At 73.0% G+C, this 44230-nt stretch carries 36 protein-coding genes and 1 pseudogene; 14 read left to right on the plus strand and 23 right to left on the minus strand.

Annotated elements, in window-relative coordinates:
* Window positions 1-76: 76 nt before the first annotated feature.
* The gene (locus KM933_RS02910; protein ID WP_221348175.1) at window positions 77-955 is read left to right on the plus strand and encodes an alpha/beta fold hydrolase; all 879 of its coding nucleotides are present in this window, start codon (window positions 77-79) and stop codon (window positions 953-955) included.
* Between the two features lie 39 nt (window positions 956-994).
* Here the strand turns inward: KM933_RS02910 and KM933_RS02915 are convergent, their stop codons facing one another.
* From KM933_RS02915 to KM933_RS02965, 11 genes are all read right to left on the minus strand, one after another.
* The gene (locus KM933_RS02915) at window positions 995-1168 is read right to left on the minus strand and encodes a hypothetical protein (protein WP_221348176.1); all 174 of its coding nucleotides are present in this window, start codon (window positions 1166-1168) and stop codon (window positions 995-997) included.
* A gap of 211 nt (window positions 1169-1379) precedes the next feature.
* Complete coding sequence (locus KM933_RS02920) at window positions 1380-3005, minus strand: discoidin domain-containing protein (protein ID WP_221348177.1); 1626 nt, start codon at window positions 3003-3005, stop codon at window positions 1380-1382.
* Between the two features lie 120 nt (window positions 3006-3125).
* Entirely contained in the window at window positions 3126-3755 is a 630-nt protein-coding gene (locus KM933_RS02925) for a TetR/AcrR family transcriptional regulator (RefSeq protein WP_221348178.1), read from the minus strand.
* Between the two features lie 84 nt (window positions 3756-3839).
* Window positions 3840-4574 carry an enoyl-CoA hydratase family protein gene (locus tag KM933_RS02930; protein WP_221348179.1) on the minus strand — a complete coding sequence of 245 codons (735 nt, stop codon included), beginning with the start codon at window positions 4572-4574 and terminating at the stop codon, window positions 3840-3842.
* A complete protein-coding gene (locus KM933_RS02935; RefSeq protein ID WP_221348363.1) occupies window positions 4571-6136 on the minus strand; it encodes a 4-coumarate--CoA ligase family protein in 1566 nt (521 codons plus the stop codon). The genes KM933_RS02930 and KM933_RS02935 overlap by 4 nt, the downstream gene beginning before the upstream one ends.
* A gap of 93 nt (window positions 6137-6229) precedes the next feature.
* Entirely contained in the window at window positions 6230-7420 is a 1191-nt protein-coding gene (locus KM933_RS02940) for an acyl-CoA dehydrogenase family protein (RefSeq protein ID WP_221348180.1), read from the minus strand.
* A gap of 91 nt (window positions 7421-7511) precedes the next feature.
* Complete coding sequence (locus tag KM933_RS02945) at window positions 7512-9374, minus strand: acetyl/propionyl/methylcrotonyl-CoA carboxylase subunit alpha (RefSeq protein WP_221348364.1); 1863 nt, start codon at window positions 9372-9374, stop codon at window positions 7512-7514.
* A 35-nt stretch (window positions 9375-9409) separates the two neighbouring features.
* Window positions 9410-11017 carry an acyl-CoA carboxylase subunit beta gene (locus tag KM933_RS02950; RefSeq protein ID WP_221348181.1) on the minus strand — a complete coding sequence of 536 codons (1608 nt, stop codon included), beginning with the start codon at window positions 11015-11017 and terminating at the stop codon, window positions 9410-9412.
* A complete protein-coding gene (locus tag KM933_RS02955) occupies window positions 11014-12678 on the minus strand; it encodes an acyclic terpene utilization AtuA family protein (RefSeq protein WP_430727272.1) in 1665 nt (554 codons plus the stop codon). The genes KM933_RS02950 and KM933_RS02955 overlap by 4 nt, the downstream gene beginning before the upstream one ends.
* A 122-nt stretch (window positions 12679-12800) precedes the next feature.
* Window positions 12801-13610, minus strand: a complete 810-nt coding sequence (locus KM933_RS02960; RefSeq protein ID WP_221348183.1) for a TIGR03084 family metal-binding protein — start codon at window positions 13608-13610, stop codon at window positions 12801-12803.
* A gap of 148 nt (window positions 13611-13758) precedes the next feature.
* Window positions 13759-14130, minus strand: coding sequence for a winged helix-turn-helix transcriptional regulator (locus tag KM933_RS02965; RefSeq protein WP_221348184.1), 372 nt, complete (start codon window positions 14128-14130; stop codon window positions 13759-13761).
* Window positions 14131-14278: 148 nt separating this feature from the next.
* Between KM933_RS02965 and KM933_RS02970 the strand changes: the two genes are divergently transcribed.
* Window positions 14279-15118: an SDR family oxidoreductase gene (locus KM933_RS02970; RefSeq protein ID WP_221348185.1), complete on the plus strand. Its 840-nt coding sequence runs from the start codon at window positions 14279-14281 to the stop codon at window positions 15116-15118.
* Window positions 15119-15213: 95 nt separating this feature from the next.
* Here the strand turns inward: KM933_RS02970 and KM933_RS02975 are convergent, their stop codons facing one another.
* Together KM933_RS02975 and KM933_RS02980 are read right to left on the minus strand one after the other, a co-directional pair.
* Window positions 15214-16185, minus strand: a complete 972-nt coding sequence (locus tag KM933_RS02975; protein WP_221348186.1) for an EamA family transporter — start codon at window positions 16183-16185, stop codon at window positions 15214-15216.
* A gap of 170 nt (window positions 16186-16355) precedes the next feature.
* Window positions 16356-19772, minus strand: coding sequence for an FAD-binding and (Fe-S)-binding domain-containing protein (locus KM933_RS02980; protein WP_260332972.1), 3417 nt, complete (start codon window positions 19770-19772; stop codon window positions 16356-16358).
* Window positions 19773-20111: 339 nt separating this feature from the next.
* Between KM933_RS02980 and KM933_RS02985 the strand changes: the two genes are divergently transcribed.
* The 5 genes from KM933_RS02985 to serC all read left to right on the plus strand — a co-directional run bounded on the left by KM933_RS02985 (window position 20112) and on the right by serC (window position 25367).
* On the plus strand, window positions 20112-21968 hold the full coding sequence (locus tag KM933_RS02985) for a sensor histidine kinase (protein ID WP_221348187.1): 1857 nt from the start codon (window positions 20112-20114) through the stop codon (window positions 21966-21968).
* Window positions 21965-22441, plus strand: coding sequence for a roadblock/LC7 domain-containing protein (locus tag KM933_RS02990; protein ID WP_221348188.1), 477 nt, complete (start codon window positions 21965-21967; stop codon window positions 22439-22441). The genes KM933_RS02985 and KM933_RS02990 overlap by 4 nt, the downstream gene beginning before the upstream one ends.
* Window positions 22438-22794, plus strand: coding sequence for a DUF742 domain-containing protein (locus KM933_RS02995; protein WP_221348189.1), 357 nt, complete (start codon window positions 22438-22440; stop codon window positions 22792-22794). The genes KM933_RS02990 and KM933_RS02995 overlap by 4 nt, the downstream gene beginning before the upstream one ends.
* A gap of 99 nt (window positions 22795-22893) precedes the next feature.
* On the plus strand, window positions 22894-24105 hold the full coding sequence (locus tag KM933_RS03000) for a cytochrome P450 (protein ID WP_430727269.1): 1212 nt from the start codon (window positions 22894-22896) through the stop codon (window positions 24103-24105).
* Between the two features lie 143 nt (window positions 24106-24248).
* Window positions 24249-25367, plus strand: coding sequence for a phosphoserine transaminase (gene serC / locus KM933_RS03005; protein WP_221348191.1), 1119 nt, complete (start codon window positions 24249-24251; stop codon window positions 25365-25367).
* 111 nt (window positions 25368-25478) lie between these two features.
* On the opposite strand, the gene KM933_RS03010 is transcribed toward serC, so the two are convergent.
* Together KM933_RS03010 and KM933_RS03015 are read right to left on the minus strand one after the other, a co-directional pair.
* On the minus strand, window positions 25479-26321 hold the full coding sequence (locus KM933_RS03010) for an ABC transporter permease (RefSeq protein ID WP_221348365.1): 843 nt from the start codon (window positions 26319-26321) through the stop codon (window positions 25479-25481).
* A gap of 23 nt (window positions 26322-26344) precedes the next feature.
* Window positions 26345-27388, minus strand: coding sequence for an ATP-binding cassette domain-containing protein (locus KM933_RS03015; RefSeq protein WP_221348192.1), 1044 nt, complete (start codon window positions 27386-27388; stop codon window positions 26345-26347).
* A gap of 103 nt (window positions 27389-27491) precedes the next feature.
* Between KM933_RS03015 and KM933_RS03020 the strand changes: the two genes are divergently transcribed.
* Window positions 27492-28289: a TetR/AcrR family transcriptional regulator gene (locus tag KM933_RS03020; RefSeq protein ID WP_221348193.1), complete on the plus strand. Its 798-nt coding sequence runs from the start codon at window positions 27492-27494 to the stop codon at window positions 28287-28289.
* Here the strand turns inward: KM933_RS03020 and KM933_RS03025 are convergent.
* Window positions 28286-29272 (minus strand): WD40 repeat domain-containing protein, encoded by a 987-nt coding sequence (locus KM933_RS03025; RefSeq protein WP_221348194.1) that lies wholly within the window; start codon window positions 29270-29272, stop codon window positions 28286-28288. The two genes, KM933_RS03020 and KM933_RS03025, sit on opposite strands and share 4 nt — an antisense overlap.
* 87 nt (window positions 29273-29359) lie before the next feature.
* On the opposite strand from KM933_RS03025, the pseudogene KM933_RS03030 reads away from it, so the two are divergent.
* Together KM933_RS03030 and KM933_RS03035 are read left to right on the plus strand one after the other, a co-directional pair.
* A pseudogene (locus KM933_RS03030) lies at window positions 29360-30051 on the plus strand (GDSL-type esterase/lipase family protein).
* 87 nt (window positions 30052-30138) lie between these two features.
* Window positions 30139-30726 (plus strand): Uma2 family endonuclease, encoded by a 588-nt coding sequence (locus KM933_RS03035; RefSeq protein ID WP_221348366.1) that lies wholly within the window; start codon window positions 30139-30141, stop codon window positions 30724-30726.
* A 67-nt stretch (window positions 30727-30793) separates the two neighbouring features.
* On the opposite strand, the gene KM933_RS03040 is transcribed toward KM933_RS03035, so the two are convergent.
* Window positions 30794-30967, minus strand: a complete 174-nt coding sequence (locus tag KM933_RS03040) for a hypothetical protein (RefSeq protein ID WP_260332974.1) — start codon at window positions 30965-30967, stop codon at window positions 30794-30796.
* Between the two features lie 156 nt (window positions 30968-31123).
* Here KM933_RS03040 and KM933_RS03045 point away from each other — a divergent pair, with 156 nt between their 5' ends.
* Entirely contained in the window at window positions 31124-32116 is a 993-nt protein-coding gene (locus KM933_RS03045; RefSeq protein ID WP_221348195.1) for an aldo/keto reductase, read from the plus strand.
* 141 nt (window positions 32117-32257) lie between these two features.
* Here KM933_RS03045 and thpR read toward each other — a convergent pair whose 3' ends face one another.
* The 3 genes from thpR to KM933_RS03060 form a co-directional block, all read right to left on the minus strand.
* Entirely contained in the window at window positions 32258-32842 is a 585-nt protein-coding gene (gene thpR, locus KM933_RS03050) for an RNA 2',3'-cyclic phosphodiesterase (RefSeq protein ID WP_221348196.1), read from the minus strand.
* Between the two features lie 62 nt (window positions 32843-32904).
* Window positions 32905-34173 (minus strand): MFS transporter, encoded by a 1269-nt coding sequence (locus tag KM933_RS03055; RefSeq protein WP_221348367.1) that lies wholly within the window; start codon window positions 34171-34173, stop codon window positions 32905-32907.
* 301 nt (window positions 34174-34474) lie between these two features.
* On the minus strand, window positions 34475-34912 hold the full coding sequence (locus KM933_RS03060; RefSeq protein ID WP_221348197.1) for a MarR family winged helix-turn-helix transcriptional regulator: 438 nt from the start codon (window positions 34910-34912) through the stop codon (window positions 34475-34477).
* Between the two features lie 153 nt (window positions 34913-35065).
* On the opposite strand from KM933_RS03060, the gene KM933_RS03065 reads away from it, so the two are divergent.
* Window positions 35066-35248 (plus strand): BrnA antitoxin family protein, encoded by a 183-nt coding sequence (locus KM933_RS03065; protein ID WP_221348198.1) that lies wholly within the window; start codon window positions 35066-35068, stop codon window positions 35246-35248.
* 46 nt (window positions 35249-35294) lie between these two features.
* Here the strand turns inward: KM933_RS03065 and KM933_RS03070 are convergent, their stop codons facing one another.
* Complete coding sequence (locus KM933_RS03070; RefSeq protein WP_221348199.1) at window positions 35295-36752, minus strand: NCS2 family permease; 1458 nt, start codon at window positions 36750-36752, stop codon at window positions 35295-35297.
* A 196-nt stretch (window positions 36753-36948) separates the two neighbouring features.
* Between KM933_RS03070 and KM933_RS03075 the strand changes: the two genes are divergently transcribed.
* Together KM933_RS03075 and KM933_RS03080 are read left to right on the plus strand one after the other, a co-directional pair.
* Window positions 36949-37203, plus strand: a complete 255-nt coding sequence (locus KM933_RS03075) for a DUF2530 domain-containing protein (protein WP_221348200.1) — start codon at window positions 36949-36951, stop codon at window positions 37201-37203.
* A gap of 133 nt (window positions 37204-37336) precedes the next feature.
* Entirely contained in the window at window positions 37337-39799 is a 2463-nt protein-coding gene (locus KM933_RS03080; RefSeq protein WP_221348201.1) for an HAD-IC family P-type ATPase, read from the plus strand.
* Between the two features lie 51 nt (window positions 39800-39850).
* On the opposite strand, the gene KM933_RS03085 is transcribed toward KM933_RS03080, so the two are convergent.
* Together KM933_RS03085 and KM933_RS03090 are read right to left on the minus strand one after the other, a co-directional pair.
* Window positions 39851-40723: a hypothetical protein gene (locus KM933_RS03085; protein ID WP_221348202.1), complete on the minus strand. Its 873-nt coding sequence runs from the start codon at window positions 40721-40723 to the stop codon at window positions 39851-39853.
* Window positions 40724-40928: 205 nt separating this feature from the next.
* A complete protein-coding gene (locus KM933_RS03090; protein WP_221348203.1) occupies window positions 40929-44117 on the minus strand; it encodes a sacsin N-terminal ATP-binding-like domain-containing protein in 3189 nt (1062 codons plus the stop codon).
* Between the last annotated feature and the right edge of the window lie 113 nt (window positions 44118-44230).

A 44230-nucleotide genomic window follows, 5' to 3' on the forward strand; every position in this document is an offset into this window, starting at 1 on the left:
ACGACCAACGGTACGAGTGGACCGGCGGGCTCGTGCGGGACGAACCGGCCGGGCGGATCAATGGGGGTGCCAGCGTATGGTGCGGCGCATCGACGTGACCGGTGCGGACGGGGTGCGCCTCGCCGCCTGGGAGTTCGCCGACCCTCCCAAGGCTGCCGGGCCGCGCGCCGGCGGGACGGAGCGGGCGCCCGGTGTGCTCCTCCTGCACGGGCTCATGGGGCGCGCCTCGCACTGGGCGTCCACCGCCCGCTGGCTCGGCGAGCGGCACCGGGCCGTGGCGATCGACCAGCGGGGCCACGGTCAGAGCGAGAAGCCGCCGGAGACGGAGTACACCCGCGGGGCGTACGTCGAGGACGCGGAGGCCGCGCTCGAAGAGCTGGGGCTCGCCCCGGCCGTCCTCATCGGCCACGCGATGGGCGCCCTGACGGCCTGGCAGCTCGCGGCCAGGCGTCCCGACCTCGTGTGCGGGCTGGTCATCTGCGACATGCGGGCCTCGGCGCTCGGGGCCGCCTCGCAGCGCGAGTGGGAGAACTGGTTCAAGTCCTGGCCGGTTCCGTTCGCCACGCTCGCGGACGTGCGGAAGTGGTTCGGCGAGGACGACCCCTGGGTGGAGCGCCCGAATCCTTCGCGCGGGGAGTTCTACGCGGAGGTCATGGCGGAGTACGAGGACGGGTGGCGGCCCGTCTTCGAGCCCGAGCAGATGCTCAAGTCGCGGGAGACGTGGGTGTACGACGCGCACTGGGAGGAGCTGGCGCAGGTGCGGTGCCCGACCCTGGTCGTGCGGGGGCTGGACGGGGAGCTGGGGCGGGCGGAGTCGCAGGAGATGGTGCGGGTGCTGCCCGACGGGCAGTATGCGGAGGTGGCCGAGGCGGGGCACCTCGTGCACTACGACCGGCCGGCGGCTTGGCGGGCCGCGGTGGAGCCGTTCCTGGAGCGGGTGCTGCCCCAGCGGTAGCGGGGTGCCCCGGACACACCACGCTGCGCGCGCGGCCGGTCAGATCATGAAGAGGGCCAGGAGCACGATGAGGACCACGACCGCACCCAGGATCATCCACGTCGGTTTGCGGCTCTGGCCGGAATCCTCGGGACCTCCGCCTCGGGGACGGTCCTCGGGCAGCTTCGGGTGATCCGGACGATCGCTTCTGTAGAACTCGTCGTCGTCGGCCATCGGGCGCCTCCTTCGGCTCGCCCTCCCCGGGTTCCCCGCTTTGAACACCATTACCATCCCCCCGTCCGTCGGAGATCGTCCGTCGTCCCCACCGAGAAGAAGGCAGGCGGACGATCTCGTTCCCGCGGCTCCGGGAGGGGTGCCCCGGCCGGTGGTTTCTTCCCAGGTCGGCCAGGGGGTGGCGGCAGGGGCGGCGAGGCCGGGGGGTGGGTCAGGGGCGCAGGTAGGTGGTCAGGCGGGTCAGGAGGCGGGCCGCGTTCTCCAGGTCCTGGGCCGTGGTGGAGAAGTCCGCGGCGAGCAGCTGCTCCTCGGGCGCGGCGTTCTCCTCTCCCGGCGCGGACACGGGCCCGGGAGCGGGAACGTCCGTTCCGCGGTAGCCCACGGGCTCCCCTCCGACGTGCTGCCGGTAGCCGATGAAGTCGCAGACACCGGGCCGCGCGGGCGTGTCACCGGCCTCGGCGCCGAAGAACTGCACGCGGGACAGCTGCGTCTCGTGCCCCCCTGAGTTGGCGGTGATGCGCAGCCGGTAGTGCCGGTAGCCCACGGAGTTGGCGAACGAGAACTCCCGGGTGTCGAAGCGCCTGGCGAACTCCTCGTTCTCCCGCGCGTCCAGCCGTGCCCAGCCCCTGCCGTCGTGGGAGCCCTCCAGGACCCAGTCCGCCGGGTCGCGCTCGGAGCAGTCGTTGGCGGAGGTCAGGCGGTAGGCGGTGACGGCGACCGGGCCCTCGAAGGTGAACTCCAGGTCGGCGGTGTCCTCGTGGGCCAGCCACTTGTTGCTCGCCTTGCGCAGGAGGTTGGCCGCGACCTCGCCCCACTCCTCGAACTCCTCGCTGGCCACCACCTCGGACACCTTGCCGGTGACGTCCCGCCGCTCGCCGGTCGCCGACGGGACGGCCGTCCCCGTGACCGCGGTCCGCAGGGTGAGCGAGGTCGCGTCGCCCCCGCGGTCGCTCCACGTCACCCGCTCCACCGGCGCGCCGCCGTCGTCGAGCAGCAGGCACAGCCGGCCGACGGGCCGCCACACGCCGTCGCGCTCCTCCTCGGTGGCGAAGTACCGCCCGGGGACGCCGGCCGTGCCGTCCGCGGCGGCCCGGCGCTCGGTGAGCGTGCCGCGCAGCTCGCCGATGGCGCCGTCACCGGTCCGGAAATGGCCGTGGAAGCCGGACAGGTCGCTGCGGAACGCGACGGCCGACTCCGCCCCGTCGGTCGTACGCCACGACAGCCGGGTGACGGACCCGGCGGACCCGATGGACCCGATGGACCCGGCGGATCCGGACGGCCCGCCCTCTCCTCCGTCGAGGTGGAACAGCAGGCGCGGTCCCGGCTGCCAGACGGGCGCGTCGAGAGTGCGCCGCTCGGTGGCGAAGACCCGGACGGACCGCGCGTCCGTCCTCGCCGCGAGGGCACGCTCCGCGCGACCGGCCGACCGGGCGGGGTCCACCGTGATCGCACGGATCCGGAGCAGGCTGTCACCCTCGTCGCCCGCGCACGCGTTGCGTATCCGGAGGACGTTCACGCCCTGCCGGACGGCCTTGTCGGGCAGGCTCAGCACGCATTCCCGCTCGCCGCCCGGGTCCCCGTCGTCGGGCAGCGAGAACCCCTCCGTCACCGTCTCGTCGTTCAGCACGACGTCCAGGGGGACGGCCGCGCCGAGCACCGTGAGGCGCAGCACGGTCTCCGCGCCGTCCTGCACGCTGTCCCCCGAGAAGTCGACCGTGAGGTGGCCGCCGGCCGCCACCGCGACGTACGAGGAGGCGATCACACAGCGGTGGTGGCGGACGACGGCGTTCAGCAACTCGGCGGGACGGGTGGCGAAATCGGCGAGTACGGGGTCCATCTGCGCTTCTCCTCATGGATGTCGGGCATGCCGACCGTGGCCGGAACGCCCAACTGCCGTGCGGCCGGGCGTCGTCCGAGACGCTAGCGGTCCCGACTGACAACGCCGGGAACGGTGGTGTCAGGAGGCGGCCCGGTCCGGCCGGCCCAGGGTCTCGTCCAGGAGGGTGACCCACTGGGTGACCACCCGGGTCCGGCGGGCCGTGTCGTCCGTGAGGAGGGTGGCCAGGCCCAGGCCGCGGGACATGTCCAGGAAGCCCTGGACCGTCTCGCGCACGCCGGGGCGGGACTCGTCGGCGTTCAGCAGTTCCACCGCTATGCGGTGCGTCTCGCGGCCGACGCGGGCCTCCAGCTCGGTGACGCGGGAGCGCAGCTGGTCCTCGTTCGAGGCTGCGACCCAGAGGTGGAGGGCGGCGCGGAACAGGGGTCCCGTGTAGAGGTCGACCAGGGCGGTGACGACGGCCCGGCGGTCCGTCGCGCCCTCGGGGAAGAGGGCGCGCAGGGCGGTGGAGCGTTCCTCGGCGACGTACTCGACGGCCGCCGTGAAGAGGTCCTCGCGGGTCGGGAAGTGGTGCTGGGCCGCGCCCCGCGACACCCCGGCGTGCTCGGCGACGACGGAGACCGTCGAGCCGGCCCAGCCGCGTTCGGCGAGGCAGGCCACGGCGGCTTCGAGGAGGCGCTGCCGGGTGGCGCGGCTGCGGTCCTGTTTGGGGACGCGCTCCGCCGGCGGCGCCCCGTTCACCGCGCCCATGTCACCACGCCCGTCACACCCATGTCACAGCGTCCATTTCACCGCACCCGTCACACCCATGTCACCGTATCCGTCACGCTCATGTCACCGCGCCCATGAAGGGTCCCGTCGTTCGAGGAAGGCCGTCATCCCCTCGCGGGCCTGCGCGGAGGAGAACAGCCGGGCCGAGAGCGCGGTCAGGTCGGCCGCGTCCCGGTCGAAGGTGTCCAGCACCTTAGCCGTGAGCAGCCGCTTCGTCTCGGCCAGCCCCTGCGGCGAGGAGCGCCGCAGCCCGTCGAGCACCGGCGCGAGTACGGCGTCGGCGTCGTCGCCCGACACCGTGACGAGGCCGATCCGGGCGGCCTCGGCCGCGTCGAACCTCTCCCCGGTGAGGTAGTAGCGGGCGACCGCGCGCGGGTCCAGGCGCGGCAGGAGGGGCAGCGAGATCACGGCGGGCGCGACCCCGATGCGTACCTCCGTGAAGGCGAACGTGGCGTCCCGGGAGGCGGCCGCGATGTCGCAGGCGCCGAGCAGTCCGAGGCCGCCCGCGCGCACGTGGCCGGTGACGCGGGCGACGACGGGCTTGGGCAGTTCGACGATCCGGCGCAGCAGCGCGACCAGGTCGTCCGGGTGCGGCGGGTCGGTCAGGTCCGCGCCCGCGCTGAAGGTGTTCCCGGTGTGTGTGAGGACGACGGCGCGTACGTCGCCGTCCTCGCCGCACTCCGCCAGCGCGTCCGCGAGGTCCCCCACCAGCCGGGCGGAGAGGGCGTTGCGCCGCTCGGGCGCGTCGAGCGCGAGGGTGGTGATCCCGCGCTCCCGCGACCGCCGCACCGTGGTCATGCGCGCTCCCTCAGTTCCCGCCGCAGGATCTTCCCGGAGGCGGCCCTGGGCACCGCTTCGAGGAACTCGACGTGCCGGACCTTCTTGTACGGGGCGACGCGCGCGGCGACGTACTCCATGACCTCCTCCTCCGTGAGGTCCGGCGCGGCCGGCTGGCGCACCACGTACGCGTGCGGCCTCTCGTTGTTGTCGGTGTCGTAGACCCCGATGACGGCGGCGTCCGCGATGCCGGGGTGCGTGAGCAGCAGCGCCTCCAGTTCGGCGGGGGCCACCTGGAAGCCCTTGTACTTGATGAGTTCCTTGACCCGGTCGACGACGTACAGCCAGCCCTCCGCGTCGACGCGGCCGACGTCCCCGGTGTGCAGCCAGCCGTCCTCGTCGATCATCGCGGCGGTCTCGACGGGGCGCCCCAGGTAGCCCTTCATGACCTGCGGACCGCGGATGACGATCTCGCCGCGCTCGCCGGTGCCGACGTCCCGGCCGGGGTCGTCCAGCGAGACGATGCGCATCTCCGTGCCGGGGACGAGCTTGCCGACGCTCCCCGGGGGCGCGTCCTGCGCGCCCAGGGGGACGACGTGCGTGCCGGGCGAGAGCTCCGTCATGCCGTACGCCTGGCCGACCGGCGGCAGCCCGAGCCGGCGCGAGCATGCCTCGGCGAGCCCGGCGTCCAGCGGCGCCGCCGCGCTGATCACGTACTTCAGGGACGACAGGTCGTAGCCCTCGACGGCCGGGTGCTTGGCGAGGGCGAGCACGATCGGCGGGGCCACGTACAGGCCGGTGATGCGGTGTTCCTCGATGGCGGCGAGGAAGGATTCGAGGTCGAAGCGCGGCAGCACGACCACGGTGGCGCCCTGGCGCAGGGGCGCGTTCATGAGGGCCGTCAGCCCGTAGATGTGGAAGAACGGCAGGACGGCGAGGATGCGGTCGCCGGGTCCCATCGGCATGGTCGGTGTCAGCTGGGCGAGGTTGGTGGCGATGTTCCGGTGGGTGAGCATCACGCCCTTGGGGGCGCCGGTCGTCCCGGAGGAGTACGGGAGGGCCGCCACGTCCGCCGCGGGGTCGATGTCGACCTGCGGCTCGGGGGCGGTGGAGCCGAGCATGTCGAGCAGCGAGCGGTGCCCCGGCGCCTGGTCGCAGACGAGGATCTCCGCCACGCCGTCCGCGAGCGCGGCCGCCGCGCGGGCCGTGTCCAGGAGCGGCGAGACGGTGACGATCCACCGGGCGGCGCTGTCCCGCAGCTGTTTGGCGAACTCCTCGGGCGCGGCGAGGGGGTGCACGGTGGTGACCGACGCGCCCGCGCGTGTGGCGGCGTAGAACGCCGTGGGGAAGGCGATGGTGTTGGGGCTGTGCAGGGCCAGTACGTCACCCTTGCGGACGCCGAGCGCGGCGAGCGCGGCGGCGATCCGCCGGTGGAACGTGTCGAGCTGGGCGTAGGTGAGGGTCGTCCCGTCCACGCCGTCGACCAGCGCGGGGGTGTCGCCCCGGGAGGCGGCGCGGCCCAGCACCGCCTCGTGGATGGGTTCGTCTACGGCGGGAACGTCCTCGTACTCGCTGCGGAACACCATGGCGGGCCCTTTCCAGGAGCCGGGAGTGCTGCGGAGGGTGCGTCGTGCCCAGTAGGAGGTGCATCGTGCCCAGTAGGAGGTGCGTCGTGCCTAGTAGGACTTGGGCAGGCCCAGGGTCTGGTGCGAGACGTAGTTGAGGATCATCTCCCGGCTGACGGGGGCGATCCGGGCCACCCGGGACGCGGTGATGAGCGACGCGAGGCCGAACTCGCCGGTCAGGCCGTTGCCGCCGAGGGTGTGCACCGACTGGTCGACGGCCTTCACGCAGGCTTCCGCCGCCGCGTACTTGGCCATGTTGGCGGCCTCCCCGGCGCCGACGTCGTCCCCGGAGTCGTACAGGTGGGCCGCTTTCTGCATCATCAGGCGGGCGAGTTCGAGGTCGATGTGCGCCTGCGCCAGGGGGTGCGCGATGGCCTGGTGGGAGCCGATCGGCTCGCGCCAGACGGTGCGCTCGCACGCGTAGCCGACGGCCTTGGACAGTGCGTACCGGCCCATGCCGATCGCGAACGCGGCGGTCATGATGCGCTCGGGGTTGAGCCCGGCGAAGAGCTGGAGCAGGCCCGCGTCCTCGTCCCCGACGAGCGCGTCGGCGGGCAGCCGTACGTCGTCCAGGGTCAGCTCGAACTGCTTCTCCGCGCCGTGCAGTTCCATGTCGATCTGCCGGCGCCCGAAGCCGGGGGTGTCGCGCGGGACGATGAACAGGCAGGGCTTGAGCCTGCCCGTGCGGGCGTCCGCGGTGCGGCCGACGACGAGGGTGGCGTCGGCGATGTCGACGCCCGAGATGAACACCTTGCGGCCGGTGAGGAGCCAGTCCCGGTCGGCCGGCGGCGTGTCGTCCGGGCCGTCCTCCGCGCGGCGGGCGGTGGTGGTGATGCGGTGGCTGTTGGAGCCGGCGTCGGGTTCGGTGATGCCGAAGGCCATGGTGCGGGTGCCGTCGGCGAGGGCCGGGAGCCACTCCTGTTTCTGGCGTTCCGTGCCGAAGCGGGCGATCACCGTGCCGCAGATGGCCGGGGAGACGATCATCATGAGGAGGGGGCAGCCGGCCGCGCCGAGTTCCTCCAGGACGATGGAGAGTTCGGCGATGCCGCCGCCTCCGCCGCCGTGTGCCTCCGGCAGGTTGACGCCCAGGTAGCCGAGCTTGGCGGCTTCCGCCCAGAGTTCGGTGGGGTGGCTCTTCTCCGCGACGACCTTGGTGAGGTACTCGTGGCCGTAGCGCTTGCCGAGGGCCGAGACGGCTGCGCGGAGGGCCTGGTGCTCTTCTGTTTCCAGGACGGTGGTCATGTGGCTCCTCGGAGGGGGAGGGCTTGTGCCGGATGGAGGGTGCCGGTTCGTCGTGGCTGGTCGCGCAGTTCCCCGCGCCCCTGGAAAGCCCCTACCGGGGCTCCACCACCGCCAGCAGGGTGCCCACCTCCACCTGTTGGCCGGGGGTGGCGTGCAGGGACGAGAGCGTGCCGTCCGTCGGGGATGTGATCCGGTGTTCCATCTTCATCGCCTCCAGCCAGATCAGGGGGTGGCCGGCCCGGACGGGTGTTCCCTCGGTCAGGTCCTCCGCCACGCGGACCACCGTGCCCGGCATGGGCGCCAGGAGGGAACCCGGGGCGTGGGCGGGCCCGGGGGCGGGGAAGCGGGGCAGGACCGTGAGCGTGGTGCCGTTCACGTGGACGCGGTCGCCGTACCGGGCCACCTCGAACGTGCGGCGTACGCCCTCGATCTCCAGGACGACGAGCCCGGGCCCGGTCCGCAGCACGTGGACGCCGTCGGCGGCCGGGCCCCGCCGGGTGTGCCGGTAGTGGACCTCGTGCTCCTCGCCCGCCACGAGGTAGCGCCTGCTCTGCGGCTGGGAGGGCAGGTTGCGCCAGCCGCCGAACCGGGAGCGGCCGTGCGCGTCGGCGAGGGCGGCGGCCAGCGGGGCGTACGGGTCCGGGGCCGGCGCGGTGAGGTCGCCCAGGTGGCGGTCGTAGAAGGCCGTGTTCATCCGGGCCGACGTGAACTCCTCGTGGCGCAGGGAGCGTACGAGGAGGTCCCGGTTGGTGGCCGGACCGTGGACCGTCGCCCGCTCCAGTGCGCCGGCGAGGCGGCGGACCGCCTCCGCGCGGGTGGGCGCGTGGGCGACGGCCTTGGCGAGCAGGGCGTCGTAGTGGACGCCGATCGTGTCGCCGTCGCCGTAGCCCGTGTCGAGGCGGACGCCGGGTACGGACAGGCGGTGCAGGGTGCCGGTCTGCGGGGCCCAGTCCCGGGACGGGTCCTCGGCGTAGAGGCGGGCCTCGACCGCGTGGCCGGACGGCGGGGGCGGTTCGGCCTCCAGGGTGCCGCCCTCGGCGACGCGCAGTTGCAGGGCGACCAGGTCGATCCCGAACACCGCCTCGGTGACGGGGTGTTCGACCTGGAGGCGGGTGTTCATCTCCAGGAAGTGCACGCGGTCCCCGGCGACCAGGAACTCCACGGTCCCGGCGCCCGTGTAGGCGATCGTCCGGGCGGCGGCGGTCGCCGCGGAGTACAGCCGCAGCTCCACGTCGGGGCCGAGGCCCGGTGCGGGGGCCTCCTCGACGACCTTCTGGTGGCGGCGCTGCAGGGAGCAGTCGCGGGTGCCGAGGGTCCAGACGGTGCCGTGGCCGTCGGCGACGATCTGCACCTCCACGTGCCGGGCGTGCTCGACGTACGGCTCGACGAAGACCGCGCCGTCCCCGAAGGCGCTCTCGGCCTCGGCGGACGCGGCGGCCAGCTCGGTTCCGAGCGCGTCGAGTTCGCGGACGACCCGCATGCCCCGGCCGCCGCCGCCCGCCGCCGCCTTCACCAGGACCGGCAGGTCGGCGCCGGTCACCGCGTCCGGGTCCAGGGGGGCGAGCAGCGGCACCCCGGCCGCCGCCATCAGCTCCTTGGCGCGGGTCTTGGAGGCCATCGCCTCGATCGCCTCGGGGGACGGCCCGATCCAGCCGAGGCCCGCGTCGAGGACGGTCCGCGCGAAGCCGGCGTTCTCGGAGAGGAAGCCGTAGCCGGGGTGGACGGCGTCCGCGCCCGCGGCGAGGGCCGCCTTCACGATCAGCTCGCCGCGCAGGTACGTCTCGGCGGGCGACGCGCCCGGGAGGCGTACGGCGGTGTCGGCCGTGCGTGTGTGGAGGGCGTCCTCGTCGGCGTCCGCGTACACGGCGACGGTACGGATGCCCAGCTCGTGGCAGGTGCGGAAGACGCGGCAGGCGATCTCGCCGCGGTTGGCGACCAGCACACTCGACATCATGCGACCTCTCCCCTCGGTCATGTCCGTCACTCCTCTCACATCCGGAAGACGCCGAAGCCACCGCGCGCGCCCTCGTAGGGAGCCGTGTGGATCGCGGACAGGCACAGGCCGAGGACGGTCCGGGTGTCGCGCGGGTCGATGACGCCGTCGTCGTACAGCCGCCCGGACAGGAACATCGGCAGCGACTCGGACTCGATCTGCTGCTCCACCATCGCGCGCAGCGCCGCGTCGGCCTCGTCGTCGTAGGGCCGCCCCTTCGCGGCGGCGGACTGCCGGGCGACGATCGACAGGACCCCGGCGAGCTGCTGCGGGCCCATGACGGCGGACTTGGCGCTGGGCCAGGCGAACAGGAACCGCGGGTCGTACGCGCGCCCGCACATCCCGTAGTGCCCGGCGCCGTACGAGGCGCCCATCAGCACGGACAGGTGCGGGACGCGCGAGTTGCTCACCGCGTTGATCATCATCGCGCCGTGCTTGATGATGCCGCCCTGCTCGTACTCCTTGCCGACCATGTACCCGGTGGTGTTGTGCAGGAAGAGCAGCGGGATGTCGCGCTGGTTGGCGAGCTGGATGAACTGGGCGGCCTTCTGCGACTCCTCGCTGAAGAGCACGCCCCGCGCGTTGGCGAGGATGCCGACCGGGTAACCGTGCAGGTCCGCCCAGCCGGTCGTCAGGCTCGTCCCGTAGAGCGGCTTGAACTCGTCGTAGTCGGACGCGTCGACGATCCGCGCGATGACCTCGCGCGGGTCGAAGGGGTGCCTGAGGTCGCCGGGGACGATGCCCAGCAGTTCCTCCGGGTCGTACTTCGGCGGCTCGGCCGGGGCCGGATCCGCGTACGCCTTGCGGTGGTTGAGGCGGGCTACTACGCGCCGCGCCTGCCGCAGGGCGTCCCGCTCGTCGAGGGCGAGGTGGTCGGCGAGGCCCGACACGCGCGCGTGCATCCCGGCGCCGCCCAGGGACTCGTCGTCGCTCTCCTCGCCGGTGGCCATCCTCACCAGCGGCGGACCGCCGAGGAAGACCTTCGCACGCTCCTCGACCATGATCACGTGGTCGGACATGCCGGGGACGTACGCGCCGCCCGCGGTCGAGTTGCCGAAGACGACCGCGACGGTGGGGATGCCGGCGGCCGACAGCCGGGTGAGGTCGCGGAAGATCGCTCCCCCGGGGATGAAGATCTCCTTCTGGGAGGGCAGGTCGGCGCCGCCCGACTCGACGAGGCTGACGCACGGCAGCCGGTTGGCGTACGCGATGTCGTTCGCCCGCAGCGCCTTCCGCAGGCTCCAGGGGTTGCTGGCGCCGCCGCGCACGGTCGGGTCGTTGGCCGTGATCAGGCACTCGACGCCCTCGACGACCCCGATGCCGGTGACGAGCGAGGCACCCACCGCGTATTCGGGGGACTCGCTGCCCCAGGCGGCGAGCGGGGACAGTTCGAGGAACGGCGTGTCGGGGTCCAGGAGCAGTTCGACGCGCTCGCGGGCGAGCAGCTTGCCGCGCTTCCGGTGCCGGGCCACGTACTTCTCGCCGCCGCCCGCGAGGGCTTTGGCGTGCTCGGTGTCGAGGTCGGCGAGTTTGCCGAGCATCGCCTCGCGGTGGGCCGCGTAGTCGGCGGAGGCGGTGTCGAGGGCGGACGCCAGGACCGTCACAGCAGTGCCTCCGGGATGTCGAGGTGGCGGGAGCGCAGCCATTCGCCGAGCGCCTTGGCCTGCGGGTCGAAACGGTGCTGCGCGGCGACGCCCTCGCCGAGGACGCCCTCGACGACGAAGTTCAGGGCGCGCAGGTCGGGCAGGGAGTGTCGTACGACGGTCAGGTCGCGGCACTCCGGCAGGAGCGCGCGGAACCGGTCGACCGTGAGGGTGTGCGCGAGCCAGCGCCAGGCGTCGTCGGTGCGGACCCAGACGCCGACGTTCGCGTTGCCGCCCTTGTCGCCGCTGCGGGCGCCCGCGACGAGGCCGAGGGGCGCGCGGCGGACCGGCCCCCGCGGCGGTGGCCCGGGGGCGGGGGGTTCCGGCACGTCTTCGAGTGCGAGGGTCACGGGGGTGCCGGCGGCCGGGGCCACCGGGACCCGGCGTCCGTCGGGCAGGACCGCCACCTGGTCCACGTCCGCGCGGGGGACGTACACGTCCTCGAAGACCCCGTACGGGGCGCCCTTTCCCGGTGGGGCGAGCACATGGAAGCCGGGATAACTGCCGAGGGCCAGTTCGACGGCGGCCGCGCCGAGCGCGCGGCCCACGGCGTCCTGGTCGGGGTCGCGCACGACGAGCCGGAGCAGGGCGCTCGCGGTCTCCTCGGTGGGTGCGTCGGGGCGGTCGGTGCGGACGAGGTCCCAGCGGACCTCGGCCGGGCGGGACGTGCCCGCTGTGAACGCGGCCTCCAGCTGGGCCCGCACGAACGCCGCCTTCGCCTCGATGTCGAGCCCGGTCAGCACGAACCCGACCTCGTTGCGGAAGCCGCCGAGCCGGTTGAGCCCGACCTTGAGGGTGGGCGGGGGCGCCTCGCCCCGGATCCCGTCGCCCCGGACCCCGGTGATCCGCACCCGGTCGGGGCCCTCCTGGGTGAGGCGGACCGTGTCGAGGCGGGCGGTGACGTCGGGCCCCGCGTACCGGGCGCCGGACGTCTCGTACAGGAGCTGCGCGGTGACCGTACCGGTGTCCACGACGCCGCCGGTGCCGTCGTGCTTGGTGATGACGCTCGTGCCGTCCTCGTGGATCTCGGCGACCGGGAAGCCGGGGTGGCGCAGGCGGGCCGGGTCGTGCTCGGTGAAGAAGGCGTAGTTGCCGCCGGTGGCCTGGGTGCCGCACTCCAGGACGTGCCCGGCGATCACGGCGCCCGCCAGCCGGTCGTGGGCGTCCGGGGCCCACCCGAAGTGGGCGGACGCGGGCCCGGTGACCAGCGCGGCGTCGGTGACCCGGCCGGTCACGACGATGTCCGCGCCCTCACGCAGGCACACGGCGATGCCCTCGCCGCCGAGGTAGGCGTGCGCGGCGAGGTTCCCGGGACCGGGGTGCCGGGCGGTCAGGTCGTCGCCCTCGACGTGGGCGACCCGCGCCGGGACGCCGAGCCGCCCGGCCAGTTCCCGTACGGCGCCGGCGAGTCCGGCCGGGTTGAGGCCGCCGGCGTTGGCCACGATCCGCACGCCCCGCTCGTGCGCGAGACCGAGGCACTCCTCCAGCTGCCGCAGGAAGGTGCGCGCGTAGCCGCCGGCCGGGTTCTTGAGGCGGTCGCGACCGAGGATGAGCATGGTCAGCTCGGCGAGGTAGTCGCCGGTCAGGACGTCCAGCGGACCGCCGGTGAGCATCTCGCGCATCGCGTCGAAACGGTCACCGTAGAAGCCGGAGGCGTTGCCGACGCGGAAGGGGCGGGGGTGAGAGTACGGGTGCGGGCGGGGGTGAGGGTGCGGGCGGGGGTCCGGTGCCGGTGCCGGGCCGGTCATCCCGCGGCCCCCTTCGGGGCGCGCCCCGTGCCGGGCGGGCCCGCGAACGCCTGGGCGATGTCCAGCCAGCGGTCGGCGTCGGGACCCTGCGCCCGTACGGCGAGGTCGGCACGGTTGGCCCGCTGGGTGACGAGGAGGCAGAAGTCCAGGGCGGGGCCGGTGACGCGCTGGGCGGCGTCCTCGGGACCGTACGCCCACACCCCGCCCGCGCCCGAGGGACCCGAGGGAGCGGTGAGTTCGACGCGGAACTCCTCCGCGGGCGGGGTGAGTCCCCGTACCCCGAAGGCGAAGTCGCGGGCCCGCACCCCGATGCGCGCCACATGCCGGAGGCGGTCCGTGGGAGCCCTCGTCACCCGTAACGTGTCGGCGATGTCCTGGCCGTGGGCCCAGGTCTCCATCAGCCGGCCGGTCGCCATGGAGGCGGCCGACATGGGCGGCCCGTACCAGGGGAAGCGCGTCCCGGCGGGCGCTTCGCGCAGGGCCTCCTCCAGTGCGTGGCGTCCGGCGCGCCACTCGGCCAGCAACCGGGCCGGGGGCAGCGCGGCCCCCTGTTCCGCACCCTCGTCCACGAAGCCGTAGGGCGAGGCCAGCGCCTTCTCCACCTCCCGTGCGAAGGCGGCGGCGTCGGTGACAGCGAGCAGGGCGGCACGGTCGGTCCAGGCGAGGTGCGCGATCTGATGGGCGACGGTCCACCTCGGGGCGGGGGTGGCGAGCGCCCAGCGCGCCTCCTCCAGGTCGCCCACGAGCGCGTCGACCTGCTCGCCCTCCCGGCACAGATCGTCGATCACGGACGACGGATCGGACACGGTGACGCTCCCCTCGGAGCACGACGGTGTGCGGTGCGGTGCGATGTGCGGGGCGTGGTGCGGTGCGCTCCGGAGCATGGCAGCGGCCGGAGAAACAATCAAGCGTGCTTGCATTGATTGATACGGGGCGGCACCCGCCGGTGCCGCGCTAGCCCGCGTCGCCGGGCGACAGCCTCCGGGTGATCCGGTCGAACAGCTCCGTCAGCGGTTCGCCGACCTCCCGGCCGAACCCGGTCAGCCCGTAGGTGACCCGCGGTGGCGTCGTCGGCTCGACCTCCCGCCACACCAGGCCGTCCTGGACCAGTGCGCGCAGGGTCTGGGCGAGCATCTTCTCGCTGATGCCCTGGATGCTCTCGCGCAGCTCGTAGAACCGGAGGTCGTTGCTCCGCAGGGAGATCAGCACCCAGACGCCCCACCTGCTGGTCACGTGGTCGACCACGTCGCGCGCGAGGCAGTCGGTGTGAAACACGTCATACCGCCGCCCCGCTTCGACCCGCCCACGCTGCACGCCTTCTGTCACGTCATGAGCTTACCTCTGGGTATGTCCTTACCAAAAGTTAGCCAGCACTCCTAGCGTGACGACCGCACGGGACATCCGAACGTCCCGGCACGCACACATCCGAACGCCTGAACGCCTGAACGCCTGAACATTGAACGAGGAGCTGCTCATGATCGTGGTGACCGGAGCCACCGGGAACATCGGCCGGCCGTTGACGCGGGCACTGACCGAGGCGGGCCGGCAGGTGACGACGGTGTCGCGCCACACGGCGAAGGTGCCGGACGGCGTCCGCCACGTGGTGGCCGACCTGGCGGATCCGGCCGGACTCAAGCCCGTCCTGGCCGACGCGGAGGCACTGTTCCTGCTGCTGTCCGGTGACCTGCACGCCCTGGGGGCCGACCCCGCCGACATCATCGGCGAGGCCGCGGGCAACGGGGTCCGCCGGGTCGTCCTGCTCTCCACGCTGGGCGTGGCGACCAGGCCCTTCGGCCGGACGCGGATCGCGATGCGCGCGCTGGAGGACACGTTGCGGGGGTCCGGCCTGGAGTGGGCCGTCCTGCGGCCGGGCGGCTTCGCCTCCAACGCCCTGTGGTGGGCCGACTCGGTCCGCACGCGGCGGACCGTCGCCGCGCCCTTCGGGGATGTCGGTGTGCCGATCGTCGACCCCGCGGACATCGCCGAGGTCGCGGCGGCCTGCCTGGTGGACGACCGGCACATCGGCGGGACGTACGAGCTGACCGGACCGGAAGTGATCACTCCGCGCCGGCAGACGGAGGCCGTCGCCACCGCGCTGGGCTCGCCGGTGGAGTTCCACGAGCTCACCCGCGAGGAGGCCAGGGCCGCCATGACCCGGAGCATGCCGGCGGAGCTCGCCGACGACACCCTGGACATCCTCGGTTCCCCGAACCCGGCCGAGCTGCGCGTCAGCCCGGACGTCCGGCGGGTCCTCGGCCGCGCCCCGCGGCCCTTCGCCGACTGGGCCGCCCGCAATGTCGCCGCGTTCCGCTGAGACCGGCCGGTGCAGCCGGGGCCGGGTGCCCGGTTGCACGATCACCCCATCGCCCGATCACCCGATCACCCGATCGCCTGATCGCCTGATGAGGACTAACTCACGTTCTTGGCTCTGCCCCGGCCCACCTGTGTCCGTACGGCGCCCATGCTCGCCGCGATGACCAGCGTGATCGCCAATCCTTCGGTGACCGACAGCGTCTGGTTCAGCACCAGGAAGCCGGCGACCGCGGCGACGGCCGGTTCCAGGCTCATCAGGACCGCGAAGGTGGAGGCGGGCATCCGGCGCAGGGCGAGGAGTTCCAGCGTGTACGGGAGGACGGAGGAGAGGACCGCCACGGCGGAGCCCAGGGCGAGCGTGGTCGGGTTCAGGAGTTTGCCACCGGACTCGATCAGGCCCAGGGGCAGGAAGAGCACGGCCGCGACGACCATCGCCAGCGCCAGCCCGTCGGCCTGCGGGAAGCGTCGGCCGGTACGCGCGCTGAAGACGATGTAAGCCGCCCACATGGCGCCCGCCGACAGGGCGAAGGCGACACCGGCCGGGTCGAGGCTGCTGAAGCCGCCACCGCCGCCCGCCAGCAGGAAGACACCGCCGAGGGCGAGACCGGCCCAGACGAGGTTGACGGCCCGGCGGGAGGCGACGACCGAGAGGATCAGCGGGCCGAGCACTTCGAGCGTGACGGCGGGGCCGAGCGGGATGCGGGCGACCGACTGGTAGAAGAGGCCGTTCATCGCGGCCATCGTGACGCCGAAGACGACGACGGTGCCCCAGTCGGCGCGGGAGTGGCCGCGCAGGCGGGGCCTGCAGATCACCATCAGCACGAGGGCGGCGACCGCGAGGCGGAGGGTCACGACGCCGAGTGCCCCGGCGCGGGGCATGAGGCTCACGGCGAGGGCGCCGCCGAACTGGACGGAGATGCCTCCGGCGAGCACGAGGCCCACGGGGCCGAGGGCCCGCAGGCCCCGTGGAGTGGGCGCGGCGGCGGGCTCGGACAGGGGGGCCGGGCCCGCGACGGCTGCCGCGGGGTCGGCGACCGCGGGGGTGCGGTCGGCGCTGGGGAGGGTCACGGGAGCGTCCAGGAAGTTCAGGTCGGGTACACGGTTCGTACATCTTGATGGACTTACCAGTCCAGGGTAATGGACTCCGTCAGGGTTGTGAACCTGGTTTGGAACTTACCTATGCGGTTCCAGGGGGTGCAGGGGGTGCAGGAGGTGCAGCGAGAAGGGCGGCCGGTGACTCAGAAGCCTCGGAACACGCCGTCGTCATCGGTGGCGCCGACGAAATCCCCGAAGTCCATGTTCGCACCCGAGAGGTTGTTCTCGATGCTCCACAATTCGGCCGCCGCAACGCGGACACAACGCCCGCGTTCGGCCCGCAGGTCCACCACGAGGAGAGGCCGTTCGGTCGAGGTGACAGCTACGGAGTCCGCCAGGACCAGGAGCGGATGCTGGTACTCCGCAGGAATCAGGCCGAGGGCCTGGCCGGGTGTCAGGCCCTCGTACCTTCGGTCGTCCACGAGTGCGACGTTGGCTGAGAAGCCGTCCTCGCTCGGCGAGAACAGCGCCTCCCGCAGCGCGTCCCAAGCATCGTCCGCCGAGAAGTCGGTGCGCACGACGAGGGCTTCCGAAGTGCAGGGGAGTTGATCCATGCGCGGACAGTACCGCCGGCCCGGTGGACCGTTCCGGCCACGGCACCAGTCGGCGGGGAGGGCCTTCGCCAGAAGTTCCGCCAAGTGGTGGGCCTCCGCCCCCGCCGTCTGCCGCAGTTGGGTGCGGCAGGAGTAGCCGTCCGCCAGGATCGCGGTGCCGGGGCGCGCCGCCCGAACCGCCGGGAGCAGTTGTTCCTCCGCGCAGGCCGTCGACACCTCGTAGTGACCCTTCTCGAAGCCGAAGTTGCCCGCCAGACCGCAGCAGCCGCCCGCCAGGGAGCCGCTCAGGCCCGCCGCCCCGCGCAGGCGGCGGTCCGCCGCGTCGCCCAGTACGGCGTGCTGGTGGCAGTGGGTCTGGCCGACGACCGGGCGGTCCAGGCGGGGCGGCGTCCAGTGCGGGGCGTGCCGTTCCAGCGTCTCCGCGAACGTCAGCACCGCCGACGCGAGGCGCCGCGCCCGCGGGTCGTCGGGCAGCAGCTCGGGCAGGTCCGCACGGAGGGCGGCCGCGCAGCTCGGTTCGAGGACGACGACTGGCGGTGGCTCCTCCTCGCGGGCCGGTTCCAGGAGGGGTTCCAGCAGGTCGAGGGTGCGGCGCAGGACCGTGCGGGCGCGGTCCAGCTGTCCCGTCGACACGTAGGTCAGGCCGCAGCAAGGACGGTCCCGGGGACGTCCCGGGGGCGGTGTCACCGTCAGGCCCGCCGCCTCCAGGACCCGTACGGCCGCCTTCCCGACGGACGGGGAGAGGTGTTCCGTGAAGGTGTCCGGCCACAGGACGACGACCGTCGTGGGCGGCTCCCCGGCACGGCGGGCCCGCGATGCCGGTGCGCGCCCGGGAACCGTCCGCGCACCGGCACCGCGGGCCCGCCACCACCGGCTGAACGTCTGTCCCGCCACCCGTGGCACCTCCCGCTCCGGCGCGATCCCGCCGAGCCGTTTGCCCAGCGCGGCCAGCGGGCGTACGGCGGCGAGGGCGTTGACCAGCCACGCCGTGCGCGTGCGGGCCACCAGGCGCAGCCACACCGGCAGCCACCCCATCGCGTAGTGGGCCGCCGGCCGCCTGCGGCCCGCGTAGTGGTGGTGCAGGAATTCCGCCTTGTACGTGGCCATGTCGACGCCGACCGGGCAGTCCGAGCGGCAGCCCTTGCAGGACAGGCAGAGGTCCAGCGCGTCCCGGACCTCCGTGGAGCGCCAGCCGTCCGTGATCACCTCACCGGCCAGCATCTCGTGCAGCAGCCGGGCACGCCCCCGCGTGGAGTGCTCCTCCTCCCCGGTGACCCGGAAGGAGGGGCACATCACCGAGGAGCCGGCGGAAGCCGGGGAGCCCGGGGTGCCGGGAGGGCCGCCGGCCGCCGGGGTGCGGCACCTGGCCACCCCCACACAGCGGCTCACCGCCGCCGAGAAGTCCCCGCCGTCCGCCGGATAGCCGAACACGACGTCCACCGGCTCGCGCGGCAGGACCGCGAACCTCAGGTTCTCGTCCAGCCGGTGCGGCCTGACCAGCATGCCGGGGTTGAGCAGGCCGTCCGGGTCCCAGAGGTCCTTGACCCGCTCGAAGAGGCCGGTCACCCGGGGCCCGTACATCCTCGGCAGCAGCTCCGCACGCGCCTGCCCGTCCCCGTGCTCCCCCGACAGCGAGCCGCCGTGCGCGACGACGAGTCCGGCCAGCTCCTCCGAGAAGCTCCGGAAGCGGCCCACGCCCGCCGGGGTCAGCAGGTCGAAGTCGATGCGTACGTGGATGCAGCCGTCCCCGAAGTGGCCGTACGGGGCGCCGCGCAGTCCGTGGGACGCCAGCAGGCCCCTGAAGTCCCGCAGGTACGCGCCGAGCCGGGCCGGGGGCACCGCGCAGTCCTCCCAGCCGGGCCAGGCCGCGGTGCCGTCCGGCATCCGGGTCGCCGTGCCGGCGGCGTCCTCGCGGATGCGCCACAGGGCGCGCTGGGCGGCGGGGTCCGTGACCACCAGGGAGGCCGTCACGTCCGCCGCGCGGACGACGCCCTCCGCCCTTGCGCGTGCCTCCGCCGCCGTGTCGCCGCCCGTCTCCACGAACAGCCAGGCCCCGCCCCGCGGCAGCTCCGCGTCCGGCGGTACGAGGTCCGCCGCCATCCCCTCCACGGTGAGCGGCCCGTGCGGCAGCAGACCGGGAGCCGCCTGCGCCGCCGCGCTCTCGTCGGCGTACGCGAGGACGGCGAGCGCCCGCGCGCGGGGTGCCTCCACCAGCCGTACGGTCGCCTCCGTGAGGATGCCGAGCGTGCCCTCGGAGCCGCAGAGGAAGCGGGCCACGTCCGCGCCGCGCTCGGGGAGCAGCGCGTCGAGCGCGTACCCGGAGATGCGGCGCGGGAGGTCGGGGAAGCCGGTGCGCAGGCACTCCAGCTCGCCGGTCACCAGCTCCCGCAGTCCGTCGGGGGCGCCCGACCAGCCGGGGCCCGGCCGGAGCCGGTCGCCGCGCGCGGTGGTCACGGACAGTTCGCGCACGTTGTCCGCGGTGGTGCCCCAGGCGACCGAGTGCGAGCCGCAGGAGTTGTTGCCGATCATGCCGCCGAGGGTGCACCGGCCGTGGGTGGAGGGGTCGGGGCCGAAGCGCAGTCCGTGCGGGGCGGCCGCCTCCTGGAGGCGGTCCAGGACGACTCCCGGCTGGACCACGGCCGTGCGGGCGGCGGGGTCCAGGGAGACGATCCGGTTCATGTGCCGGGTGAAGTCGAGGACCACGCCGGTGCCGGTGGCCTGCCCGGCGATCGACGTGCCGCCGCCGCGCGCCACGACCGGTACGCCGAGGGCGGCGCACGCGTGCAGGGTCGCCGCCACGTCGTCGGCGTCCGCCGGGGCGACGACGCCCAGCGGTACGCGGCGGTAGTTGGACGCGTCCATGGTGGTGAGGGCGCGTGCGGTCGGGTCGAGGGCGACGTCTCCGCGGACGCGCCCGTGCAGCGCGGCCCGGAGCGCCGCCCGCAGCGCTGCCTGCTGTGCCGCCTGCTGTGCTGCCTGCGGCTCGGCGGGGTCCGTGTCGGTCATGCGACCAGCATGCACGGGTGCCCGCGGCGGGGAGCGGACCGACGACCGGGCTTCGGCGGCTGGCCGGGGGTGGCTGGGCGCGCAGTTCCCCGCGCCCCTGACGGGGCCCCCGCCCCTGAGCAGTGACCGAGGCGGGGCCGCGACGAAGAGACGGGGCCCGCCCCGCTCAAGCCATTACGCGCGCCCCGTTGCGCGCCGGGGCGCCTACTCCCCGATTCGCGGACGAATTGTGAGAGTGCGCCGGAACCTGTCCGTTCCGATCACGAATTCCCATATAGTGACCGCCAGTTGAGCACCAAGTGTCGCATCCCGCCCAGGACACGACCGAGGACACGATTCATGACCGCGCCCACCCCGAAAGCGCGCCCCAGACAAGATCGGCCGTCCCTCGCACAACCCGGCAGCGCACGCCCCCGCCTGCGCGCTGTCGCGGTCGCTCCCCTCCTCACCGCCGTACCGGCCACGTGCGCCGTCGGAGCCGCGGTCGCCCTCGCGCCCGGCCAGGCGCGCGCCCCCCTCGGCTGGGGCCTCGGCACGGCGGCCCTCCTGCTGTGCGCCGCCGTGGCCGTGGCCGCCCACGCCGCTCAGACCTCCCGATTACTCCTCCGCCGCCTCGAAGCGGTCTCCCAGGACGCCGGCCGATTACTCCAGGAGAAGGCCGCCCTCGCGGAGGAGTCCACCCGGGAACGCGCCCGCCTCACCGACGGGTTCACCCGCGACCGCGCGCGGCTCGCCGAGCAGAACGCCCACCAGAAGGTCCGCCTCGCCGCCGAACTCGACCGGGAACGCACCCGGCTCGGTGCCGAGAACGCGCGCGTGACCGACGAGCTGCGGCAGGCACGGACCGACCGCGCCACCGCGGTCGCGACGGCCGCCCACACCGCCGGCCGCCTCCAGGCCCTCGCCACGAGCATGCTGGCCGACCTGCGCGCCATGGAGGAACGGCACTCCGACGAGGACGTGCTCGCCGACCTCCTCCACCTCGACCACCGCACCGCGCAGGCGGGCCGGCTCGCCGACTCCGTCGCCGTCCTCACGGGCGCCCGCTCGGGCCGCCGCTGGGCGCGTCCCATCGGCATGGAGTCGATCCTGCGCGGCGCGATGGGCCGCATCGCCGCCTACCAGCGCGTACGCGTCCACTCGGCGAGCGAGGCGGCGGTCGCCGGGCACGCCGCCGAGGGCGTGATGCACGCGCTCGCCGAACTCCTCGACAACGCCGCGAACTTCTCCCCTCCCACGGCCGAGGTGCACGTCTACGTGGAGGAGGTCCCCGCCGGGGTCATCGTCTGCGTGGAGGACAGCGGCCTGGTGATGGACGAGGTGCAACTCCGGCGCGCCGAACGGGCCGTCTCCGGCGCGCAACCGGATCCCGGCGGCCTGGCCGGCACCCGGCTCGGCCTCACGGTCGTCGGCCGGCTCGCCCGCACGTACGGGCTCACGGTCTCCTTCCGCCCTTCCGCACGCGGCGGCACGGGCGCCCTGCTCCTCGTCCCGCAGGACATCCTCGCGGACCCCGCGCGGAGTCCGGCACAGAACCCGGCGCAGGGCGCCGCGCGAGGACCGGCGCAGGATTCCGCCGGAGCGCCGTTCCCGCCCCCGCCCTCGGCCCCGGCCCACACCGCGCAGAACCTGGCAGGGGAGCCCGTACGAGAGCCTGCACGAGAGCCCGTACGGGAACCCGCGTCGCCCTTCCCCGGCCCGCACCCCGGACCCTGGTCCGACCCGGGGCAGTACCCGTGGTCCGCACCGGGGCAGTCCCCGTGGTCAGCACCGGGGCAGTCCCCCCGGACGGACCCGGAGGAGCCGTCCGTCCGGTCCGGCCCGCCGGGGCCGGCCGCGGCCTCGTACGCCTCCTCGCACTCCGTGCCCGACCTGGACCCGGAACCGGTTCCGGCCCACGGGTTCCGGCCCCGGCCCCTGCCGGTCACCGACCACGCCGACCTGCTCCCGAGGCGTCACCGCGGCCGCACTCTCGCCGAAGCCGAAGCCGAAGCCGAAGCCGAAGCCCAGACCCAAGCCCGGGCCCAGGCATCCGCAGCCGCCCCCGGCCCCGACCTCGGTCCCGACGACGTGATGAGCCGCGCCGCCCGCTTCAACAACTTCCGCCAGGCCGTGCGCCGCCCCGCCGCGGACGAGCCCGTGCAGGCCCGTACGAGCCCCGCCACTCCCCACCCGGAAGGCGAGCCCCCGCCATGACCGTCCTCCCCACCTCCACCGTCTCCGCGATCTCCGCCGCCTCCGCCACCTCCGCCCTCCCGGTCACCGGCATCACCTCGGCGGGTGACGACAAGCTCACCTGGCTCGTCGAAGGGCTGCTGGCGGACACCCCGGGTGCCCGGCACGCGCTCGTGCTCTCCCGGGACGGGCTGAAACTGTGCCGTACGCCGGAGCTCTCCGCCGACGAGGCCGACCAGCTCGCCGCCGTCGCCGCCGGCATCCAGTCGCTGTCCCACGGGGCGTCCCTGCAGTTCGGTGACGGCACCGGGGGCGTGCGGTCGGCGATGGCCGAGTTCCACGGCGGGATCCTGTTCATCGTCGAGGCGGGCGAGGGCGCGCACCTGGCCGTGGTCACGGCCGAGGACGCGGACGCCGGGCTCGTCGGGCACAGCATGGGCAGGCTCGTGGAACAGCTCGGCGACCACCTGAGCGCGCCACCCCGTACGCCATGAGCCGGCCGGGCAGGGACGACGCGCCCGACCGCCTCTACACCCTCACCCAGGGGCGCACCCGGTCCGCGCCCGGCACCCCCTTCGACCTGCTGACGCTGGTCGTCGCCGAGTGCGGTCCGGTGCCCGGCATGCAGTCGGAGCACGCGGCGATCCTGCGCCTCACCGAGCGGCCCACCGCCGTCGCGGAGATCGCCGCCGAGCTGCGGCTGCCGGTCGCCATCACGCGGATCCTGCTCAGCGACCTGCTCGCCGCGGGCCGGGTCAGCGCCCGCCACCCCCGCCGGGCCGTGCTCGGCGGCCGCCCCGATTCCCACCTCCTGGAGCAGGTGCTCGTTGGCCTCCGCAACCTCTGAAACCTCCGTAATCTCCGGCACCTCCGGCACCTCCGGCACGACCGTCCCGGAGGCATCCCGGTGACCCCCGGCCCCGGTCCCGGTCACGACCCCGCCCCCGTGCCCCTCGACGGACCCCTGTTCCGGTCCGAACCCACCGCGCTCTACCGGGAGTTGCGGCGCGAGTACGGCGCCGTGGCCCCGGTGCTGCTCGACGCGGACATCCCGGCGTGGCTGGTCCTGGGCTACCGCGAGCTGCACCAGGTCACCGGTGACCCCGTGCTGTTCAGCCGCGACTGCGCGCACTGGAACCAGTGGGACCGCGTCCCCGACGACTGGCCGATGCTGCCGATGATCGGCCGCGGGCACTCCTCCGTCCTGCACACGGTCGGCGAGCACCACCGCGCACGCGTGGCGGTCGTCAACGGCGCGCTCGAAGCCGTGGACCCCTTCGAGCTGCGCGCCCACGCCGAGCGGTTCGCCGACGAGCTGGTCGACGCGGTGTGCGCCGAGGGCGGGGCCGACCTCGTCGCGCACTACGCGGCCCTACTCCCCGTACGCGTCCTCGCCACCCTCTACGGGTTCACCGACGAGCAGGGGCCCGGCCTCGTCGCCGCCCTGAACGACATGGTCGACGGGGACGAGGACGCCATCGCCGGGGAACTGCACGTGGCCGCCTCCATGGCACGGCTGGTGGCGGACCGGGCGGCGCGGCCCGCGGACGACGTGGTCAGCCGGATGCTCGCCTCGGGACGTACGACGGGGGGCCTCGCCCTCACCCACGAGGAGATCGCCCAGGACCTGATCGTCATGATGACCGCGGGCCACCAGCCGACCGCCGGCTGGATCGGCAACTCGCTGCGGCTGATGCTGACGGACGAGCGGTTCGCGGCGTCGCTCCTCGGCGGTCGGCGGAGTGTCGCCGAGGCCATGAACGAGGTCCTGTGGGAGGACACCCCCACCCAGAACGTGGCCGGCCGGTGGGCGTCCCGGGACACCCGGCTCGGCGAGCGGGCCGTCCGCGCCGGTGACCTCCTGCTGCTCGGCATCCAGGCCGCGAACCACGACCCGCAGGTACGCACCCACGGCTCGGCCCTGCCCGGCGGCAACAGCGCGCACTTCTCCTTCGGGCACGGGGAGCACCGGTGTCCGTTCCCGGCGCGGGAGATCGCCGAGGTGGTGGCCCGTACGGCCGTCGAGGTGGTCCTGGACCGCCTCCCCGACCTGGACCTGGCGGTCCCCGCGGCCGCCCTGACACGCCGCCGCTCACCCTGGCTGAGCAGCCTGACCCACCTGCCGGTCCGCTTCACCCCGACCGCGCCGAGGGGCTGACCGACGCCTCCCCGCCCCTCTTCTCTGCCTTTCCTCCGCCTCTCCCCCACCTCTCCTCCGCCCCTCCCCTCCCCCTCCTCCTACCCGTCTCATCCGACGGACGACGCTTCACCCGCCTTTCCCGGAACGGCTACGCTCCCGTTGTGGCTGATATCCAGATCCCCGCTGACCTCAAGCCCGCCGACGGCCGTTTCGGCGCGGGCCCCTCCAAGGTGCGTACGGAGTCGCTCGCCGCGCTCGCCGAAACCGGCACGTCCCTGATGGGCACGTCCCACCGCCAGGCCCCGGTCAAGAACCTCGTGGGCAGCGTCCGCCAGGGGGTGAGCGACCTCTTCCGGCTTCCCGAGGGGTACGAGGTCGTCCTCGGCAACGGCGGCTCCACCGCGTTCTGGGACGTGGCGACCCACGGACTGATCGAGAACAGGTCGCAGCACCTCACGTTCGGCGAGTTCTCCTCGAAGTTCGCGAAGGCGGCCAAGCTGGCGCCCTGGCTGGCCGACCCGGACGTCATCACCTCCGAGCCGGGCACGCACCCGGAACCGGTGGCCCAGTCCGGCGTGGACGTCTACGGCCTCACCCACAACGAGACCTCCACCGGTGTCGCCGCCCCGATCAAGCGGGTCGCGAACGCCGACGAGGGCGCCCTGGTCCTCGTGGACGCCACGAGCGGCGCGGGCGGCCTGCCCGTCGACATCGCGGAGACGGACGTCTACTACTTCGCCCCGCAGAAGTCGTTCGCCGCGGACGGCGGCCTGTGGATCGGCGTCTTCTCCCCGGCCGCGATCGAGCGCGCCGAGCGCATCCACGCGAGCGGCCGGCACGTACCGGAGTTCTTCTCCCTGCCCACGGCCATCGACAACTCGCGCAAGAACCAGACGTACAACACCCCGGCCCTCGCCACACTGTTCCTGCTGAACGACCAGCTGGAGTGGCTCAACGGCCAGGGCGGCCTCGACTGGGCGGTCCGCCGCACGGCGACCTCCTCGCGCACGCTCTACGGCTGGGCCGAGGACGTCAAGTACGCGAACCCGTTCGTCACCGACCCGGCCAAGCGGTCCCAGGTCATCGGCACGATCGACTTCTCGGACGACGTCGACGCGGCGGCCGTCGCCAAGGTCCTGCGCGCCAACGGCATCGTCGACACCGAGCCCTACCGCAAGCTCGGCCGCAACCAGCTGCGCGTCGCGATGTTCCCGGCGGTCGACCCGGCGGACGTCGAGGCCCTCACGAAGTGCGTCGACTACGTGATCGAGAAGCTGTAACCGCGCACTTCGTGTGTACGGAGCAGGCGCCCGGCACGGCCTGACCGTGCCGGGCCCCGGCGGTCCGTGGCGGTTCGGTCCGTGCCGGGCCGGGCCGTTGCGGTCCGACGCTCACCGGCTGAGCTTCTGGAACCTCCGGACCGCCGGCGGGACGAAGACCAGGGTGAGGATCAGCGGCCACACGCCCGCCATCAGCAGCGCGTGCTGCTCGATCCAGGTGTCGCCGCCGCCCACCGGCGTGCCGAACAGCTCACGGGTGGCCGCGGCCGTCGAGGAGATCGGGTTCCAGGCGGCCACGAACCCCAGCCAGTCCGGCATGAGCTGGGGCGCGACGAAGATGCTGGAGATCATTGTCAGCGGGAACGCGACCGCGAACAGGCCGCCCGCCGCCTCCGGGTTGGGCACGAGCAGGCCGAGCCACACCCCGAGCCAGATCAGCGCGAACCGCAGCCACAGGAGCAGCCCGAACGCGCCCAGGAAGCCGAGGACGCCGTCCGGCCGCCAGCCCATGGCCAGCGCGGTGAGCATCAGGATCGTCAGCTCCGCGCAGGCGACGACGAGATCGGTGACCCCGCGCCCGGCGACGATGGCGGACGGCGACATCGGCATGGAGCGGAAGCGGTCGATGACGCCCTTCGTGGAGTCGTACACGACGATCGTCGCCGTGTTGATGAACCCGAAGGCCATCGTCATCACGAACATGCCCGGCATCAGGAAGTCCCGGTAGTCGCCGCCGCCCGGCACCTTCATCGCGCTGCCGAAGACGTACCCGTACAGCAGCACGGAGAGGATCGGGAAGCCCAGTTGCCAGGCGATGTTGATCGGCTGGCGCTGGTAGTGGGTGAGTCCCCGCCGGACGATGTTCCAGCAGTCGGCGAGCACCCAGTACGCACGACCGTGCTCGATCGGACCGTCCACGCCGCTCGGACCGTCCACGCCGCTCGTGCCGCTCATGCCGGTCATGCCGGTCACGCCGCTCATGCCGCGGCCCCCTTCTCCCGCGCCGCGCCTTCCTGATCGACCGCGCCGGCCACGTCAGCCGCGCCGGTTGCACCGACCGTGTCGGTTGCGCCGACCGTGCGGTGGCCGGTGAGCCGCAGGAACACGTCGTCGAGGCTGGGCCTGCGCAGTCCGATGTCCTCCACCCGCACCCCCTCGTCCTGCAGGGTCCGCGCCACCTCGGTGAGCGCCGCCACCCGGTCGGTCACGGGCGCGTGCACCCTCGACTCCGTCTCGTCGGACTCCGGTTCGCCGTCCGAGACCCGGGCGACCACCTTCACCGCCCGTGCGATGTCGGCGCGCTCGGCGACGACGACCTCGATGCGGTCGCCGCCCACCGTGTTCTTCAGGCCGTCCGGGGTGTCGTCGGCGATGGCCCGCCCCTGGTCGATCACGGTGATGTGCGAGGCGAGCTTGTCGGCCTCCTCCAGGTACTGCGTGGTCAGCAGCACGGTGGTGCCCCGCGCCACCAACGCCCGTACGGACTGCCACACCTCGCCCCGGCCGCGGGGGTCGAGCCCGGTCGTGGGCTCGTCCAGGAACAGCACGGCCGGGGTGAGGATCATCGACGCGGCGAGGTCGAGGCGCCGCCGCATGCCCCCGCTGTACTCGCCGACGCCCTTGTCGGCCGCCTCCGTCAGGTCGAACTGCTCCAGCAGCTCGGTCGCCCGCCGTCGCGCCCGGCGTCCGCCCAGGTGGAACAGCCGCCCGAACATCTCCAGGTTCTGCCGGCCGGTGAGCACCTCGTCCACCGCCGCGTACTGACCGGTGAGCCCGATCCGCGCCCGCACCTCCCGCGGCCGCGAGGCCACGTCGAGACCGGCCACCCGCGCGCTCCCGCCGTCCAGCCGGACCAGCGTGGCGAGGATGCGGACGGCGGTGGTCTTACCCGCGCCGTTCGGCCCGAGCAGCCCGTGCACCGTGCCCTCCCGCACGGCCAGGTCGAAGCCGTCGAGGGCGCGCTTCTCCCCGTACCTCTTCTCCAGCCCTTCGGCCCGTACCGCGTAACCGTTCCCGCTCACAGCACTCCCCCATCTCCGCCACCGCCCCAAAAACTGGGTACACCGTACTCTCACTTCAGAGTACGGCGTACCCAGTTTCAGTGCGAGGGATTATTCTGAGCCCATGGCAACCGGTTCGGGCGGCGGTATGGAAACCAGCGGCAGCGGAGACATCGTCCGCACGCTCCACCTGCTGTGGGACATGGGCCCGCGGCCCAGCCGCGGCCCCAAGCCCGGCCTCAGCCTCGACCGGATCGTGGAGGCCGCCGTCCGGGTCGCGGACGCCGAGGGTCTGGAGGCGGTCTCGATGCGCCGGCTCTCGACGGAACTGGGCACCGGCACGATGTCCCTGTACCGGTACGTCCCCGGCAAGGGAGAACTGCTCGACCTGATGCTGGACCGCGTCCAGCGCACCGACGACGACCCGTCCGCCCACGGCGGCGACTGGCGCTCGGCCCTGGAGACCCTCGGCCGCGAGTCCCTCGCCCTGTACCAGCGTCACCCGTGGCTGCTGAAGGCCAACCAGTCCCGCCCGGTGCTCGGCCCCAGCGCCATCGACGGCATGGAGAAGGTGATCTCCCGCATCAGGCCGATGGGCCTGAGCGACCCGGAGTTGATCTCGGCGATCATCATGATCGACTCGTACGTCATCGGCGCCGCCCGTACGCAGGTGCACGCGCAGGAGGCCGAGCGCAGGACCGGTCTGACGGACACGGAGTTCTGGGCCGCCCAGGCCCCGGTCCTGGAGAAGATCATGGCCAGCGGCCGCTACCCGGTGATGGCCTCGCTCTCCGAGGACACCTTCGGCCCGGAGTTCGACCACTTCGAGTTCGGACTCCAGCGGATCCTGGACGGCCTGGCCACGCTCGTCGACAGCCGCGGTGCCAGTGCCGGCGACAGTGGGCGGCGCCCCGGAGCCTAGTCCCGGCGCCGGAACAGCCGCTTGAGGCCGTAGACCACGGCGAAGGCGGCGGCCACGGCGAACGCGCCCTTCCTGAAGTCGCCGCCCGACCCGTCCTCGCCGTCGGCCGAACCGCCACCGCCCGAGGACGACGCACCGTTCCCGCCGCCCGCGCCCTCGACCTTCTTCGGCTCCACCGAACTGCCGGCCCCCTCGCTCCCGTAGAGCAGGGTGGACCCGTCGGGGGTGTACGTCATCGACTCGCCCTGCCTCTGGAGCGGCACGCTCAGCTGCCCCCGCCGTTTCGGCTTCCCGTCGTTCCAGTCGTACGCGATGCCGCCGAAGTAGCCGCGTACGGCGAGCTGTTCACCGTCGGGCGAGAAGGCGCCGTCGGTGACCCACAGGCCGATGTCGGCGACGCGCTCGAAGGTGTTGGTGCCGGAGGCGGAGAGCTTCGCGGGCCCCCGGTACAGGGCGCCGCCGTCCTCGTTCTTCGAGACGATGTAGACCCGCCCGGTCTCCGGGTGCACCATCAGCGCCTCGGCGTCGCGGGCCCCGTCCGCGTACTTCACGTCGTACTGCGTGGCGCGGACGGTCTGATCCCTCAGCTGCTTCGGCTCGGGCAGTTCGTAGATCCACACGTGGTCCCAGGTGCCACCGAGGTTGTCACCGATGTCGCCGACGTAGAGGTGGCCGTTCGACCCGACGGAGACGGCTTCCACGTCCCGGGGCCGGCCCACGCCCGTCATGGTGACGGTCGCGACGGTCCTGCCGCTGGCGCTGTCGACGGCGTAGAGGAAGGCGCCGTCGTCGCTGTCGTTGTGGGTCCAGTAGACGCCGGGATGGGCACGCGAGGCGGCCAGCCCGCTGGACTCGGTGATCCGGGGGTCTTCGAGCGTGAATCCGTCGGAGCCGTCGGAGCCGTTCCCCCCGTCGGCGACGGCGGGTGCGGCGAGCACCCCGGCGAGCAGGGCCCCGGCAAGGAGAACGAACGAGCGACGCATGCCCCAAGCCTGCCACCCCGCCGCCGGTTCGACGGGCGTGTCCGGCCTCACACCCCGCCCCCGCCGGTGATCGACCATCATGAGCGGATGCTCAGGTTCATGCCCGTCGGCGATTCCATGACCATCGGGAGCGCCGGCGAACACACCTGGCGCCACCGGTTGTGGCAGCACCTGCGCGCCACGCACGAGGGGCCGTTCCGGCTGGTCGGCCCCCGGGAGACGCTGTACGACCGGGCCACGGACGCCGCCGACTCCCACGAGTACGCCGATCCCGACCCCGCCTTCCCCCGCGCGCACCTCGCGGGCCGGGGCGAGGGCTCTGGCACCACCTGAGCCCGCTGATCGAGGACGCGGTGCGCACGTCCCGCGCCGACGTGCTCCTCGTCTCCCTGGGCCTCATAGACCTGGGCTTCTGCACGAACGCGTCCCAGACCGCCGGGAACGTCCGTGCCTTCGTCACGCGGGCCCGCTCGGCGAACCCCCGCGTGTCGATGGTCCTCCTCCCGGTGATCCCGAACATCCGGGCCGAGTCCGACGCGGCCTTCGCCCACGAGGTCGCCCTCTTCAACGAACTCCTGGCGAAGACACTGGCGGACCTGGACGAGCCGAGGTCCCCGCTGCTCCTGGCCTCCGTCCCGGAGACGTACGACATCCACCGGGACACGTACGACGGCACCCACCCGAACACCTCCGGCGAACACAAACCGGCGGCGGCCTTCGCGCAGGCGCTGCATCAGGGGTGGGGCGCGGGGGGCCGCTACACGCCCGAAAGCACGTGACCGATTCCCGGCGTGCCCTGGTCACCGTGCGTATCGTTGTACCGCGCGGCTGTACTCGTCCGAGGGCAGCCGGGGAGGAGCGCCACGATAACCGTCCTTGAAGACAGGATCGAGATGGCCGACGAGAGCAAGGGCCTCACGCTCGACACGCTGTTCGAGCAACTGGAGCGGATGCCCGTCCCCGAGGGATACAAGGTCGAGATCGTCGAGGGGGCCATCTTCATGTCGCCGCAGCGGGACACTCATTGGGAGATCATCCTGGACATCGTCGAGCAACTCCGGACCAAATACCCCCGGAAGCGCGTGAAGTCCGACGTCCGCGTCGATTACCCAGGTCACCTCAACGGCTTCGCGAGCGACGTGACGGTGATGGCCGAGGGCGCCTCGAAGGTCGACACCGGGTACTGGCGTTGTCAAGACGTCCAGTTCGTCGCCGAAGTGATCTCCAGGGGCACCGCACCCAACGACTACGGTCCCAAGAAGACCGCGTACGCCCTCGCGGAGGTCCCCGTCTACCTCATCGCCGACCCGTACCAGGGCAGGTGCCGCCTCTACACCCAACCGAAGGACGGCGAGTACATCAGCGACCTCTCCGTCGCCTTCGGTGCGGACATCGACATGACGAACACGCCCCTCGGCCTCACCCTCAGGACCGACGAGTTCCCCCGGGACTGAGGGCCTGTTTCTGAATGCTGTACCAGCAGCTCAAGGGTGTCAGTGGTGAGCTGGTGCCTGCGAGCCGCTACCGGACGAGGTAGCTCTCGATGTGGTCGATCACCGCCGACACGGCCTGCCGGTGGGCGGTGCTCGACCGGCGGACCTGGGACAGCAGCATGCCGCCCCGGACGGCGGCCGGCAGAGCGGTGGCGAGCACGGCGGTATCCGCGCACTCGCTCAGCTCGCCCCGTGCCTGCATGCGTGCGAGTCCGGACTTGATGGGGCCTTCCCACCGGTCCGCCCGCCCCACGACAACCCGCCCGGGCGGCGGGGCGTCGACCGAGTGGGTTGTCGTGGGCCGGTGTCCCCGACGGGGTGTTGCCTGGAGCGCACTCCAGCGCGTTGGCTGTGGACCATGGAGTACACACAGCTGGGACGCACAGGACTCAAGGTCAGCCGACTCGTCCTCGGGACCATGAACTTCGGGCCGCAGACGGACGAGGCCGACAGCCACGCGATCATGGACGCGGCGCTGGACGCGGGCATCAATTTCTTCGACACCGCCAACGTGTACGGCTGGGGTGAGAACAAGGGCCGTACCGAGGAGATCGTCGGCTCCTGGTTCGCCAAGGGCGACGGCCGCCGCGACAGGACGGTCCTCGCCACCAAGGTGTACGGGAACATGGCCGCCGACGGCGACGCCTGGCCCAACCACGACAAGCTCTCCGCGCTCAACATCCGCCGCGCGGTCGAGGCCAGCCTGAAGCGGCTGGGCACCGACTACATCGACGTCTACCAGTTCCACCACATCGACCGGGACACCCCGTTCGAGGAGATCTGGCAGGCCGTCGACGTCCTGGTGCAGCAGGGCAAGATCCTCTACGCCGGCTCCTCCAACTTCCCCGGTTACAAGATCGCCCAGGCCAACGAGATCGCCGCGCGCCGCGGCGGCACCATCGGGCTCGTCAGCGAGCAGTGCCTGTACAACCTCGCCGAGCGCCGCGCCGAGATGGAGGTCATCCCGGCCGCGCGGGAGTACGGGCTCGGCGTCATCCCGTGGTCGCCCCTCCAGGGCGGTCTGCTGGGCGGCGTCATCAAGAAGGAGGTCCAGGGCGGGCGCCGGGCGAGCGGCCGGACCGCCGAGACCCTCGCCGACCCGGCCGGGCGCGCGCGGATCCAGTCGTACGAGGACCTGCTCGACAAGCACGGGATCGAGCCCGGCGAGGCCGCCCTGGCCTGGCTGCTGACCCGCCCCGGCGTCACGGGCCCGATCGTCGGCCCGCGCACCGCCGGACAGCTGGAATCGGCGCTGCGGGCCGTGGAGCTGGAGCTGAGCGAGGAGGTCCTGACCGGCCTGGACGAGATCTTCCCGGGTCCCGGCCCGTCCCCGGAGGCCTTCGCCTGGTAGCCCCACGAGGGGCGCGGGGTGGCGGCCGTCACTGACCGACGGCCGCCGCCAAGGCCACCACGACGAACATCAGCACCAGCACTCCGGCCATGATCCGGTTTCGCGTCTTCGGGTCCACGCAGCGAGCGTAACCGCCCTTCCTCAGCCGTCCCCGCGGAGGGGCCCGCCAAGAGGCCACCGCCGCAGCACCTCGTACCGGGGCCGGTCCCCCGGCACCCCCGACACGGGCAGCCGGCTCCGTACCAGGCACAGGTCGGCGACCGTCCAGTCCCGCCCGGCGAACCCGTCCAGCGACGCCGCGTACGGGGCGAGCTCCACGTCCCCCGAGGCACGCGCCAGGGTGAGGTGCGGCCGGTGACCGCGGCGCTCCTCCCGGGCGACGCCCGCCCGGCGCCCCGCCGCCAGCGCCCGCTCGGCCAGCAGCCGCAGGGTCCGTACGTCGCCCGCGGCGCCCACCCACAGCGCCCGGTCCCCGAACCGTCCCCCGCCGCGCAGCGAGAGCGGGAAGGGGGCGGTCCGGAGCGCCGCGCGTCCGAGCCGGGCGGACAGGTCCGGTACGACGTCCTCGGCGACCTCGCCGTAGAAGGCGAGGGTGAAGTGCCAGCCGGACGGGTCCGTCCAGCGCAGCCCCCGCCCGGCCCCCGGGAGTCCGCGCAGCTCGCCCACGACCGGGCCCAGCTCGGTGACGGCGTCCGCGGGAGGCAGCACGGCGGCGAAGAGTCTCATCCCGCCAGCCTGCCAGGCGGACCGGACGACCGGTCCCGCCGAGCGGCCCTGTCCGGCGGGACCTACGCGGCCGTCGCCAGTTCCCGGCTCCGGGGGACGAAGCGGACGTGCGGGTGGCCGTGGTTCCAGCGCACCGACAGGCGCAGGCCGCCCACCCGGGCCAGGGCCAGGCCGACGGTGACCGCCGCCAGGAGCGAGACGACGCCGCCCACGGCGAAGCCGGCCCGGGGCCCGTACGCGTCGGTGATCCAGCCGACGACGGGCGCCCCCAGCGGCGTACCGCCCATGAAGACCATCATGAACAGCGCCATGACCCGGCCGCGCATGGCGGGGTCGGTGCCCATCTGGACCGCGGTGTTGGCCGTGACGTTCACGGTCAGGCCGGCCATGCCTATGGGGACCATGAGCAGGGCGAAGAGCCAGTAGGACGGGACCAGCGCGGCCACGACCTCCAGGACGCCGAAGGCGACGGCGGCGGCGATCAGCACGCGCAGCCGGGCCGTGCCGCGCCGGGCGGCGAGCAGCGCGCCCGCGACCGAGCCCACGGCCATCAGCGTGTTGAACAGGCTGTACGCGCCCGCGCCGGCGTGGAAGACGTCGTCCGCGTACGCCGACAGCCAGACGGGGAAGTTGAAGCCGAAGGTGCCGATGAAGCCGACGAGGATGATCGGCCACATCAGTTCGGGGCGGCCGGCGACGTAACGCAGGCCCTCGCGGAGCTGTCCCTTGGCGCGCGGGGCGCGCTCGACCTGGTTGATCTCGCTGGAGCGCATCATCAGCAGGCCCGCGATGGGCGCGAGGAACGACAGCCCGTTGAGCAGGAACGCCCAGCCCGTACCCACGCCGGTGATCAGCACACCGGCGACGGCGGGCCCGACCAGCCGGGCGGACTGGAAGTTCGCGGAGTTGAGGCTGACCGCGTTCTGCAGCTGTCCGGGACCGACCATCTCGGCGACGAACGACTGCCGTGCCGGGTTGTCGACCACCGTGGCGAGGCCGACGGCGAAGGCGGCGACGTAGACGTGCCACACCTGGACGTGCCCGGTGAGGGTCAGGAAGGCGAGCGCGAGGCCGGTGAGGCCCATCGCGGTCTGGGTGGCCAGCAGCGTCGGGCGCTTGGGCAGCCGGTCGACGAGGACGCCGCCGTAGAGGCCGAAGAGCAGCATCGGCAGGAACTGCAGGGCCGTGGTGAACCCGACGGCGGCGGAGGAACCGGTGAGGCTCAGCACCAGCCAGTCCTGGGCGATGCGCTGCATCCAGGTGCCGGTGTTGGAGACGACCTGGCCGGTGAAGAAGAGGCGGTAGTTCCTGATCCTCAGCGAGCTGAACATCGAGGAACGCGTCTTGGGGTCGGACGGGGAGTTGTGGGCGGCAGGTGCGGGGGCGGAGTCTGCTCCGGGTCCCGTACTCAACGGCGTTCGCCTCCTTGCATGGTGCGAATGTGCAGTGCGAGTGTGCGGTGCGCGCGTGTGATGCGGTGTGCGTGGTGCCTGGGTGCCGATACCGCGCGTGGTGCGAGTACCGCGCATGGTGCCGGTGATGCCTGAGCTGCCTGGGCTGTCCGCCCGGTCCGTCCTGCCCGCTCTGCCCGTCCTGCCGACAGCGCTTGTCGCGCCCCCGGGTGCGTCCGGCCTAGAGGTGCGCGAGCTTCTCCAGGACGGGTGCGGCCTCGCGCAGCTTCGCCCACTCGTCCTCGTCGAGGCTGTCGGCGAGGGAGGCCAGCCACGCGTTCCGCTTGCGGCGGCTCTCGTCGAGCATGGCCTCGGCGCGCTCGGTCTGGGTGACCACCTTCTGGCGGCGGTCGTCGGGGTGCGGCTCCAGGCGGACCAGGCCCTTGGCCTCCAGCAGCGCCACGATGCGGGTCATCGAGGGCGGCTGCACGTGCTCCTTGCGGGCGAGCTCGCCCGGTGTGGCCGTACCGCAGCGGGCGAGGGTGCCCAGGACCGACATCTCGGTCGGGCTCAGTGACTCGTCGACCCGCTGGTGCTTGAGTCGGCGCGACAGACGCATCACGGCGGAGCGCAGGGAGTTCACGGCGGCGGCATTGTCGCCATGGGTCAGGTCAGCCATGTTCTTTAGAATAACTCATTACTCTAACTAAAGACCACCGCGATGCCGCATTACCGGCCGTGACCCCGGACACTCCGCCCTTACATCACCCATATGAGTGATACGAGTGCGGAAAGTGACCCGGGACACGTTCCGGCCGCGACCCTTGTGTCCATGGGGACCAGCGTGCTCAGCCTGCGCATAGACGGGGAGCTGCTCGACCGGCTCCGGCGTCATGCGGCGAAGAGGGGGATGAGCGTCCAGGACTATGTCGTCCGGACGCTCGTTCGCGACGACTTCGACGAGCGGTTCCAGACCGCGGTCGAGAAGACGGAGAGGTTCTACGGGGTTCCGTAGCGCCCGGGGGCGGTCCTCCTTCGAGGGCCGCCCCGGGGGGAGTGCGTCAGGTCAGGCCCAGCGCCGGCATGAGGTAGTAGAAGGCGAAGACCGCCGACACCACGTACATCGCGACGGGCACCTCCCGGCCGCGCCCGGCGGCCAGCCGCAGCACGACGAACGTGATGAAACCCATGCCGATGCCGTTCGTGATCGAGTACGTGAACGGCATCATCAGCATCGTCACGAACGCGGGGATCGCGATGGTGTGGTCGGCCCAGTCGATCTGCCGGATCGAGCCCGACAGGATCAGGAAGCCGACCGCGACCAGCGCCGGGGTGGCGGCCTGGGACGGGACCATCGTGGCGACCGGGGTCAGGAAGAGGGCGACCGCGAAGAGCGCGCCGGTGACCACGTTCGCGAAGCCGGTGCGCGCGCCCTCGCCGACACCCGCCGTGGACTCCACGAAGCAGGTGGTCGCGGACGAGGAGGTCGCGCCGCCCGCGGCGACCGCGATGCCGTCGACGAAGAGCACCTTGCTGACGCCCGGCATGTTGCCGTCCTCGTCGGTCAGCTTCGCCTCGTCGCCGATGCCCATGATCGTGCCCATCGCGTCAAAAAAGCACGACAGCAGGACCGTGAAGACGAACAGCACGCCGGTCAGTACGCCGACCTTGCCGAAGCCGCCGAAGAGACTGACCTCCCCGATGAGCCCGAAGTCGGGGCTCGCGACCGGGTTGCCGGGCCACTTCGGGGTGGTCAGGCCCCAGGACGGCACCTTCGCCACCGCGTTGATCACGACGGCCACGGCCGTCATCACGACGATCGAGACGAGGATCGCGCCCGGCACCCTGCGCACGATCAGCGCCAGCGTGAGCAGCGTGCCGAGGACGAAGACCAGGACGGGCCAGCCGTTGAGGTGCCCGGTGCCGCCGAGCTGAAGCGGCACGGTCGTGTGGGCGGCGTCCGGGATGCGGGAGACGAAGCCCGCGTCGACGAGGCCGATCATCAGGATGAACAGGCCGATGCCGATCGCGATGCCCTTGCGCAGGCCGAACGGCACCGCGTTCATGACGCGCTCGCGCAGACCGGTGGCGACCAGCAGCATGACCACGAACCCGGCCAGCACGACCATGCCCATGGCGTCCGGCCAGGACATCCGGGGCGCGAGCTGGAGCGCGACGACCGTGTTCACGCCGAGACCGGCCGCGAGCGCGATCGGCACGTTGCCGATGACGCCCATCAGGATCGTGGTGAAGGCCGCGGTCAGCGCGGTCGCGGTGACCAGCTGGCCGTTGTCCAGCTGGTGCCCGTACATGTCCTTCGCGCTGCCCAGGATGATCGGGTTCAGCACGATGATGTAGGCCATCGCGAAAAAGGTGGCGAAACCACCGCGGACCTCACGGGGCAGGGTGCTGCCCCGCTCGGAGATCCGGAAGTAGCGGTCGAGGGCGCCGTGGGCGGAGGCGGACCCGGGGTCCGGCTCCTTGGGCACGGGGGCCTTGGCGGGGGCCGAGGGGGGCATGGAGGACCTTTTTGGAGTTTCGTACGAGTAAAAGGGGGACGGGGTCAGGTAATTTCAGTATGAACATATAGCTCCCGTAGCGCTATCCGCACGCGTGGACCGCAGGCCCACCGGCACACGGGCGCCGCGCGGGCACCGTGTCGGGCACCGCGCGGGGCCGGATGAAGTCCGGTGATCGGCCTCGTAAGCTGTCCCCATGGCGAAGTGGACACCGAAACACGAGGCACCGGAACCCCTGGAGGGTCCCGTGGTCGCCACCGTCGCGGGCGGCACGGCCATCTGGTTCGTCCTCTTCCTGGTCCAGCTCCCGTTCTACGGGTGGCTCGACGACAACGGCCATGTGTGGTGGCTGTGGACATGCCTGTTCGGTACGGCCCTGGGCCTGTTCGGCATCTGGTACGCCAAGGGCTGGGAGGCGGCCGTCAGACGCAAGGCGGCGTCCCGCCCCTAGGGTCGGCGGGGCGGGCGTCCCCGATTCGGGCCGGCCCTCCGTACCACCACGGCACCATCCCCCCTCCTCCCCAGGTCGGATCTTTACGGCACTCACCGGGTGAAGCCGTACCTCCCCCCGTACCGTCGAAGACATGACGCACATCGACGCGGGCGCCGAACTCGACCCTGTGCATCCCGTCCCCCTGCCGCCGTCCCCGGCCGCGACCCGGTCGACGGGGCTCACCGCGGCCGAGGTGGCCGAGCGCGTGGCGCGGGGCGAGGTCAACGACGTACCGGTGCGCAGCAGTCGCTCCGCGCTCGACATCGTCCGTGCGAACGTCTTCACCCGGTTCAACGCGATCATCGGCGTGCTCTGGCTGGTCATGCTGTTCGTCGCGCCGTTCCAGGACAGCCTGTTCGGTTACGTGATCCTCGCGAACACCGGGATCGGCATCGTCCAGGAGCTGCGCGCGAAGAAGACCCTGGACTCGCTCGCGGTGATCGGCGAGGCGCGGCCGACCGTCCGCAGGGACGGGACCACGACCGGGATCGCCACCTCCGGGATCGTGCTCGGGGACCTCATCGAGATCGGGCCCGGTGACAAGATCGTCGTGGACGGCGACTGCGCCGAGGCCGAGGGCCTGGAGATAGACGAGTCACTGCTCACCGGCGAGGCGGACCCGGTGGTCAAGCAGCCCGGCGACCGCGTCATGTCGGGCAGCTTCGTGGTGGCGGGCGGCGGCGCGTTCACCGCGACGAGGGTGGGCCGCGAGGCGTACGCGGCGCAGCTGGCCGAGGAGGCGAGCCGCTTCACCCTCGTCCACTCCGAGCTGCGGACGGGCATCTCCACGATCCTCAAGTACGTGACGTGGATGCTGGTCCCGGCCGCCGTGGGCCTGGCCGTCACCCAGCTCGTCAGCAAGGACGACGACGTCAAGGACTCGATCGCGCGGGCCGTCGGCGGCATCGTGCCCATGGTCCCGGAGGGCCTGGTCCTGCTCACCTCCGTCGCCTTCGCCATCGGCGTCATCAGGCTCGGCCGCAAGCAGTGCCTGGTCCAGGAGTTGCCCGCCATCGAGGGCCTCGCCCGCGTCGACACGGTCTGCCTCGACAAGACGGGCACGCTCACCGAGGGCGGCATGGACGTCACCGGGCTGCACCTCCTGGACACCGGTGAGGGCGGCGGCGAGGGCGGCGGCACCGGTGAGGGCAGTGGTGACGAGGCGTACGTACGGAAGGTGCTGGGCGCCCTCGGTGCGTCGGACCCCCGCCCGAACGCCTCGCTCAAGGCGGTGATCGACGCCTGCCCGGACAGCGGGGACTGGCGCCGCACGGCCGCCCTGCCCTTCTCCTCCGCGCGCAAGTACAGCGGGGCGTCCTTCGTGGAGAGCGAGGCCGAAGGCACCTCGCGTACGTGGCTGCTCGGCGCCCCGGACGTGCTGCTGCCCGACGACGACCCCGCGCTCGCGGAGGCGGAGCAGCTCAACGAGCAGGGGCTGCGGGTCCTGCTGCTCGCCCGGGCGGCCGGGGAGCTCGACGACCCGCGGGTGGGGGAGGGCGCGCGGCCGGTCGCGCTCGTCGTGCTCGAACAGCGGCTGCGGCCCGACGCGGCGGACACCCTGCGGTACTTCGACGAGCAGGACGTACGCGCCAAGGTGATCTCCGGCGACAACGCCGTCTCGGTCGGCGCGGTCGCCGCCAAGCTCGGCCTGCCCGGCGCCGCCGCCACGGTCGACGCGCGCCGGCTGCCCACCGAGCGGGACGAGATGGCCAGGGCCCTGGACGAGGGCTCGGTGTTCGGGCGGGTCACCCCGCAGCAGAAGCGCGACATGGTGGGCGCGCTCCAGTCGAACGGCCACACGGTGGCGATGACCGGCGACGGCGTGAACGACGTGCTCGCGCTGAAGGACGCCGACATCGGCGTGGCGATGGGGTCGGGCTCGGAGGCCACCAAGGCGGTCGCCCAGATCGTGCTGCTGAACAACAGCTTCGCGACGCTGCCCTCGGTGGTCGCGGAGGGGCGCCGGGTCATCGGGAACATCACGCGGGTGGCGACCCTGTTCCTGGTGAAGACGGTGTACTCCGTGCTGCTGGCGGTGCTGGTGGTGTGCTCGCAGGTGGAGTACCCCTTCCTGCCGCGGCACCTGACGCTGCTGTCCACGCTGACGATCGGGGTGCCGGCGTTCTTCCTGGCGCTCGCGCCCAACAAGGAGCGGGCCCGGCCGCACTTCGTGCGACGGGTGATGCGGTACTCGATCCCGGGCGGGGTGGTGGCGGGGCTGGCCACGTTCACGACGTACCTGCTCGCCCGGCACCACTACACCGGGCCGGAGGCGCTGGACGCGGAGACCAGTGCCGCGACGCTGACGCTGTTCCTGATCTCGCTCTGGGTGCTGGCGATCATCGCCCGCCCCTACACCTGGTGGCGGATCTGCCTGGTCGCCACGATGGGCGCGGGGTTCCTGCTGGTCCTGACCGTGCCGTGGCTCCAGGACTTCTTCGCGCTGCGGCTGGTCGGCACGGTGCTGCCGTGGACGGCGGTGGGCGTCGCGGCGGTGGCGGCGGCCGCCCTGGAGTTCCTGTGGCGGTGGGTGGACCGCCACGTTCCCGCCTGAGCGGGAACGGGCGGACTCCCCGCGCCCCTGGCGGGAGCGCGGGGAGGGAGATCAGTTGACGTCGACGGCGTCGCCCGCGGAGTTGACGGCCGGCGTGGTCGAGGTGCCCGCGAAGGCGTAGCGGTAGGTGCCGTCGACGGAGGCCGTGACGGTCGTCTTCAGCACGCCCGCGGAGCTGCCGGTGCCCGACTTCACGGTCTTGACGTCCTTGTAGGTGGACGTGCCCTTCTTCTTGAACTGGAGCTTCACGGACTGCTGGGTGTAGCCCCCGTACTTCTTCGTCTCCCAGTTGGCGCGCGTCAGGGACCCGGTGACCGTGATGGTCTTGCCCTTCTTCACGGGCTCGGGGGAGGCGTTGACGGTGAGCCGGGAGTTGCGCAGGACCTTGGTGGCGGCGAGGTCGCCCTGGTCGGCGTAGGAGCCGGTGCTGTCGAGCAGCAGCGCGCCGCCCTTCCAGGCGCCGGCGTCGCTGTTGGACAGCTCGTCCTCGGCCGGGAGGATGTCCACGTAGCCGGTGCAGTTGGCCACGGTCGCCGAGACTTCGGTGCAGGTCGCCGCCTCGAAGCCGAAGATGACGTTGGCCGGTTCGGCGAACGAGCCCTTGTAGATGTACGGGCCGGTGGCGAATTCCGGGGAACCGAGGTCCACGTCGGCGCCGTGGGTCACCTTGTAGGTCACCTTGGTGGAGACCTGGTTGGTGGTGCCGACCTTGAGCACCGAGGCGATCTTGAAGTTGGAGAAGGAGGCGTTCAGGTCGCCGTCCGCCGCGCCGCGCTGCGCCTTGGCCGCACCGCTGCGAGCGGCCTCGAAGGCGGCGGCGGCGGACTCGCGGTACGAGGGGTCGTCGGCCTGCGCCGCCGGGACGGCGAACGCGGAAAGGGCCAGGGCGCCGGTGACGGCGGCCACGGTGGCACGTATGCGCATGTATTTCCCCTGATGGAGAAAGGGGCCCGACGGTCGTCTTCACGTGGGCCCGAATGATCTTGGAGCCTGTTGACTCACCTGATCAGATACGCCACGTGGACCAATGGTTGTACGGCGGGTGAAGTTTTCGTGATCATGTGACGTAGATCACTTCCACGGCCCGCCGGGGCGCCGGCGTACCGCCGTGCGCCCCGGCGGGCGGGGCTCAGTCGAACCACCGGTCCCGCTCCAGCTCCTCCGTCCTGGACGGGTCCTCCAGGAGCGCGGCGACCTCGAACCGGCGGGGCCACTGCCCGGCCGCCCAGGCGAGGCCGGCGGCGACGCCCTCCAGCGTGGCGGCGTGCAGCACCCCGTCGCGGGTGCGGCGCCAATCGAGTTCGGTGCCGTCGACGACGAGTTCCCCGTGCTCGACGTAGGTCGCGGGGGTCTCCGGGCCCAGCAGGAGCCGTACCGGCTCCGGTACGTCGTGCTCGGCGCCCTCGCTCGTCACCTCACCCGTGACGGACTCGCTCAGCCGCCGGACCTGGAACAGCTCGGCGAGGTCGGCGGCCCGCGCCGGCCGTACCGGGAGCAAGGGCACGCCGGCGGTGAAGGGCAGCAGGTCGGGCGAGTCCACGACCACGGCGTCGGCCGCGTCCACGACCCGCACCTCCCCGTCGACCACGGCCCGCACCTCGTCCGGCAGGGTGACCTGGTCGGGGTCGAGGTCGGCCAGGGCGCCGTAGAGGGCGTGCAACTGGGCCGCCGACACCTCGCGGCCGGGATCGGCGAGCCGGTCGAGGAGTTCGGCGGCGCCACCGGGCTCGGCGAGCAGCGCGGCCGCGGAGGTACGGACGCCGAGCGCCCTCAGCACCTGCTCGTCGTCGAAACCGGCCGCGTCGGCGGCGTCGTACAGGCCGCGCAGGAGCGGGTCGCCGCCCGCGGCGCGCAGGCCGGCCGGACGGCGGCCGTCGAGGACCGGGTGCCCGCGCAGCCACCAGGCGGTGTAGGACCGGACGGTCTCGTGCGTCCCGTCCGGCAGCAGGACCCGTACCGGCTGGGTGAGGGCGTCCCGCAGCGGCGGGCGGGAGAGCAGGGCGAGGGCCTCGGGCCAGCGGTCGTCGTCCACGAGGTCCAGGTCCCGGACGGCGACGATCTCCGTGGCGACGGGCGGCACCGGCGCGTCCGGCAGCCCGTCGAGGGCGTCCTCGCACCACACGTCGACGGCGTCGAGCAGCCCCGCGTCGTCGGGTTCGGCGAAGTCGCCGTCCCGCGGTTCCAGTTCGTCGGGGTCCAGGACGACGTCCGTGGCGCGTACGAGCTGGAAGTTCGCCAGCACTCCGCAGGCGGCGAGCGGCTGCTCGCCCCAGCGCTCGACCAGCTCGGCGTCCACGGAGGCGAGTTCGTCCTCCCGCATCACCCGGGCGAAGGGGCTGCCGGGAAGGACGAGTTCGCAGGCCGGGACGAGTTCGCCCTCGTCGTCGGGGAGCGCGAGGGCACCGAGCCAGGGTTCGTCGCCGGGTTCGAGTCCGGCGTCGCGGACCAGCGCGAGGACGGTGTCGGCCAGTTCCTCGGCGTCCGGGCCCGCGTCGTCGTCCCAGGCGCCGCGGTCGTCGTCGAGGGAGGCGGCCACGGCCGCGCGGACCTGCGGGGTGGTCAGGACGGCCCGCGCCGTGGCGGGCAGGGCGCCCAGCTTCTCCAGGAGCGGATGGACTGCGTCCGGATGGGCGACCTTGAGGCCGAGACGGGCGAGGGCCCCGGGCGCGACCCGGGCTCCGTCCGCGGTGGGCAGCAGGACCTGCCGCGGCCCGATCGTCGTGCGCCCGTCGGCCAGAGGCACCGGCAGCCCGGTCAGCCGGTCCGGGTCGACCCCGGCGAGGCTGTCGTACAGGCGGCGCCACCACCCGGGGGCCTTGTCCAGACCCGCGAGCCGGTCGACCGCCTCGGTCAGCGGCACGCGCGCGACACCCAGGGTGCGCAGCTCCGCGCGCCGTTCGAGTCCGGCGGGGAGCAGGCTGGGCAGTACCTCCGCGAGCACCCGTACGGTCTCGGCGCCCGCGCCCTCCACCACCTCGGCGTCGCGGGGGCGCAGGGCCTCGGGCAGTTCGGCGTCGTCGCCGCGGTCGACCGCGGGCGGCAGGAACGCGGTGCGCGGCAGCCGCTCCAGGATCGCCTGCCGCAGCGCCCCGTCCAGCGCGCCCTTGCCCAGCGGGCCCGGTACGAGATCGATGATCCCGCCGGTCACGGGCCGCCAGGCGGCCAGCAGTCCGGCGTACGCGTCCGCCGCGCGCGCCACCAGGAAGTCGGTGAGCGGGCCGGGGGCGGCGTGGCGGCGGGTCGTGTCGAGCGGGAGCGAGGCGATGAGCAGGGCGGGCACGCCGAGGGGTTCGTCGCTGGGGGTGGGCGCGTGCACGACGGGGCCGGTGCGGGGGCGCCCCGGGGTGCCGTCCGCGTCGACGGGGACCGCCCAGGTGACCGACCAGTGGGGGCGCAGCCGCTCCTCGACGGGCCGGTCGGCGAGCAGGGCCGGTTCCAGGGCCCCGTGCGCGGAGACGGTGCGCCAGCGGGTCGTGCCGTCGCGGGAGTCCTCGACGACCACGCAGCCGTCGCCGTCGGGACGCCGCCGGACGGTCCGGACGCCCCCGTTCCCCCCTTCTTCGTTCTTGCCGCCGTCGCCGTCGCCGTTGTCGCTGCCGTCGCCGTCCCCGTTGCCGACCTCGACGACCACTTCCTCCAGGCCGGGCAGGGCAAGCAGCAGGGCGTCGTCGATCCCGTCGAGCAGCCGCTCCGCGAGGGCCTCGGCGGCCGGGTCCCGCAGCGGCAGGATCACGACGCTGTCGTACGAGTCCGGCGCGGTGCCCTCGGCCGGGAACGGCAGCCGGAGCAACGGCACATGGCCGTCGCGGCGGCGCAGTTCGTCGCCGAGGCCGGGGCTGTGGCGGGCGGTGTCGACGGCGAGGTCGCGGGCCTCTGCGAGGGACCAGCGGACACCGCCGTGCCGTCCCAGCAGGGCGGGTTCGTCGGTCACGGTGAGGACGGCCGCGAAGCCGACGCCGAAGCGGCCGACCGCGCCGTCGTGGCCGTCCCGCTTGGCGGAGGCGCGCAGGGTGGAGAGGGACTCGACACCGGTCGCGTCCAGGGGGGCGCCGGTGTTGGCGGCGACGAGGACGCCGTCGCGGAGGGTGAGCCGCAGCCGGCCCGGGACGCCGGCGCGGGAGGCGGCGTCGGCGGCGTTCTGCGCGAGCTCGACGACCAGCCGGTCCCGGTAGCCGCCGAGGACGAGGTCCTCCTCGGCGTTGGCGTCCTCGCGGAACCGTGCCGGGCTCGTCGCCCAGGCGTCCAGCACCCCGCGCCGCAGCCGTGCCGTCCCGAACGGATCCGAACCCTCGGCAGCCGGCCGCACGAAGTTGCTCACGCTTGACTCTCCCTCTCGTCGTACGCCCGCACGCGATGGCCGGCCGCCGCAAGAAGGTACCGCGCACCACGTGGTGGGCGTGGCGCGCGGTGGGGGCTGGTCGCGGGGGGGGG

This window comes from Streptomyces beigongshangae (assembly GCF_019710745.1).
Classification (GTDB): domain Bacteria; phylum Actinomycetota; class Actinomycetes; order Streptomycetales; family Streptomycetaceae; genus Streptomyces; species Streptomyces beigongshangae.

Excerpts from the sequence above, each read along its gene's own strand:
- KM933_RS02940 (WP_221348180.1), bottom strand. The coding sequence starts at position 7,420 with ATGACCACCGTCCTGGAAACAGAAGAGCACCAGGCCCTCCGCGCAGCC.
- KM933_RS03040 (WP_260332974.1), bottom strand. The coding sequence starts at position 30,967 with ATGCAGGCACGGGGCGAGCTGAGCGAGTGCGCGGATACCGCCGTGCTC.
- KM933_RS03055 (WP_221348367.1), bottom strand. The coding sequence starts at position 34,173 with ATGTTCAGCTCGCTGAGGATCAGGAACTACCGCCTCTTCTTCACCGGC.
- KM933_RS02920 (WP_221348177.1), bottom strand. The coding sequence starts at position 3,005 with ATGGACCCCGTACTCGCCGATTTCGCCACCCGTCCCGCCGAGTTGCTG.
- KM933_RS02985 (WP_221348187.1), top strand. The coding sequence starts at position 20,112 with ATGACCGCGCCCACCCCGAAAGCGCGCCCCAGACAAGATCGGCCGTCC.
- KM933_RS02910 (WP_221348175.1), top strand. The coding sequence starts at position 77 with ATGGTGCGGCGCATCGACGTGACCGGTGCGGACGGGGTGCGCCTCGCC.
- KM933_RS03045 (WP_221348195.1), top strand. The coding sequence starts at position 31,124 with ATGGAGTACACACAGCTGGGACGCACAGGACTCAAGGTCAGCCGACTC.
- KM933_RS02980 (WP_260332972.1), bottom strand. The coding sequence starts at position 19,772 with ATGACCGACACGGACCCCGCCGAGCCGCAGGCAGCACAGCAGGCGGCA.
- KM933_RS03010 (WP_221348365.1), bottom strand. The coding sequence starts at position 26,321 with ATGAGCGGCACGAGCGGCGTGGACGGTCCGAGCGGCGTGGACGGTCCG.
- KM933_RS02930 (WP_221348179.1), bottom strand. The coding sequence starts at position 4,574 with ATGACCACGGTGCGGCGGTCGCGGGAGCGCGGGATCACCACCCTCGCG.
- thpR (WP_221348196.1), bottom strand. The coding sequence starts at position 32,842 with ATGAGACTCTTCGCCGCCGTGCTGCCTCCCGCGGACGCCGTCACCGAG.
- KM933_RS02970 (WP_221348185.1), top strand. The coding sequence starts at position 14,279 with ATGATCGTGGTGACCGGAGCCACCGGGAACATCGGCCGGCCGTTGACG.
- KM933_RS02915 (WP_221348176.1), bottom strand. The coding sequence starts at position 1,168 with ATGGCCGACGACGACGAGTTCTACAGAAGCGATCGTCCGGATCACCCG.
- KM933_RS03025 (WP_221348194.1), bottom strand. The coding sequence starts at position 29,272 with ATGCGTCGCTCGTTCGTTCTCCTTGCCGGGGCCCTGCTCGCCGGGGTG.
- KM933_RS03060 (WP_221348197.1), bottom strand. The coding sequence starts at position 34,912 with ATGGCTGACCTGACCCATGGCGACAATGCCGCCGCCGTGAACTCCCTG.
- KM933_RS03085 (WP_221348202.1), bottom strand. The coding sequence starts at position 40,723 with ATGCGCATACGTGCCACCGTGGCCGCCGTCACCGGCGCCCTGGCCCTT.
- KM933_RS03020 (WP_221348193.1), top strand. The coding sequence starts at position 27,492 with ATGGCAACCGGTTCGGGCGGCGGTATGGAAACCAGCGGCAGCGGAGAC.
- KM933_RS03070 (WP_221348199.1), bottom strand. The coding sequence starts at position 36,752 with ATGCCCCCCTCGGCCCCCGCCAAGGCCCCCGTGCCCAAGGAGCCGGAC.
- KM933_RS03065 (WP_221348198.1), top strand. The coding sequence starts at position 35,066 with ATGGGGACCAGCGTGCTCAGCCTGCGCATAGACGGGGAGCTGCTCGAC.
- KM933_RS02925 (WP_221348178.1), bottom strand. The coding sequence starts at position 3,755 with ATGGGCGCGGTGAACGGGGCGCCGCCGGCGGAGCGCGTCCCCAAACAG.
- KM933_RS03080 (WP_221348201.1), top strand. The coding sequence starts at position 37,337 with ATGACGCACATCGACGCGGGCGCCGAACTCGACCCTGTGCATCCCGTC.
- KM933_RS02995 (WP_221348189.1), top strand. The coding sequence starts at position 22,438 with ATGAGCCGGCCGGGCAGGGACGACGCGCCCGACCGCCTCTACACCCTC.
- KM933_RS03075 (WP_221348200.1), top strand. The coding sequence starts at position 36,949 with ATGGCGAAGTGGACACCGAAACACGAGGCACCGGAACCCCTGGAGGGT.
- KM933_RS02955 (WP_430727272.1), bottom strand. The coding sequence starts at position 12,678 with ATGCGCGAGATGCTCACCGGCGGTCCGCTGGACGTCCTGACCGGCGAC.
- KM933_RS02990 (WP_221348188.1), top strand. The coding sequence starts at position 21,965 with ATGACCGTCCTCCCCACCTCCACCGTCTCCGCGATCTCCGCCGCCTCC.
- KM933_RS02945 (WP_221348364.1), bottom strand. The coding sequence starts at position 9,374 with ATGATGTCGAGTGTGCTGGTCGCCAACCGCGGCGAGATCGCCTGCCGC.